Here is a 48,979-nt window from a genome sequence, read left to right as displayed (position 1 = left end):
GTTGTGCAGTTTACTTCGCTACTAATAAGAATCATAAGCCGGAACTTCTTAAATGGTGGAGTTGGAAAGATTGGTAAAAATGCATAACCCGGCGTTCGAGAGGGACGCGCCAAAAGCGGCGCGCCCCTCAACTTTACGTTAAGCCGTGAACTCCTGTTTCCCTCGCTCCGCTTCGGGAGAACCATGAGTTCAAGACCGATACGCCCCTTCGGGGCTACGGCTTAACTGCCGCATTAGGCAATTAAAATGATTGAATAAATTGAAGCAATAAGAGATACTATTCTTATGATTGATTTAGCAAAACTCAAACCGAAGATTGAAAATATTTGCCGAAAACTCCCTGTAAAAAGACTTGGCCTTTTTGGTTCTGCTCTAACTCATAATTTTTCGCCAAATAGTGATATTGATGTCTTGGTAGTTTTTGATTCAGATGAGAATATAGATTTTTTTAGTAAGTATTTCGAGCTGAAGGAGCAATTGGAAGGAATATTCAATCGAGAAATAGATCTTGTTGTGGATAAACCATTCAGAAACCCTATTTTTAGGAAATCTGTTGAAAAAACAAGGACTGTAATTTATGAAAGATGAGACAAGAAAAAGCCTTGTGGATATTCTCCAAGCAACGGAAGAAATACAAGATTTTGTTCATGGAATGGATTTCAGTGAATATCAAAAAAGCCCTGTTACACAAAGAGCAGTTGAAAGGGATTTTGAGATCATTGGGGAAGCGCTTAACAGGATTAAGAAATTTGATGAGGAATTGATAGAAAAGATTTCGGAACATCATCGTATCATCGGGTTTAGAAACATACTAATTCATGGTTATGACATTATTGACGAGATGATTGTTTGGAAGGCTGCTATGAATCACTTGCCGATTTTAGTTAAAGAAATAAATGAAATATTAGGCGCCTAACAAATCACTCCAGCGGATTCGCCTGCGGCGAACCGCTCATCTCAAACGTTCGAGCATCGAAAAAAATAATATGGCAAATAATAGTTTAGAAAAAGTAAACATCAATCACTCCGAGCAATGGCTTCTTGTTCAAGGTAAAAGCGCAAAAACACCACTTATTATTCATGTGCAGGCAGGCCCGGGCTTGCCGATTATTCCGGAGGCTGATGCAATGGAAAAGCTATTGCATCTTGAAGAAAATTACTTAGTCGCTTATTGGGACCAGCGAGGATGCGGCAAATCCTATAATAAAACCATAGACCCAAAAACAATTAATCTTTCTCAGTTAACAGATGATGTTATTGCTGTTACCAAATATCTGTTAAAAAAATATCAAAAAGATAAAGCAATCCTTGTAGGTTACTCTATTGGCGCGACCCTAAGCCTGATGGCTGCCGCAAAAGACAGCAGTATCTTTAGCCGGATATTTTTAGTTGGAATTGACATTGATATGCCAATGGCAAATAAATATACTCTTGAATTCGCAATGAATAAAGCCAAAGAAAAAAATAATAGGAAATTTATCAAACAGATAATTGAATTGGAGAAAACACCAATTGTTGACACTAAAACATTTCAGCAAAGGGCAAAAATTCTTACTGATTTAGGCGGAATAAAAACAGGCAGTAGTTATAATCAATTGATAATATCCACCATTAAAAATATGCTTTTTAGTAAAGCCTACAGTCTTAAAGATATTTTAAGAACAATAAAGGGTATGGAATTTTGTCAAAATGCATTATTGCCCGAATTAGATACACTCAACCTCTTTCATACAATAACAAGTGTTCATGTTCCGGTACATTTTATTCAGGGCAAGAAAGACGGTGTTGCCCCATACCAAATGGCTGTAAAGTTTTATGAATACCTGCAAGCCGATAAAAAAGCATTTACCGGTTTTGAAAATTCGGCACACCTGCCGCAGTATGAAGAGCCTGAAAAATTTGCGAAACTTTTGAAAGAAGAAATAGTAAAAGAACACACACGGGATGCTTAGCAACGAAAGCATAGAATTTACAATTAATAATATCCCGATTTTGTTGTTCACTTCACCTTTAACACTGCCAGAAACGCCTCCTGCGGAAGTTCTATCCTCCCAATCTGCTTCATCCTCTTTTTCCCCTCTTTCTGCTTCTCAAGGAGCTTTCTCTTGCGGCTTATATCGCCGCCGTAGCATTTTGCAAGAACATCTTTCCTCAGCGCCCTTACGCTCTCACGCGCTATAATCTTGCTTCCTATCGCTGCCTGAATCACGACCTCATACATCTGCCTCGGGATAATCCCCCTCAGCTTTTCACTCAGCTCCCTGCCTTTGTAATATGACTTTTCCTCATGCACTATCAGGGAGAGAGCGTCAATAATCTCTCCGTTAATCAGGATGTTGAGCTTAACAAGGTCTGATTCCCTGAAGCCGAGGAATTCATAGTCCATTGATGCATAGCCTTTTGAAATTGATTTTAACCTGTCGTAAAAATCCCATAAAATCTCATTCAGGGGCAGTTCATACTCAACCTTAATCTTGTCTTTCCCTATAAATGTGAAATTCTTCTGTGTCCCCCTTTTTTCCTGACAAAGGTCAAAAATAGGGCCTATGTAATCCTTCGGCACGAATATGGTCACAAGAACAAAAGGCTCCTCTATTCTCTCGTATTTGTCAGGCAGCAACGCAGGATTTTCAATATGAATGACCTCTCCTCCTGTCTTTGTCACCTTGTAAACAACAGTCGGAGCCGTGCTTAAGAGTGAAAGGTCAAACTCACGCTCAAGCCTTTCTTTTATTATTTCCATGTGAAGAAGTCCGAGAAAACCGCACCTGAACCCGAACCCGAGCGCAAGCGAAGTCTCAGGCTCGTAATTAAAAGACGAATCGTTTAATCTCAGTTTATTAAGCGCATCCCTCAGGTTGTCGTATTCATGCGGTATTGTCGGATAAAGCCCGCAAAAGACCATCGGCTTTATGTCCTTATATCCGGGACACGGCTCCTGTGCCGGAGTATCCACATCAGTCATCGTGTCTCCGATCCTGGAGTCTGTTACGTTCTTTATCCCTGCAATTACATAGCCGACCTCGCCGGAGGAAAGTTCTTCTGAGGGCTGCATCTTTGGACTGAAAATCCCCACCTGCGCCACCTCAAATTCATTCCCTGTGGCCATAAGTTTTATTTTCTTGCCTGCTCTTACCGTCCCGTCAAAAACTCTTACGAGCACGATTACTCCCTGATAATTGTCAAACCATGAATCAAAGATTAACGCCTTGAGCGGCTTATCATTTTCTCCTGTTGGCGGCGGAATTTTTTTCACTATCGCCTCAAGAATCTCTTTTGTGCCTATGCCTTCCTTCGCGCTTGCAAGTATTGCTTCGGAACAGTCAAGCCCGATTGCATCTTCTATCTGCTCCTTTGTTTTTTCAGGCTCTGCCGCCGGCAGGTCTATTTTATTTATAACAGGAATCATCTCAAGGTTATGTTCCACTGCAAGGTATGCGTTGGCAAGGGTCTGCGCCTCAACTCCCTGCGATGCGTCAACAATAAGAAGCGCACCCTCGCACGAGGCCAGGCTTCTTGACACTTCGTATGAAAAATCAACATGCCCCGGTGTGTCTATGAGATTGAGAATGTATTCCCTTCCGTCATCAGCCTTGTACAGAAGACGCACTGAATGAGCCTTTATCGTTATGCCTCTTTCGCGCTCAAGGTCCATTGAATCAAGAACCTGCGCCTGCATCTCCCTTGCGCTGAGCGCACCTGTATATTCAAGAAGCCTGTCTGCAAGAGTAGACTTCCCGTGGTCTATATGAGCTATGATAGAAAAATTACGTATATCCTTTGGCATAGTCCATCCGGGGATTAATCTGGAATTGTTTATTTTATCACAAAATATAGGAAAGAAAGGGATAGAATACATTATTATTGAAAGGGCGGTATTTTTGTGTTACTGTTTTTAAACTGCCAATATCTGAAATGAGCAGGCCTGAAACTTTCAGGCTTTTACCTGAACACAGGCGAGCAGCAGAGGTTTTAAATGCACATACCTGACGGATATTTAGGGCCGGTAACATACGGAAGCCTCTGGGCCGCCGTTATTCCAATCTGGATTTACGCCTCAAAAAAGGTCAAGGAGATATTAAAGGCATCTCAGGTTCCTCTTCTTGCCCTGAGCGCCGCATTCAGCTTTGTGATAATGATGTTTAATGTGCCGCTGCCGGGCGGGACAACAGGCCATGCAACAGGCGCAACACTGATTGCAATCTTAATCGGGCCGTGGCCCGCAGTGATTGCTTTATCCATTGCGCTTATTGTTCAGGCTCTTATCTTCGGAGACGGCGGGATTACAGCCATAGGTGCTAATTGTTTTAATATCGCTTTTGCAGGAATGTTTACAGGTTATGGAATTTATAAATTAATTTCGAGTGAAAAGTTCAAAGTTCAAAGTTCAAAGTTCAAAAATTATGATACAGAAACTCGTCGTTCGTCACTCTCCACTCGTCATTTAATAGGCGCAGGCGCAGGCGCATATATCGGTATCAACATAGCTGCCTTACTCACCGCATTGGAACTCGGGATTCAGCCGCTTCTCCATACAGGCGCAGACGGAAGGCCTCTATACAGTCCGTTCCCTTTGAGCATAACCATTCCTGCAATAATGTTAGAGCATATATTTCTTTTCGGGATTGTTGAGGCAGTGGTTACTGTGTTTGTGCTTCTTTACATCAAAAAATCACATCCTGAGTTGATAAGAGGGTAGTCATGGCGAATTCAAAATTTAAAATTCAAAATTTAAAATTCGGGAAACTCTGGATAGGAATCGCTATATTGATAATACTATCACCTGTAGGATTAATTCTCCCGGAACTTTTAAAGGCAGGCGGCGCATGGGGAGAATGGGGTGCGGATGAGATTGAAAAGATTGCAGGATATGTTCCACACGGACTTAAAAAACTGTCGGAACTCTGGAAAGCTCCGATCCCTGATTATGCATTTTCAGGCTGGGACAAAGGGGTTAAGTCATATACAGGCTATATATTTTCAGGGATAATAGGCGCTGCTCTGGTTATAGGAATATCAATACTCATAGGAAAAATTTTTGCGGGGAAAAATGGGAATTCCTGACTGGCTTAAATCAGTAACGAGAGACGAGTTGCAGGTTGTGAACATAAAAAAACCAAGAGAGAGGTTTCTTGATAAGACTCTGCGGCATGTTGTCTCTTTTGTTGAAGATACAATGTTCAATGAAAGAACCTCTTCAATAAAGGGGTTTCTGCAGAGGACTGAACCGAGGATAAAGATTGTCAGCATCTTCCTGTTCATTGTCCTCTTGAGTTTTCAGAAAACTGTTTCAGGCATCGTTGTCTTTCTGTCCTGTGCTTTGCTGTTGGCGCTTCTGTCAGGTGTGCTGGTTATTCTTCTGAAGAGACTGATGCCGGCAATGGTTTTTACAATATTGATTGCCTTGCCTGCTGCGCTGAATCTGATAGTTGACGGAGAGCCGATGGTGATACTTCATGAATTTGAAAAACCGCACACATTTTATCAGATAACAATCCCCGCTCACATCTCTGTCACAAAGCAGGGGGCTTTAAGCGCTCTGACTCTTTTTCTCAGGGTGACAGCGTCTGTTTCACTGGTTTTTCTGCTTACGCTCACTACGCCGCCGAATAGATTTATCAAGGCTGTCTCATCCTTCATACCCGGAGCATTCAAGTCAATCGTTTCAATAAGCTACAGGTACATATTCTTCCTGACAAGAAAAGTTGAAGAGTTCATTATGGGCTTCAGGGCAAGAAATATCTCGTCACCCGCCTCCGCCTCTGACGGACATCACGCGTCACTGATTGGCCAGAAGTGGACTGCATCAAGAATAGGGCTTTTGTTTTCAATGAGCATAAGGTTGAGCGCTGAACTTGAACGGGCCATGGAGGCGAGGGGATATGGTTATAATTTTGAAGTTCAAAGTGAAAGGTTAAAAGCTTCGGATATTTCGAGAACTGATATCTTATTGATTATTTTTTCAATAACAATCATAGGGGTGATGCTTTGGAAGCCTTTAATGTAAAAAAAATATCATACGCTTATAAAAACGGCAAAAAAGCTGCGGACGAGGTTTCATTCAGTGTTAAAAAAGGCGAGAGCCTTACAATAATAGGCACTAACGGCTCCGGCAAGTCAACACTGCTTTATCTCCTCAACGGCCTTCTGACGCCTGAGTCAGGCGATATTGAAATATTCGGCAGAGATATAAAGGGCACTTTTCCGCCTGAACTCAGACAGCGGATATCTCTTCTGTTTCAAAACCCGCAGGCCCAGCTTTTTCTGCTGAGTGTATGGGATGAACTCTGCTTTGGCCCTTTGCAGCTCGGGCTTGAAAAAAATGAGATACAAAAATGGACAGAGGAACTGCTTGAACTGCTCAATATCAAACACCTAAGAGACAGGGGCCCGTGGGACTTGAGCGGCGGCGAGATGAGGAAGGTGGCATTCGGCACATGTCTCAGCGTTAATCCTGATGTGCTTCTTCTTGACGAGCCCACAACAGGGCTTGACCCAAGAAGTCAGGTTGAGTTTGTGGACTTGATAAATGAATTGCGGCACGCAGGGAAAACAATAGTCACGGCAACACATGACCTTGGTATAATTGAAGACATATCCGACAGGACAGTGGTCATCGGAGAAGACCACAGGCTGCTGACGGAGGGGAACCCATGGGATGTTATGGAGGATACGGATATGCTTCTCAGGGCAAACCTTATTCACAGGCATGTCCACAGGCACTGCTGGTATGCCCATGAGCACAGCCATTTCGGGACGCATGGACACGAACATATGGTATTAGATGAAAAATTAGACATAACAAATCCCCCCATGCCCCCCTTTGCTAAAGGGGGGCATGGGGGGATTACAGAGGAGGTAATTCACAAAATGACAGAACTGGATAAATTGAAAAAACTTCTTGAACACTGGTCAGAGCACAACGAAGAACATGCAAAGACATATCTTGAGTGGGCGGAGAAGGCATCAGCCTCAGGGGATAAAGAATTATCCGCTGTACTTAAAGAGATTGCTGAAAATACAAAGAAGATGGATGGGTTGTTTGAAAAGGCAAAAAGGATTGCCGACAAGAATTAAAATGCGATTCAATCAAGTTATGGCAGGCATGTGTATGGAGGCTGTGTCTGGATTGAGGCAAGATTCACGGGTCGGTCAGAATAGGGGCTGAAGTCTCTACGAAGTGGAGCGGATAGCCCCGCCTGAGAACTTGTAATGCCATAATATATTGAACGAACACTTGCAGTCTTACAGAGATAGTTTAATATTGCCTAAAAACAGATACAGCCTCCTTATGAATAAGCTATTTGGGGAAGATTAATTATAAGAGGACAAATGAAATATAAACTTCCGGATGGGTTTGAAAACAGAGAAGAGGCGATGGAGGCGTTGATTAAAAAAGAGATTGATGCCGCTGAATCAGAACTGTCTGCGGTGAGGCAGGATATAGAAAAATTCCTTCTTGAGAAAAAAGGCTATGCCGCAACCGAGATAGAAAAAGACATGGAATTTGAAGTTTTGATTGGAAATGAAAGGTGTAAATCAAAAACGGACATTGTCATAAGCATTGACGGCAAAAGACTTATCTTAATTAAATGTTCTGTAGGCGCGCTGGTCTCAAGGGAAAGGCAGGCTGTTGCATGCGCACGCGTGCTTGATTCTTATCAGATACCATTTGCTGTTGTAACGGACGCGGTGGATGCGATAGTGCTTGATACACTAACAGGCAATGTTGTTGGCGAAGGGCTTGCAAAGATTCCTTCAAGAAATGAACTTTATGAACTTCTTCAGAAAATTGAATTTAAAAAACTGGCCCCAGACAGGGCAGAAAAGGAAAAGCGAATACTCCTGGCATTTGATGCGATAAAATGCACGATAACTGTATCTTACGGCGTCTCCGATGCAAAAAGGCCTGTGCTCAGATAACGCTCCCCCCTGTCAGGGAGTATAACTACAACCTTTTTCCCTTTTCCTAATTTTCTGGCAACCCTTAATGCACCCCACATTGCCGCTCCTGATGATATGCCGCAGAGCAGCCCTTCTTTAAGAGATAATTGCCTCGCTGTCTCTGCAGCATCCGAATCTGTTACAGGGATAACTTCATTGTATATCTTTGTGTTCAATACCACGGAGAAAAAGCCGGCTCCGATTCCTGCAATCTTATGAGTTCCTGGATTCCCGCCTGAAAGAACAGGGGAGGCTGCAGGCTCTACAGCAGCTATCCATATATCAGGTTTTTTGCTCCTTAGCGCCTCGCCAACGCCTGTTATCGTGCCGCCTGTGCCAACGCCTGCAACAAAACCGTCAGGCGCAGCGCCGAGGGCATCTATTATCTCTATAGCGGTTGCCTTTCTGTGTATCTCAGGGTTCGCAGGATTTTCAAACTGCTGCGGCATAAAATAACCAGGATTCGCCTTGTAAATTTCCTCCGCCTTTTCAACAGCTCCCAGCATTTCTTTTTTGCCTTCTGTCAGGATAAGTTCTGCGCCATAAGCCAGAAGCAGCTGTCTTCTTTCCATTGACATTGTCTCAGGCATTGTAAGGATTAGTTTATATCCCTTTACTGCCGCTACCACTGCAAGCCCTATTCCGGTATTCCCGCTTGTCGGCTCTATGATTGTCCCTCCGGGTTTAAGCATCCCGCTCTTCTCTGCTGACTCTATCATTGAAAGGGCAATCCGGTCCTTTACGGAGCCGCCTATGTTGCAGCCCTCAAGTTTTGCCCAGACCTCAGCATCATCCGCCTGGCATAAGCGGTTAATCTTTACCAGAGGCGTATTGCCGATCAAAGTAAGGATATCTTTATTAAGTTTCATCATTGACACCCATTCCTTTCTTTGTCAGTTTTCAACTTCCAAGAGTTCTTTCCCTTCCCTTATCTGTTCCAGCACAGCGGCATCAAGCCCCTTATCATCAAAGTATTCTTTTTCTATGGTCTCGATGTAAAACCTGTCAAGACCGCTGTTTTTGAGAAAGTCTTCTCTCAGGTTTATGTCCTTCTTCTCTATGATTATCGGCAGGAGATGATTCAGATAGAATGATTCTTTTCTGAGGTCCAAGAGTGTCTTTTCAAATAATTTATGCGGCACCTTTCTCGCGAAACCTTCTTCAGCAAGTTCCCTTTCTATGTCCTCTCTAATTTCAGCCCTGCCCTCTTTGGTATTGAGCCTGGGATAGAAGCTCCGCATCCTTTCCTTGAGCGCCGAATGAACCTGATGATAAAGCCTCTCTTCGTCCCTGATCATCCTGAGTTCGGCAACTACATCCCTCAGCGACGCATCCCCGTCGGAAATCTTTGCAATCCCTTTCAGTATCGCATTAATCTTTCGTCTGCCGTAGGATGTTATGTATTTGTTTTGAAACAGTTCTTTTATAACCACACTATCAAAGAGCGCCTTGTCAAGTTTATCAAATTCATTCTTATTGCCGATGAGGCTCCTGAGAGAGTCCTCTGCAAAATCCATATTTTCCATGAAAGCTGTCTGGCTGAGCAATGCATGGACATTATCGTATCTGTCAAAGTATGTAAGTATGGAACTGAACTCTTCAAAGATACTGAAATCATTCGTCTCGCGCGCAATCTCATCGCAGGCCCTGCCTACATCAAGAAGCACCTGTTCAAAGCCCATGTCGCTCTGAGAATATGCCTTATGCTTTGCCTTTATCAGCCTCACGATATCTTCATTTATTATGTGTTTTTTAAGCGATGGGTCTTTAAAGAACAGGTTTTCAAGTATAGACCTTGCTTCTTTCAGATAATCAGATTCTTTCATGTCCTGCAGTTTCTTGCCCCCGAGCAGGAGTTCGTCAAGCGTATCAAAAAGCACGCTCGGTATATTATTCCTGATGCTGAGCGTCCTCAGCCTTCCCAGCCGCGCAACCTCTGCCTGTTCAAGGCTTTCCTTGGAGATGCTGCCCAGTAGAATGTCCCTGTATTCGTCAACAACGCGCCTGTTTTCAGAATGCTTGTACATTATGTCAATCTTCATCCTCTCCTGCTGATAGCTGTCTATCCCGTATCTTGCAACTATGTCTTCAAGGTAAAGTTCTTCCTGCGGAGTCAGCGCTCTCTCGCCGGAGTAGAAATTTTCAAAGGCCTTGTAAAATTCCTCATTTTCCTTGTGAATTATCTTAAACATGAATAAAGTTGATTTCTCTTCTCTGAGTTCATTTATAAAATCATTCATCAGCTCGGTATCCTTATCGCTGCCGACAAATTCAGTTCTTTTTAAAAACTTGCCGGCAGACCTCAATATCTGTTCCTGCCTCTTTTTGTGCTCTGTCCTGTGGTCTGAAGATACAAAAAAATAATAGTTCTTCGCTGCATGGCCCTGCAGAAAAAGCCTGTAAAAAGATTCGTTTCCCTCAGTATCGCTTGTGAATACAATCTTTTCGCTTTCATCAAGGAATGCTCCAAACATAATCAGCCTGTTTGAAACCTCTCCCTTTATCATGTCCTTGAGCGCTTTTTCAACGCCGAACATATATTCGCAGAAACTTCCGCCTGTGCCTTTGTAGTGCACCCCTTTACTGGAGATGGTGAATTCGTTGCCTTTTGAGAAGAATCTTATGTTCGAAGCTGTTTCTTCGTAGAAGTAAGTGCTTTCAACGCTCGCTCCACCGACAAATGCGAAAAATTCGACAGGTCCGAGATTTCCGTGAAGCCTGAGGTCTTTAATCATACTAAAATATACCACAGGCCTCTTGAAATATTCTATTGCTGCTGCCTTCCTTTATTGCTGAAAACGGCTGTGTTTGGTTATGATATTCTTATGAAGATTGTGAAGAAAAACTTTCTGTTTTTAGCTGTATTGCTTGTTATTTTCAACTCTGCCTCAGGTGAAGATACAGACGGGAAGCCTTTTTTCATAAAGGGCAAAAGCGCATTCGATGCCGGCAGATATGCCGGGGCCATCGAGAACCTCTCCGAGGCATACAAAAGACTTCCTGTTGTCAGGGATTATATACTTTTTTATCTGTCAAAAGCATACAGCGAATCAGGCAATCTCAGTGAGTCTAATTTAAGGATAAAAGAGCTTTTGGAAGATTATCCGTCATCCCCATTGCGTAAAAGGGCGCGGGGGCTGGAAATCAAAAATCTTATTTCTTCAGGAGAGATGCCTCACAATACAGAGATTCTTGAGTCTTATGTCAGGGATTATCCTGAAGACCATGATAGAAAATTCCTGTTTGCACAGCATCTCAAGGATAAAGGGGAAACAGAAAGGGCCAAGGCAGTTTTTAAAAACATCTATCTCAGCAGCGATGGGATGTTATCAAAAATATCATTCAATGAACTGACAGCTTCTGATATTACCCTGCAGGATATTATTGAAAAGGCGGCTAATCTAACAAATGCGATGGAGTTTAAAAAAGCAGAATCCGCATTGAGAGAGGCGCTGGCAAAAGACGACGGGCAGCGAAGGATTGAAATCACTAAAAAACTCGGCCATGTGTTATTCAAACAAAAGCGCTATAAAGAATCGGCAGATGCGTATGGAAAAGCAGGAGATCATTATCCGAAGGCAAAGGCGCTTTACAGGGCAGGAGACAAAACCGGATTTGAAGCTGCCATCAAGAAACTGTCCTCGATGGATGACAAAAGGACCGGATCGCTTCTGATATTGGTGGCATTGGATAAAAGAAGGAACGGCGAAATTAACGAAGCTCTGAATTTATATCAAGCAATAAAGGAGAAATATCCGCCCGAGATTGAAAGCGCTCAATGGGGCATCGCATGGACCTATTACCGCGCCGGCAGCTATCAGAAAGCCCTTGATGTATTCACAGATCTTTATGACAGTTATGGCAGCTCAAAATATCTATACTGGAAGGCTCAGTCTCTTGAAAGGACAGGCGGAAATGCAGGCCCTATCTACAGGCAGCTTGCGGTTAAAACACAGGATTTTTACAGTATCCTTCCGCAGATAAAGAAAAGTCATGGGACTGAGAACCCCCGTCGCCTCGGGCGACTCGCTGAAGAGAGGACTCTCGAACCCTCTGGATATAAACCTTTCAAGTCTGAGAGGATTGAAATACTTCTTGAAGCCGGCATGACAAAAGAGGCTGCAGCAGAACTGTCCGCTATAGCCAGAAAAACTACGAATCCCGATGAACTCATATCTGTTTCCTTCAAATTGCAGGAATGCGGGGAATACAGGGAGGCATTAACCCTGCTCTCACGGCTGCCGTCCAGAGAAGTTGCGCACAATATTTTGTATCCTCTTGCCCATTGGCATATTGTAAGGAATGTATCTGAAAAATATAGCATTGACCCATTTATTATTCTTTCCATCATGAGAGAGGAGAGCCGTTTTGACACGCAGGCGCGCTCACAAGCAGGTGCGCTCGGGCTCATGCAGCTGATGCCGCAGACAGCCTATGCCATAGACAAAAAGGTGAATCTGAACATAAAATCGCAGGAGAATATATTTGACATAAAGGCAAACATAAGTCTCGGTTCATATTACATAACTTCACTGTTAAAAGAGTTCGGCTCGCTGCCCCCGGCTATCGCAGCTTATAACGCAGGAGAGGACGTTGTGAGGAGATGGCAGAAGGCAGGCAACTATAAATCACTTGACGAATTTATCGAGGATATTCCTTACGAGGAGACTAAAAACTATACCAAGCGCATTATTACAACTTATTTTGAGTATTATAAATATACCGGCGAAAAAAGCGCCCCGGAAATTCTTTCCGAAAAATAGAGATAGAAAGTTGTCATTGCGAGTGAAGTTGCGAGGCGAAGCCGAAGCAAACTCGGAGCAAGATTCCTCACTTCGTTCGGAACAGGCTCCGCAATCCCGCCTTTTGCAATGAGATTGCCACGAACCCTTCGGGTTCTCGCAATGACAGGTAATTCAAAGCGTTTATAGTTCTATCTCTATTTTTCGGTCTTTGATGATACTTGCAATACACCACAGCATCTTGGTATCTTAAACATCATGAAACAAAACAGGACTCTGTTTGATGATGCTCCGCCGGTAAAAAAGGGCGGGGGAAAGGGAATCAACAATAAAAAGGAGGTTACGCCATTGGACAGGCTGAAAAATCTTGAAGACAAGATAGTGGGTGCAATAGAGAAAGTGAAGACATTGAAGGAAGAAAAAGCGGCTTTTGAACTCAGGATAAAAGAACTTGAGGCAAAGCTCTCTGATAAAGACCATGAGATAGAAAAACTGCAAACCGAAAAGACCGCTATAAAGAGTCAGGTTGAAGGACTGCTAAATGAACTCGACACCTTAGAGGTCGTGTAGCATGAGCAGCATAGACGTTTATATCCTCGGCCAGAAATATACGGTAAAGGGCGATGCCCCTGAGGAACATATACAAAAAATAGCAGCCTTTGTAGATGCAAAGATAAAAGAGGTTTACAACACTGCGCCGAATGTTGCTCCGCTTAAGGCGTCTATTCTGGCAGCCCTTAACATCGCTGATGAACTCCACAGGCTTAAGGCAGAGCAGGATAACATTACAAAGCATATCGAAGAAAGGACAAAAATTCTGAGCGGATTATTTGAGACTTAATACAGAAAACTTCCTTCTGCTTTTATTTCATCAATCCGTATTTTTTCATCTTATTAAAAAGGCTTTTCCTGCTGATGCCGAGGCGGGCTGCCGCCTCCATCCTTTTCCATCTTGCTTCTGTAAGAGCATCTATTATCAGTTTTCTCTCCTCTTCTGACTTAATCGCCTCTATCCTGTCTTTCACCCCTGAAGCGCCATTTCCTACCTTGGCTGTATCTTCCCTGCCTGTATTTTTACTGACTGACCCTTGTGCTTGCCATATGCCTTCTGGAAATATAAGCCTTTTTACTGTTTCTTCCCTGACTGTATCCGTGTCTTCAAGAATTATCGCACGCTGGATGAGGTTCTCCATTTCTCTCACATTCCCGGGCCAGCTATAGCTTAGAAAGAACTTTATGGCAGATGCAGAGATGCCTTTAACATTCCTGCCCATTGTTCTGCTGTACTTTTTCACAAAGTAATCTGACAGCAAAGGAATATCCTTTATCCTTTCTCTGAGCGGAGGGACGTGAATCTCAAAGACCCTTACCCTGTAGAGAAGGTCTTCGCGAAAACTGCCGTCCCTGATAGCGCTGTCAAGGTTCTTATTCGTTGCTGATATCAATCTCATATCAACTTTAATGGTTCTTGTGCCGCCGAGCCTCTCTATCTCTTTATTCTGCAGAACCCTCAGCAGTTTTGCCTGAAGCCCCGGAGAGAGGTCGCCAATCTCATCAAGAAAGATACTGCCTTTAGACGCCCTTTCGAATTTGCCGGCATGCTGCTTTGATGCGCCTGTAAAAGCGCCTTTTTCATAGCCGAACAGTTCTGATTCAAGCAGTGTTTCAGGGATTGCCGCACAGTTTACACTTACAAAAGGATTATCCTTTCTATCGCTCAGCTTATGGATGGCCTTGGCGATAAGTTCCTTGCCTGAGCCGCTTTCGCCTGTTATCAGCGCTGTGACGTCTGTTGCCGCAACTTTCATTGCAAGTTTAACTGCCTGCTTCATCTCCTCGCTCTCGGCTATGATTTCATCTCTGAGTATGCCTTTAAGATTTTCAGTCTTGATGGTTTCAAGTTCTCTCTGCAACTCATATTTTTCTATAGCCCTGTTTATGACAGTTCTTACTATCCCTATATCAACAGGCTTGGTGAAGAAATCATAAGCCCCGTCTCTTATGGCCCTCATTGCAAGCTCTTTTGAACCGTATGCAGTTATCATTATCACCGGCATAGGATAACCTTCTGCTTTTATGTGACGCAGAACTTCGATGCCGCTCATGTTAGGCATCTTTTCATCAAGAAGCACAAGGCTGTAAGTATTTTTTTTCAGGCACTCAAGCGCATCGGCGCCTGTCCCGGCAAAATCAAACTCAAAACCTTCTTTCCCGAGGAGTTCACCGAGGAAAAACCGGATGCTGGCATCGTCATCTGCGATTAATATCCTATGTTCGTTAGGGTTGAATGACATCTAAAGCTCTTTAACATTATGTTGCATGTGAATATTTTAGCACATACAAACAGTTGACAGAAAATATTGTTTAGGCAATGATTTTATCATGCATGACAGCGGAGATATAAGAACAGCCTTTGAAATACCCGAAATAGAAAAATTATATGGCGGCAGTTTTACAGGCGGTAACAGCGTCCGCCTTCTGTGGAAGAACGGGGAACTGTTTAAAGCTATATTTGATTCCATTGCAGGCGCAGAAAGATTCGTCTGCCTTGAATTCTACATATTCCGCAATGATGAAACAGGCATTGAATTGGCAGAACTGCTGAAAAAGAAAGCCGCGGAAGGAGTCTGCATATACATACTTTATGACCACTTCGGCTCTTTCGGAACACCGCGGAAATTCTGGGCAGAATTAAGAAAAGCGGGGATAAATGTCAGGGCCTCTTACCCTTTCAGGTGGACTGCCCCATTGCATTATGCCCGCCGCGACCATAAAAAACTTATTTTGATAGACGGGGAAAAGGCATTCATAGGAGGGTTGAACATCGCAAATGAATACAGGGGATATTATTTCAAAAGGCATAAAGAAGCGTGGAGAGATACAGGCATACTGCTTGAGGGCCTGATAGCCTGGACACTGCTAAGTGAGTTTAAGAAAAGCTGGCTGCTCTGGGGCGGAAAACCGATAGAGACAGCAGTTAAAAGTTTAGAGTTAAAAGTTAAAAATAAAGAGTCAGAATTAAAAACTCTTAACTCTCAACTCTCAACTCTCAACTCTGGTGCTCTGCCTGTGCTGCCTATATTTGCAAGTTCATCACGAGGGAGGAGAAGGCTGAGGAGGCTTTTATATTACAGCATTAATCATGCAAGAAAGAGCATATTCCTCACTACAGCCTATTTTACTCCGGGCAGAAGAATGATTGAGATGCTGTCGGAAGCGGTTAAAAGGGGAGCCATAGTCAGGCTGCTCTTGCCGCTAAAAAGCGATGTGCTGGCTGCGGATTATGCAGGAAGGGCGTCATTCACAGAACTGCTGAAAGCCGGTGTGCAGATTTACAACTATAAAGGCAGGATACTCCATGCGAAGACTGCTGTGTTTGACGGCTGCTGGAGCATTATAGGTTCTGCAAATCTCGATTTTCAGTCACTGAGAAGAAATGATGAGGGGAATGTCGGAATACTTGACAAAAAATTCGGGCAAAAGATGATAGACGTATTTGAGGAAGACATTAAAAACTCTGCAAGAATAGAGCTGGAACAGTGGACCAAACGGAATTTCTGCGAAAAAATCAAAGAAAGGTTTTTTGTCCTCTTCAGAAGACGGTTATAAATTCAAGCCCTGAAACCTGCAATGCTATTTACGTTTCATCCTTAAGCGTTATTATTGTATGCGGTTGACGGCAGACTTATAACAAACTTTGTTTTGCCTTCCGATGTCTCTACGGTTATATCGCCTCCAATGCTCTTTATTGCATCCCTCGCAATTTTCAATCCCATTCCGCGTCCTTTACCCTTGGTTGTAACATCCGCCTCAAATATTGTATCTGCATCCATTCCGCCGCTAATTTCTGACTCGCTGCTTACATCTATCTCAGCCCAGTCGTCAGTAATCTTTGTTTTTATTACTATCTCTCCGTTTTTTCCAACTGCCTCATAGGCATTCAGGACTATATTATAAAGCGCATGGAAAAACCTCTCATCTCCAACCTGCATTTTATCTACAGCCTTATCGTAGTCTTCCTTTATACTTACAGCCTTATCCTTTGCAGCCTGACTGCATAAAAGCACAGCCCTGTGAATTACATCCCTGAGACTATCCTCTTCGGCCGCGGCAGTCTTTTTTTCAAAAATGGTGTCTACCACCCTGTTCAGCCGGTCTGTTTCTTTGAGTATTGTATTGATATAAAGTTTCTTCTGTTCGTTGTCATTTATGTCCTCTCCGATAAGCTGCACAAGTCCCTTTATGGACGCAAGGGGATTTCTAATTTCGTGCGCTACCTCCATTGCCAGCGTTCCGATACTCGCCAGTTTTTCAGTTTTTTGCATCTCACGGTGCATCTCTTTTATCTTTGTGGTATCCATAAAATTGAGCACTGCTCCGTCTATGCCATATCTGCCTTTTATTGGTGAAAGCGTATAACCAATGGTCCTGCCTTCCCCATTTATTGTTATATTCAGTTCAGAGGCCGCAGTCTTTCCCTGCAGAACTATTTGCAAATCCCTTGTTATATTCAATAAGGTTCCGATATCTTTGCCGAGCAGGTCAGTTTCCTTACTGCCGAGCATATAGCAGGCATACGGGTTCACCATTGTTATTGCTCCGATTTTATCAGCTGTCATTACTCCTCCTGTTGTGCTTTCAATCAGTGAAGTATACTTACTGAGGGATGCAGCTATTCTTGTAAACTCCTTGCCGAGCGAACTGAATTCCTCTATATTCTTGCCTTCCCCGCCTTCGCTTAATAATTTTCTTGCAGGCCTTACAAGCGCGTACGCAACAATCAGGCCCGTCACAAATGCCGTTACAGCCAGGATGTAAGTCCATTGTTCCGCAAAATTATAAATGGAGATAAGCTCTGCCGAATCAATAACACTGCGCTTAAAAACAGCCCTGAATCTTGCCAATAAAATCAGCGGCGCAGCCACTGCAAAAACAGAAAAAAACAGGGGTAGGAATACAAAGAGTCCGAGATAGAACCGCCTTTTTAAAAAGGCTGCTATTATCTTTTCATAACTTTCATCATGTCCCATATTGGAAGGAATATCCCCAGCGCAAGAAAGAGTATCCCGCCGGCAAGAAAGACCAGCAGAACCGGTTCAAGTGTTATTGAAAGGTTTTTAATTGCATATTCAACCTCAAGGTCGTAATAGTCTGCTACCTTTGTAAGCATATCATCAAGCGCTCCTGTTTCTTCGCCAACAGCAACCATCTGCGTAACCATCGGCGGAAAAACCATTGTGCTTGCCATCGGCACAGCCAGCCCTTTTCCTTCACGCACGCTCTCTTTTATCACCTCAACCGCCCTTGCAATGATGATATTCCCGAGTGTGCCTGCAACTATGTCAAGCGCATGGAGCATTGGAATGCCGCTGCTGTAAAGCGTAGAAAATATCCTTGCAAACCTTGACATAACAGTTTTCTCAACAACAGACCCGATTATCGGAACCCTGAGCTTAAGCTTGTCCAAGTTCCATCTGCCGGACGGAGTCCTTATGTACCCTCTAAACGCAAAAATAACGCCTGCTACAGCGGCTATCAAAAGCGGCCAGTATGTCCTGATTGCTTTATTCAGGAATATAAGCACCCGTGTCGGGAGGGGAAGCTCTACTTTTGCAGATTGATATAACGAAGCAAATTTAGGGACCACAAATGTTGTGAGCACAAAAAAGGCGATTATCATGCTTATTATAACTATGACGGGGTATCTTGTTGCCGCCTTTACACGCGCTCTCGTTGTCGCATCATGTTCCAGCAAAGATGACAGTCTGTTAAGGATGTCGTCAAGCACTCCAGCCTCTTCGCCTACCCTTACCATGCTGATATAAAGCGGAGAGAATACTTTCGGGAATTTTGCCAGAGCATCAGAAAAAGAACTTCCCCTCGCTACCTCTCTTCTTATTTCTTCTATTATCTTGCGGAGCTTTCTGCTTTTAGTCTGTTCCGCGAGTGTGTCCATGCTTCTGATAAAAGATATGCCTGCTGTAATAAGCGTTGCAAGTTGCCGGCTGAACACTATGAGGTCTTCATCCTTTACCCTGTCAAAAATCTGCCATCCCTTCTCAATTGGAGATTTAGTCTCTTCTTCCGCTTCTATTTTTACAGGAGTATATCCTTTGGAAAAAAGCTGCTCTGCAACCGCATCAGTCGTAGGAGCGTCAATAACACCGCTTATAATCTCTCCTGTTTGATTCCTTACTTTATAGCTATACGTTGGCATATCACCCCAGCAAAAATCTGTTTTGCAGATTTTTGAGTTAAAAGTTAAAAGTGTAAAGTTAAAAGTTGCTGATTCTTAATTTTCAACTCCTAACTTCTAACTTTTAACTTCTTATTCTGCCTCCTGCGTCACTCTCATTACTTCTTCAATCGTCGTAATACCCTCCGCTGCTTTCATAAGACCTTCCTGCCTCATAGTTGTAAAGCCTTCCTTTATCGCCTGTGCCTTTATTTCGCTTGCAGGAGCCTTATCTATTATCAGCTTCTTTATCCCCTCTGTAACCAGAAGGAATTCAAATAATCCTTCCCTCCCGAGATATCCTGTGAAACGGCACTTACTGCATCCCTTGCCGTGCATGAGCACCTTTCCTTTAATTCCTACCCGCCTTAACATATCTTCGTCAGCGGTATAGCTTTCTTTGCAGTAAGGGCATATCTTTACAATAAGCCTTTGGCCTAAAACTCCGACAAGAGAAGACGTTATAAGGAATGGTTCGATTCCCATATCTATCAGACGGGCTATGGCCCCGACCGCTTCATTTGTATGAAGGGTGCTGAGAACAAGATGCCCTGTAAGAGCTGCATGTGTTGCTATTGACGCTGTTTCAGTATCCCTTATCTCACCGACCATTATTACATCCGGGTCCTGCCTGAGAACTGACCTCAACCCTGATGAGAATGTCAGCCCTGCCTTTGGATTAACCTGCACCTGATTTATATTAGGCAGGTTATATTCTATGGGATCCTCTATTGTCACTATGTTTTTCTCTGCAGCGCTTATCTTGCGCAGAGACGAATACATCGTTGTTGTCTTGCCGCAGCCCGTGGGCCCGGTTGAGAGTACAAACCCGTAAGGCATGCTGATCAGCTTTTCATATGAATCAAGCACATTTTTCGTGAAGCCAAGCTGGCTCAGCATGAGTTGAGGAAGCCCTGATGTTTTTTCAAGCAGTCTCAGCACCATTTTTTCGCCGTGATGCGTCGGCAGAGTTGACGCCCTTATATCAAACTGTCTGCCCTCAACATTTATAGGAAATCTTCCATCCTGAGGTATTCTCTTTTCCGCTATATCCATTCCGGAAAGTATCTTTATCCTTGAGACAATGCCCGAATGAAGGTGCTTGGGAGGTTTCATAATATCATGCAGCTTTCCGTCAATCCTGAATCTGACACGGATGGAATCCTCGTAGGGTTCTATGTGTATGTCGCTGGCCCTGTCCTTTACAGCCTGTGTAACCACTGTATTGACGAGCTTCACAATTGGGGTGTCTTCAACCATCGCCTCTGCTGCAGCAACAACCTTTTCCTTTTCAGGATAGTAAACATCCGCAGCCTTAACAACCTCATCCATCTCTCCTCTGGTATAATATTGGTCCAGCACCCTGAGAAGATCAGATTCTGTTATAACTACTGTGTCCACAGGCATCCTTGTTGCCCGTTTTATCTCATCTATCGCAAAGACATTGAGCGGGTCAGACATTGCAATAGTAAGCCTTCCGTTATTAATCTCAAGAGGCAGCGCCCGGTGTTTCCGCGCAAGAGACTCCGGCACCAAATCTAAGACTCCCTGAGCTACAGACATAGACCGCAGTTCTTTAAACGGCAGTCCCATCTGTGCGCTGAGCGCCTTCGCCATAACTTCTTCTGTAATAACCCCGAGGCTGACAAGTGTTTCTCCCAGCCTTTTGCCAAGCCTTTTCTGCTCCTGCATGGCCCTGTCACGCTGCTCAGCAGTTATGACTCCGGCTTCTATCAGAAGTTCTCCTAAATATTTTTTTCTCAGCACCATGTCTATTTCCCCGCTGAATACGAGCCAAGCCCGAGCAAATCAAATGTCACAAGCACTTTAAGCTCGCTTGGCTTGTTGTTTATTTCATCTCGAGGTTTTCTGTCAATAAGCATTTTCATTCCCCAGCACTGCTGCTGGTATTTCATGGTGAACGAAGAATCCCTCATCCCTGCTCCTTTAGCATCATACCAAACTTTAACCTCTGCAGACAAGTTTTTAGAGTGAGCATAACTCACCCCTATATCATAAAACATAGTTTTATTGGGCTGGTTGAATCTCTCACCAAAAGAAAATGAAAACTTCTTTATAGGGATGGATACGCTTGAGTTTAGAGTCTCAATACGGTCGTTATAGTGATTATAAGAGGCGTCAGCAGTTACAGGGAAAGGCCTCGGAACAGATGCTGACACACTTAACGGAGAAAGTGGAACGTCCCGTTCATAGGTATTATATGATTCCGACACGCTTACGGTAAGAAACTCGCCTTTTTTATCCAGGAGCCGGTTTACAACAGAAAGGCCTATTGATGACTGCCTTGAATAAAGTTCTGTGGAATCAAACAGCGGAACATTAACCTTCTCTTTTTTGATCCATGGCACAAACGTATATCCCAGAGAAGGTTCAATGCCGTGGGTTAATTCATCGTTATATTTTTTTATTAACCTGCCGGACGCTGTGATATTGTAATCAAACATATCCCTGTGCACTGAACTCTTAAATCCCTCAGCGGCATTGTCCTGTAAGGAATATACTGTTTCTCTCAGCCCGAGATTCTGGAATATAATAACCTTGTCGCCAAAGGAATGGGAAAGCTTGGGATAAATGTCAAGACGCTGTCCTGATACGCCTTTGTCCCTTGCAAAGTTTGACGCAGCCGATGTCATTGAGAAAACCAAAGGGCCTGCGCTGGACGGGTTAACAACATACCCTAATTCAGGCAGTCTCTGAGCTACGGCTGAATTATGACTCCCGTCTTTAAGGTCAATAATATACTGTGACATGAGGTAAAAGCGTGAGTTGTCCGAAGGAAGCGTCAGTTCGCCGGTTGATTCAAGAAATCTGTTTACCCTTTCATCGCGGTGCAAGCTGAATTCCCTGTAAAAATTTTTTTCATTTAACAGATTAACATTCCAGTATCCTGAAAAACCGTCCTTGCTCCTTTTTGCATGGGAAGACTTCAATTCATAAAAATCCAGTTCTGCCTTTTTGTCGTGGAAATGATAAAGCCAGTGCATGCCCTCCACATCTCCCGGCGCTACATATCTGTATTCGGCCCCTTCTCCCAAGCCTGCCTTTGTATGCCAGTCAACAATAAATGTTGCATCCTTGTCTTCATCTATCGCCCAGAAAAACGGCTGCCTGTAATAGAATCCTTTTGACTGTGAATAGCCGAATACAGGAGTGAGAAGCCCTGTTTTTCTTTCGGTAAGTGCAGGCGCCCAGAGATAAGGAGTATATAAAAAAGGGAAGTCTTTTATATGAAAAGTGGCATCACGCGCCTTGAAGCGGTCTCCGATAATTATGTCAGCAGTCCTGCCTTTGATACACCACTCAGGCGAAGGATTTTCGCATGTTGTTATTACTGCTTTTTTAATGAAATATTCCTTTTCTCCTCTCTTTTCTATCTCTGTGCCTGAGACGCGGAACTTTTCTTTTTTTGAGAAAATCTCTGCATTATAAAAAGTGCCTTTTTTTGTATTAAGATTGATTTCTGCCTTTTCTGCTTTGAGGAGTATATCAGGACTGTCGTATACGACATTGCCTTCAGGAAAGACATTTGATGTCTTCTCGTCATACTTCATCTCATTTGCAATCATTATTGTCTCGCCTTGTTCAACAAGCACAGAGCCTTTTGCCGTATACATTGATGTGCTTTTTTCATACTTTAAAGAATCTGATGTTATGAATGTCGGAGGCTCTTCCGCAAAACAGTAAACAGCAGACAACAGACAGCAGACAGTAAACAGGAAAATAAGAGCAGTAGCGCAGTAGCGCAGTAGTTTTAGACCAGTAGACCAGTAGACCAGTAGACCAGTAGACTGAATTAAGGAAAAATTCTTTATCTGCTGCTCTGCTGCTCTACTGCTCTGTTGCTCTGTTGACTGCCTTTTCATATCGTTTCCCTCAGACCCGCGAGAATGCCTCTTCCACAAAGCATCTCCTTTGCTTCGCCTATAGTGTAAAACGAGCCTGTGATGACAATCAGGTCGCCTTCTCTGTAAAGCTCACGGGCCATAGTTAGGGCATCAGCAACGCAGTATGTTTTCCTGCAAGAAAATCCGAGGGATATGGCATGCCCATATAGAACATCAGGCGAGGCTGCCCTCTCATAAGCTGGCGCTGTCAATATAATTTCAGCGGCAAGGGGCAGAAGCGGCGCCATTATCCCTCTTATGTCTTTATCAGACATGACGCCTGCAACCAATATTATTCTCCTGTATTTCTTGAAAAAAATTTCCTTAAGCGAATCGGCAAGAATTTTCGCAGCTGAAGGGTTATGCGCCCCGTCAATCAAAATCGGAGGCTCCTTTGAGACGAATTCAAGCCTGCCCTGCCATTTTATATTTCCAAGTCCTGCCCTGATTGTATCAGGGTTTAAACGAGAGGTGTTAGGCAGTGGCTTCTGAGAGATGACCTCAATTGTTTTTAGTGCAAGAGCCGCATTCAATACCTGGTGTCTGCCCGGGAGTGATATAGCCAAATCCTCGAAATTATTACCGCCATTATAATTAAAAACACTTCCACTTGTATCCTCTGCCTTTATTGCCGCTGAAAAATCCCTTCCATAAATAAAAAGACCGGCATTCTTTTCTTCCGTCTTCTTTTTGATTGCATCCATTACAGACGGCTCCTGTGCTGAAGTGATAACAGGAACTCCATCCTTTATTATCCCTGCCTTCTCTTCTGCAATCGCTGAGATGGTATTGCCAAGAAATTCACTGTGGTCATAATTGATACTTGTTATAACAGCTGCCTCAGGCAGCAGAACATTTGTTGCATCAAGCCGTCCGCCCATTCCTGTCTCAACCACTGCCCAGTCAATGTTTTTCCTTTTAAAATAGAGCAGCCCCATTGCAGTTATAAACTCAAAAAAGGTTGGAGTCATCTTGAATCTTGAATCTTGAATCTTGAATCTTATTTCCTCTGCAAGGCTGACCACATCCGATTCGGTAATCTCTTCATTATTGACCCTGATTCTCTCTGTGAAACTTACAAGATGCGGGGATGTGAACAATCCCGTTTTAAATCCCGCTGTCTGGAGTATTGAAGCTATCATTGCTGATGTAGAGCCTTTTCCGTTCGTGCCTGCAACATGTATAGAGTGAAATTTTTCCTGCGGATTGCCAAGCAGAGAAAGCAGTCTCACGGTGTTGTCAAGCCCCAGCTTGATGCCGTGTTTCTGAAGCCCGTAGAGATAATTGACAGCAGCAGTATAACCCATAAGTGCAATATTTTACATTAAATGAGATAAAAGTAAGAAGAGGAAAACTCTTTTAGAATTAGAACATAAGAAGGAAGGTAAAAAACCTGTCAGGTTAAGGCTGAGCAGAGTATAGTGCGATTAAAATCGGGGGGCAAATCACCGTTTGATAAACTTGAAAAAGTTACTCTCCTCGGCGAGTCATGGACCGAATTGGTGAGCGAGAACAACCGTCCCTATTTCCGCTTCTCAGCGAGAATGGGGACAGGGAATAGAAAATAGCAGGAATCTATAACAAAGGGACCTTATAACCAGCCTGTCTGAAATGCTCATCAAAAGTAAGCGCCTGTTTCACTCCGAATTCGTCCATCGCAATGAATGAAAGGCAGTCTATCATGCCCCATGACTTGTCCGTACGCTTTTTATAGAGTGACAGGGCTTTTTCAAATCTGTCAAAAGTAACAGGGATAACCGTGGTTAGGGGGTCGGCCTGTATTTTATCTATCATCCTTATTGCAAGCGGTTTTTGAAGCGGAAGGCAAAGGCTGTTTGCGAGTTCAATAAGAATAAGCTGTGTGGTTAGAAAAGGGCCATGATATTTTTCTGCTGCCTCTACAGCGGCTTTATGCATGTTATCTTTTGTATTGAGCAGCGCTATCAAATAGCCGGTGTCGAGAAAGATGCCGCTCATTTTTTGGGGAGGCCGTAAAGATAATGGTCGTGGTGTTTTGAGAAATCCCTTGGTAAATCTATATTAGCAGCTATATCAGCCAGCTCAGCCAGAAGAGAGGATTTTCTTTTGCCATTTTTCTTGCGTGTCTTAAGTCCCTTGATGAACTTCTCCACGTCATCCAGCATAGCCGTTGGCAGGAAATCTATCTCTTTTTTTATTTTCTCAGCTTTAAGCATGACACTAATTCCTTTCAATATAATTTTAGCATAAAGGAATTGTTTTTGGGAAAAGAAAAGGGGATAGGGGATGCCTGAAAATCTGTCGGCATAACCGTTTGCTGATTGAGAGGATAAAATGTGGTGTCCCCTTTTCTGTTCCAATAAGCCTCTGTAGCAGAAGATAACTGAGAATTTTACTGCGATTTATCATCAGATTTTTCATTAATTAGAACCGTTACCTTTTCTGTTTTTCTATTTACTTCCCAAGTTTAACGTATCCAAACAATAATAGAATTCCAAAAACAATAAAAAATATCCCAGCAATTGGATATGCAATCTTAAAATATAGAGAGTTCACATCAAGACCAAAAAGTTTTTTCTGGAAACTTACAGAACTTTTGATATGCCACTTTAAAAAAATAAGAGCATAAAGCCCCAATGCTATACTAAACATTGCTTCAAATAAGTCTTTCTTGTTTATCATTTTATATCCAAATAGTAAGGTCCAAATAAATAATAACCAGTAAGTGCTGCACCTCTGCTTCCAAGTCCGTATTCAAGAAACCAGATTTTATCTTTAAAACTATACCCGACCTGTCCAGCGGCTATATTCTGAAATTGCAACCCAGCATTCCATTCACTTGATGGGCATTGCTTTGATCTTGTTACTGCAAAAGATCCTCCAGGAGTCATAACTCCACCTCCTAAATAGAATGAAAAAGTAGATTTCTTCCCTGTCGTGTCGTCTATGATAAAAAAGGGGGGACACTTCCCATATTTTTATTAAGGATGCTATTGTCTCTCATAAAAAGCAGTATAAGACAAATTTTCGGAGAATTACAAGGACAAAATAAACGCAGCGGCGGGTGCGAGAAGCAAATTTCTTACGAAAGGAATTCTATGAGCTTGGCGAGAGTCTTTTTCATATCTTCTCTGCTGACAACCATATCTATTAACCCGTGTTCAAGAAGGAACTCTGCCCTCTGAAAATTATCAGGGAGCTGCTGTTTCATTGTCTGCTCTATGACGCGGGGGCCTGCAAACCCTATAAGGCTTCTCGGTTCAGCGATTATTACGTCTCCGATTGTGGCAAAACTTGCGGCAACTCCGCCGAATGTCGGGTCGGCAAGGACAGAGATATACGGAATGCCGTTATCTTTGAGCCTTCCTATTGCCGCAGAAACCTTTGCCATCTGCATAAGGGAGAATATCCCTTCCTGCATCCTTGCGCCGCCTGATGATGCAATGCTTATTAACGGCGTTCTTTTTTCAAGAGCTGTTTCTGCAGCCCTTGTAATTTTTTCTCCGACAACAGAACCCATGCTTCCGCCCATGAACGAAAAATCCATCACGGTAATGACGACAGGAAAACCGTTTATCACTGCCTCACCTGAGACAACAGCTTCAGAAAGACTGCTCTTGTTCCGGTTTGCCTGTAGCCTTTCAGGGTAAGGAAGAGAATCTTTAAAGTTCAGCGGATCTCCTGAACACATATCTGCGTCAAACTCTGCAAAACTTCCTGCGTCCGCAAGAAGCTCAATTCTTTCTTTAGCGCTTATTCTGAAATGGTAATCACACTTCGGACAGACTTTAAGATTCTTGTCTATCTCTTTTTTGTAAACAATCTCTTTGCAGTTATCGCACTTTACCCAGAGGCCTTCAGGAATCTTTACCTTTTTCTGCAGTTTCGATTCTTTTAATTTTTTAAACCACATTAGATATTTATAACCTCGCCGTCTTTAAGCAGTCTGATATTGGGAATTCCGAGCTTCTTAATCTCGGACCTTATGGTTTTGAGATGCTGCGGTTTGGGATGTGTTATCAGTATTTTGTCAGGAGGTATCTGTATCTTATCCAACTCTTTCTTGAGAAGCTTTGGAGTTAAATGCCCTGTCTCAACAGCCAGAGCCTCCATTTTGTTTGGAAAAGAGACTTCTATTATGGCACGGTCTATCTTTGCTCTGCCTGCTTCCTTCCAGATAGCATGTGTCGGCCCTGTATCACCTGTATAAAGGAGTCTTTTGCTTCTTCTGTCTTCAATTATATAACCAACTGCAGGAACCGAATGGTTGACTCTGTATGCGGTAATTTTATAGCCGTTAATTTCTATCTGCTTGCCGGGCTTCACCTCTAAAAACTTTATTACAGCCTTTTCAACATTTGGTATCATTGTGAAATCAGGCCAGATCTTATTATTTAAGAGATTATTTTTCAGAGACTTCAACACCTGCGCAATCCCTATCACTGTAACATTGTGCCTCTTGTTTTTTATAATTATGTTATCTGCAAGGAAAGGGATTCCTCTTATATGGTCAAGGTGCGCGTGTGAAACTACAATATGCCGTATCTTCCACTGGGCATTCTCAGAGAGGGAAGCGCCGATGGTCCCGGCATCAAGCAATATTTTCCCGTCAATCAAGAAACCCGGAGGGTTAAACCCATGAAATTCTGCTCCTGAACATCCGAGAACTTCTACTTTCATAACACAAACTCCATTTCTCTCCACGCTTTTAAAAATGCATCTACCACTAACGGGTCAAACTGTCTGCCCGCATGTTTTTTTAATTCGTCAACCGCATCATCTGCGGTGCGCGCTTTTCTGTACGGCCTGTCAGTTGTCATGGCATCAAATGTGTCGGCAACCGCAATAATCCGCGCTGCTAAGGGTATCTCGTTATCTTTTAGTCCGTCAGGGTATCCTGTCCCATCATATTTCTCATGGTGTCCCCTCATCCCGGGGATAACATCTTTCAGTTGCTTAATATGGCTGAGTATCTCTGAACCGTATTTGGGATGCAGATTCATTGCCTCAATTTCTCCAGCTTCAAGCTTGCCGTCTTTTAGAAGAACGTTGTCTCTTACCCCTATCTTCCCGATGTCATGGAGTATAGCAGAAAGCTTTAACTTTTCAAGCTCTGTCCTGTTAAGCCCGAGCATGCGCCCTATGGCAAGGCTGTAGTTCATAACCCTTTTCGTGTGGCCTCCTGTGTAAGGGTCTCTTTTTTCAATGGTCTCTGCAAGCGCCTGGGCTGTCCCGTAAAAGGTATCCTTAAGTTCCTGATACAGATTTGCATTTTCTATCGCAACCGCCACCTGATTTGCAAGCGCGCACAGTATCTCCATGTCCTCATTATCAAAACTCCCCGCTTTTTTGTTTATTGTCTGAAGCACTCCGAGAATCTCCTCTTTTGTTTTTACGGGCACACATATCATGTTTCTTGTAAAGAATTCGCTTCTGTCATCTGCGCCCCTGAAAAACCTCGGGTCTGACTGAACATCATGCACTATGACAGGCTTCCCCTTTTCAGCAACCCAGCCGGCTATGCCTTCGCCTTTTTTAAGCCTGATCTCTTTTACCTTCTCTCCCTTGTCTCCAAGCGCCACTTCAAAAAAAAGCTCGCCGTTTTCCTTGTCCTTCAGAATGAGACTGCCTGCCTCCGCATTAACAAGCCGCGTTGCCGCTTCAATCGCCCGTTTTCTCACTTCATGCGTATCAAGCGTAGAATTTACCAGAGATATCAGTTCCATCAGGGTATTAAGCTGCGCCAGTTTTCTATCGGAGACCTCGTTCATTTGATTGCCTCTCTTAATGTGAGAAGAAAATCCCTTAATTCACCATTTAAGTTCCCCTGCGCTTTTTTGACTATCGCACTTCCAATAATCACCCCGTCAGAGACGCCTGCCACTGCCTTAGCCTCATCAGGCGTTGAAACACCGAATCCAACGGCAATAGATTTATCCGTAATCTTGCGGATGCCGGTTATTGATTTTTCAATAGAGCCATCAAGTAAAAGCTGAGCGCCGGTAATGCCTGTTATTGAAACATAATATATAAAACCCGTTGATGCTCTTGCAACCTTTTTTATTCTTTCGTCTGTTGATGTCGGAGCAAGCAAGAATATTGAAGCAAGGGCTGCATTTTTAGCAAGCCTTATAAACTCTCCTGCTTCATCAGGCGGAAGGTCAGGGATTATAACGCCGTCAACGCCTGCATCTTTTGCGTCTGCAATAAATCTCTCTTCGCCGTATTTAAAAACAGGGTTGTAATATGTCATCAATACCAGAGGGATTTTTGTTTTTTGTCTTAAATCCTTTACAAGGGCGATTACTTTTTTTAAAGTAACCCCGTTTTTCAAGGCCCTTTCCGCTGCCCTCTGAATTGTCGGGCCGTCTGCAAGAGGGTCTGTAAAAGGCACGCCAAGCTCAACAATGTCTGCGCCGCATTCCTCAAACATCAGGACAATTTCTTTTGTCTTCTCAATAGAAGGATCGCCTGCCATTATGTAAGGGATAAATGCCTTTTTATTCTGAGTCTTTAATTTTTTGAATACCTTTTCAATTCTGTTCACAGTTCTATCCCTTTGATATTCGCTACGTGCTGAACGTCTTTGTCTCCCCTTCCCGAAAGATTTACAATGATAATTTTATCCTTTGAGAGTTTCGGCGCAAGTTTTATTACTTCTGCGACTGCATGCGCAGATTCAAGAGCCGGGATTATCCCTTCTTTTCTTGAAAGCAGTTCAAATGCAGCCAATGCCTCATCATCTGTAGCATATGTGTACTCAACCCTTCCCATATCTTTGAGGAAAGGATGCTCGGGGCCTACTGCTGCATAATCGAGTCCTGCCGAGACTGAGTGAGTTCCGAGCACATTGCCGTCATCGTCCTGAAGAAGGTAGGTTTTGCATCCCTGAAATACTCCTACAGAGCCGCCGGCAAATCTTGCCGCGTGCTCACCTGTTTCTATCCCCTTGCCTCCGGCCTCTACTCCAATCATCTTTATATCATCGTCAAGGAATTCATGGAACAATCCCATTGCATTGCTTCCTCCGCCAACGCATGCGACCAGATAATCAGGCAGCCGTCCCTCTGCCTGAAGAATCTGCTTTTTAGCTTCCTTTCCGATAATTGACTGAAAATCCCTCACCATTGACGGGAAAGGATGCGGCCCGAAAACCGTGCCCAAAACATAATGAGTAGTCCTTACATTTGTGGTCCAGTCTCTCAGGGATTCGTTTATTGCATCTTTCAAGGTCTGCGAACCAACAGCTACCTCGATGACCCTTGCTCCAAGGAGCCTCATCCTGAACACATTCAAAGCCTGCCTCTTCATATCAACAGAGCCCATGTATATCTCGCACTCAAGGCCGATAAGCGCAGCACCTGTGGCAGTTGCAACTCCATGCTGACCGGCTCCTGTTTCAGCAATGATTCTCTTTTTGCCGATTCTTTTTGCAAGCAGCGCCTGTCCCAGCGCATTGTTTATCTTGTGAGCGCCTGTGTGAGCGAGGTCTTCTCTTTTTAAATATATCTTTGCTCCTCCGAGATATTCCGTAAATCTCTTTGCAAAGTATAGCGCAGTCGGCCTTCCTATATATGTTTTCTGGAGATGCGCAAGCTCTTTTTGAAAAGCTCTATCTTTCCTGTATTTCAGATATGCCTGTTCAAGCTCAATGAGCGCAGGCATCAATGTCTCAGGAACAAATCTTCCGCCGTATTGTCCGAAATAACCTTTTTTCATTTCAAAAAACCTCTAATCTGTCATTCCGAGCAGAGCGAAGGAATCTCATCTTCAAAGATTGCTTCGTCGCTAACGCTTCTCGCAATGACATTCGTTGTGGTTCGTTTCATTTCCTTCTTTCTCTTCCGCAGTTGCAATTTAGTCCGTGGGTGCAGCCTTCAAAAGGGTTTATAATAAGCCTCTCGGGAATAAACTCGCCGCATTTGCAATTCCATCCGCTACGATCAGCAGCCTTAGCCTTATCAAGCTCTCTCCCGCAAACCGGACAGAGAGGTTTTATATCGTCCATTGTAACAGATGTTTTTTCAGGATTTTTTCCCATTTCAGAGAAATATTATAGCACATTGAGGCTTGCTGCTATATGAGAAATATCCGGTTTACGCCCTCTGTCGCATACCGCTGCGGACAGTATTTTCATGATTTTAGAAGTGTTTTTTGCAGGTTTGTCCGTTTTTACTCCCTGTTCAGTTATCCGAAGATTTTAACTTTAACAATCTGCTGCCATGAATGACTGTGATAATTTCTAAATGCCCTTCTTTAATCTGGTATATAATTCTGTAGTTTTTATAAAGCAATTCTCTAACTGTAGGGTCATCGGATTCTGGAACATGTCTACCCATCTCTGGAAATAATTCCAGATGTTCAACCATCTCAAAAATTCTGTCATTCAGCATGTTAGCGTAATATGGTGAGTCTAACGCTATGAACCTACAGATTTCTTTTAAGTCTTCAAGTGAATCTTTAGACCACTTTATTTTAGCCATTCTTTCATGATTCCCTTTGCCTCTTCATGCGTATAAAACTGTCCCGTTTCTAATTGTTTTTTACCTTTCAATATTTTCTGCTTTACATAAAGAGACTCCATTATATCTTCTAAGGTCGAATTTTCCGGCATATCCTTTACTATTGAGATTACTGATTCTTTAATTGACGCCATATAATCACCTCCTCCTGCTCTTTTTGTTATTTTAGCATGTTATCTGCCTATTGCGAGCAGCTTATTTATAAAAAAATGTTTTGCAGGTTTGACCCGAATTGCTTTTTACCTTAGCTCCCATTCCTCGTAAAGCGCTCTCTTGATTTCACGAGCGCCATGTACAACAGCAAGTATTTCAACGATGTCATTATGGGTGCGCCTGTAAACAATCCGATAATTTCTGTAAATAACTTCTCTAAAACCGTAACCTTCAAGCTCCGGCACGATACGTCCACACTCTGGCATTATTTCAAGTTTTTCGGTTGCTTTGATAAGGGACTTTACGAAACGAGTTGCGTATGCTTTGGAATCTTTAGCGATATAATCGTGAATTGCCTGTAAATGACTGCTTGCTTTCTCTGTCCATTTTATCTTGCCCACTGTTCAACTCTTCCGAGAAGTTCCTCTGTTGTTAGTAGTTTCCCCTCATTAGCGTCTTTAAGGCCGTCAAGGACTTGAGCGATAAAATTTATTTCATACATTATGTCCTCAATAGAACATTCATTAGGCAAGCGTTTTATAGTTTCAATTGCGGCTTCTTTGATTGTATCCATAAAGCACCTCCTTCCGGTTACTTAATTTTACCATGCCTGCAAGTTATATGTCAGGGAAAAATAAAAAGGGGCAAGGCTCTCAAGAACCTTGCCCCCTCTGAACTTGTCATCTGCCGATGCGGGCAGTTTCCTGTTTAAACGATCGCTGTCCCTAATTTTTATACTAAATTTTTATAAAGCATGAAGCGGTTTAATCTATTACAGTCACGGTACTGGCTTGCGGTCCCTTTTCCCCCTGTTCTTCGACAAAACGCACCTTTGTTCCAACCTTTAAGTGTTTTAATTTATAATTTATCAGGCTATGTTCATGAAAATAAATTTCCCGGCCATCAGGCGTTGTCAAAAAGCCATAGCCTTTATCTGTGAACAATGCAGTTATCTCCCCATGCGGAGTTTCCTCATGATGTTTTATATCGCGGCGCCGTTGTCTTACGAAATCTTCTAACTGGCGGCGGGCTGAATCAAAAGCATCTCTTATTGCCACATCCAGGTCTTTATCAGGTTGCTGTTTTACTACTAATTCTGCATCTGGCACCCTTATCTCAATGCGCACATTGTATAACACCCCTTCCTGGTGATGGCGGTGTGGTGACTCTACCACAACTCTACAGCGCATGATATGGTCGTAATAGGTACCCAGCTTTTCCGTTTTCATACGTATATCTTCTTTGATTGTCTCGCTGAGTTCAAGATTACGGGCAGTGATTTGCAGTTTCATCTTATTCCTCTATCAGAAATGATATTCGTGCTGATTACTCATCTTGGTGGAATTTTAGCATGATTCGTAAGGCATTTCAATGCATCGAATTGTATCATCAAAAAAGGAAATTGGCTATAATGGATAATGAATTTACAAGCTATTGTTAGAAAGGCAGAATATAGGATTAAGGAATGATAGAAATAGACGGCAGTTACGGAGAAGGGGGAGGGCAGATAGTTAGAAGTGCCCTGAGCCTTTCGTGTCTGTTTAGAAAGCCTTTCAGAATATTCAACATCAGAAAAGGGCGGAAAAAACCAGGGCTCATGCCGCAGCATCTCACCTGTGTAAGAGCTGCTCAACTTATTTCTGGCGCTGAAGTAAAGGGCGACCACGCAGGTTCAACAGAGCTTTTATTTTCCCCGAAAGAAGTTAAAGGCGGATATTTTTCTTTTGACATCGGCACTGCCGGCTCCACGTCACTTGTTTTTCAAACGCTTATTCCCGCGCTTGCTTTCTCACAGCAGAAAACTATTTTAACGCTTAAAGGCGGTACACATGTCCCTTTCAGTCCCTCATTTCATTATCTTTCTGGAATCTTTATTCACTTTCTGGAACAACTGGGGATAAGGGTTCAGATTGCTATAGAGTCTTACGGATTTTACCCAAAGGGCGGTGGAATAGTCAGGGCAGATATATTTCCTCCAAAAAATATCAAACCTCTGAGAATTATAGAAAGAGGCAGCATTTTAAGATTAACAGGATATTCAGCAGTCGGGAATCTCCCATTGTCCATAGCAGAGAGACAAAAGGATGCACTTGTAAAAAGAATAAACTACGAGATTAAAGATATTAAGGTTTCTCCGCTTATTGAATTACTGGAGGTCCCTTCTATGGGGCAGGGGACATTTGTCTATCTTGAATCCAGAGCACAACATTCAATTGCGGGTTTTACTGCGCTTGGCGCAAGAGGCAAAAAAGCTGAGGTTGTAGGAGAGGAAGCAGCAGAGGAATTTGTCAAATATTATACTACAGGCGCTGCTTTAGATTATCATATGGCTGACCAGATAATATTATACCTGTCTATGTGCAACGAAGAATCATCTTTCACCACCTCAGCCATAACAAAGCATCTCATAACAAATTTATGGGTTATAGGGTTATTTCATAAAATCCAATATTCAATTGAAGGGGAAGTAGGAGAGAAGGGTTTGGTAAAAATTAAGGGTAAGAAGGATAAATAAGGCAGACATTGGCTCGAAAATTTATATGTCTTAGCATGCAAATTATTTAACTTGATAAAAATAGAGATTTTGGGGGGTCATGAATTCAACGTAATACAAAATAGTGCACAAAATAGGGACATCCATGATAAGTTAAGTCAAGAGGAAAACGGAGATTCCCCTATTTTTTAATTTTAACGGTCGCTGTCCCTAATTTTTAATTTTCTCGCACCCTTATTAAATTAGGTTTTTAGACAGGCTCTGTGTCCCTCGCCCCTTCCTTTATCATCTTTTGGATGTTTAGTTGTATAACGTCCACATTTCTCACATAAGAAATAAAAATCATGATTGTTGTGATTGCAACTATTAAGCCAATCAAGGACTGAGAGAACGTATTATACAAGCAATGCAAGAGAGCACTTAACCCAATTCCAGCGACAATCAGCCCTTTAATAAATCTATCATTAAAAATCCCCAATCCGATAAAATAGGCAACAATTCCAGACCATAATGCATGAAGCAAAGGAAGAGTGATTAATCGAGTAAAATTAATAATAAGATATTCACCGTAACCGAACAAATGACGTTTATGGCCGATAGCGTAAAAAATTGAATATGAAACGCCTTCAGCCACTGCAAATGCCAACCCTGAAACACATCCCAAGAAAGTCACTGTCATGAGCGAGTCAAATTTTCTTCGAGCAATATATAGCCAAAGCAGCGGGAGCGCCTTAACTGTTTCTTCAATTAGTCCTACACCTGAAAACATGATTAATTTTTCGAATATATTTTTTGTTTCAGCTTCTTGATAAAAAAATCTTACAAAAGGTAGGACTTGCAGTATAAGCACAATGAATATCCCGACCGTACCCGTAAATAGCCCGATTTTCATAACGCCTCGTGCTGTTATGTTAGCTGGCTTCAAAAAGATATAAATGACAACTCCCCATATGAAAGCAAAATAGATACCAAAAGAAAAAGCTACAGCTTGAAAGGTCAATTTAGACGAAGAAGCAAAATAAAACATGATAAGCGGAAATAATGCTAATAATAAGAAAAACTTCATCCATTTCATCTGCCACAGTTCTGATGCAAACCATGACTTGATTGGGAAAAGATTAGAAAACTTGAGCAGTATCAGGTCTTCCAAAATGACGGGAATGTTTATTTTGATACCCGATTGCCCTGAGGCTGAGGAGGTGCGCGTGTTTAACCATTCTGTATATTCTTCCCTTGACTTAAAATGAGCCCTTCTTGTCGGCTGTTTTTCTGGAAGCCATTGCTTGCAGTACCTACATTTTATCGCCTCGTTTAAAATATTTTCTCCACAATAAACACACGTTTTCATATATTCAATTGCTTAAGAACGCCTCAAGCAACTTCTCCTTTTTCGTCTTATATTCCTGCTCAGATATAATCCCTTCTTTAAATATCTCGTCAAGTCTGCCTAATTTATTTTTTAAATCAGCTTTAGTATCATTTATAGGCTGGCTTAAATCAAGCAGAGAGTCTATTTTTTCTCCAGCGGAAGCATTGGATGATATTATGGGTTGTTCAGCTTTATTGCCTTGATTGAGTGCAATTGCTATTTTATCTGTTTCTGCTTTTTGATAATTCAGCACATCCTCGGCACAATACTTACATTTGATGCTATCTTTAGAAATCTTTTCTTGACAATGAGGGCAAGATATTTCTAAAGAAAATTCAGGCTGCTTTGCAGGAGGTTCTTGTGAGACCTTTTCAGATTTCTTAAGTTTCGCAGCTTTCCAAGTCTCATATTCCTGCCGATTCTTAAAGGGTGGGTTCGGGATATGCAGAGTCTGTTTTTCGGGAGTGAACCCATCCCCATATGTTGCCTTTACCCTCTTAGATTTATTTAAATATGAATACCATACAGCAACATAAATAATTGACCTAAATATACCTTTGGCCATTTCTCCGATAATAGCTTGATTGACCTCGGACGGTAAGCCAGTCATAAAAGGTAGAAAAGCTGCAAGAATTGAATATCCAAGTAAGGTGAGCAAGTATTTTTTTGCAATTTTTACAGCATTGGGGCGTATTTTCCAAAGAGCAATACCTGCGTAAATACTAAAACCTATCAATGCAATACTTAATACAGAATCTATAATAAAAATAATTAAAAGCCCCTGATACATTTGATTTTCGAATTCACGAAAGATTTCATCAAGTTCTACCATTCTATCAGACATTTCTTGTGTGATAGATTCTTCAAGGCTTTGCTTAGATCTTTCAGTTATCTTATCGTATCCAGAGATGAGGTTAAAAGCAGTTCCTAAAGGCATTAGAATTGTAAGTCCAATACAGAATAAAAGGAGCCATCCACCAACACCTTTATACTTTGTTTCAATTGATGTGTTGCTTGATTCCATTGTTTACATTCTCTTTCCTTCTCTGTTGCCAGAGATTTCACATAATGTTGTGGGTTTGCGCCGTGTGCCTGCTAAGGCCAATCCTAATCTCAATGATAGAGCAGGCACATGGAGCGACCCCAACGCCAAATACGGATAATGAAGCGTCGTCGTAACCCCGGTTGTTAAACGCTGTTGTGGGCATTTTATATTATGACCGTCCCATTACTGTGCTTTTTCTCTCTTAATATTTTTTCAATCAGTGAGACCGTATTTAAAATTGCTTCATAAGTATCCTCTTTTGAGGGTCGTTTGAGTTCATGAACAGCGTCATTTCTGAGTAATCTAATAATGTGTGCTGTTTCAGCTTCAGTTTTATCGAATATTTTGCCATTCGCCTTATCGATTAATGCTTCCAGCTTGCCTTTTTTCTCTTTTTCAGCTTTAGTTAACTTTGGATATATAGTTTCCAGCATTTCTTCAATAATTGAGCAACATAAAATCAGCGCAGCGGTATTTAGACCAAAAAGCCATGCACCCATAGCCTCACGAAAATATTTTTTAATCTGATTTGTTGGTTCAATAGAAATGAAGACAGGGTTAAGAAATTTTGCCCTGTCAATATAGTCGCTAATTATGTTAACAAGTATCCCTTTGTAACCTCCCGAAGCTATTTCTTCCCATAATTCATTAGAAGGCAGAGAATCCCAGAGATCTTTCACGGCATTTTTTGCATCGCTAATTAAAGCAGTATCTTCAAAATATAGTAATTTCCCATGTTCCCATATAAGTCTCTCAATTATTTCATAGGCTAAACCTTCAGCTTCTTCTGAATACCCTAGAAATGAATTTGTAGTAATATTTTCTGTCTTATATTTTTTGTGTAGGTCAACGAGTCTTTTGATTGCCTGAATAATTGGTTCACTTGTAACATCTATTTCATCATCGTTTATGATTACATAAACCGTTGACTGACAAAGAGGACATTTCATTTGATTAACAATTTTCTCTATTGCGGCAGCCAAAGCTTCACGATGTTCATCATTAATATTAGAAAAAGTTTCTTTAGATTCCCCCTTGAAAGAAACTTTTTCTAATGGAATAATTTTTTTACATCTCTTACAACGGAATTTCAACATATTCTGGTACTCCTAATTTCTTGATGGGACATTCATAATGTTTTTCAATCTTTATTTTTATCCACACTGCGCGTTTATCTCATTCATATCCGCACTATTTCGGACATCCTGATTATCGGATAACAACAAAAAAGGGCACAGACTTTTTCGCCTATCCCCTTTTGAATTCATTTAATCCTGAGCCTCCTTTTAAGGACAGGAGATATCAGTTAAAATCTTTGTTATTATTATAGCAGTCCGATAACAGAATGCGTATTTGAATTATAAGTTAAAACAATTTGACCGCTAATAATCACTTGGGGTAGTATTAATATCACGCAGGATGAGAAGAAAAAATGTTTCCATATAAAGATGACAATCCAACACAAACATTCCCGTTCGTTACAATAGGGATAATCACAATTAACATTCTTGCCTATTTATGGGAAATCCTCTCACCTGCCGGCGAAAGATATATCATTTATAACTACGGCGCGATTCCTTCAGGACTGCTGTCTTTTGAAAAGACGCAGGCGCTGCATCCGATGGCTACTGTTTTTTCATCCATGTTTCTTCACGGAGGCCTGCTGCACATTGGCGGCAACATGCTTTACCTCTGGATATTCGGCAATAATATTGAAGACAGGCTTGGGCACTTCAGGTTTCCTCTCTTTTATCTTGTAAGCGGGATTATAGCCTCATATGCCCACGCTATATCATCGCCTTCTTCAACTGTGCCAATGATAGGCGCAAGCGGCGCAGTTGCTGGTGTCCTCGGCGCCTATATACTTTTATTTCCTCATGCGAGGGTGCATACCCTGATATTTTTCGGATTCTTTATTCAGATTGTGAAAATTCCTGCCTTGATAGTTATTGGATTTTGGGCTATTATACAGCTTGTCAATGGAATCCTCAGTCAGGGGCTTTTGCCTCAGGGCGGCGTTGCCTGGTTCGCCCATATCGGCGGATTCCTTACGGGCCTTTTAACGATTAAGATATGGCTGCCTAAAAGGAGGTTCAGAGAGTGGTCGTAAGTTGTCCCAAGTGCAAGATAAAGCTTAAAATCGCGGATGAAAAACTAACACCTGAAGGCATTAGGTTTAAATGTCCGAAATGCAGCGCGGTTCTCCTCGTAAAAAAACCTGCTGTCCAGATAAAACTTCTTGAAGGAAAGGTAATTGTTGCGCATGAAGACCCTGCAATTGTTGAGAAGATGAGCGATTTCCTTACAAAGAAGGGGTACACGGTCATTACATCAAACGACGGGATAGACACGATGATAAAAACTATGAAGGAACTTCCGTTCCTGGCTCTTCTGGATGTTGCGCTTCCCAAGATATACGGCTTTGAGCTGTGCAAAAGGCTGAAGGAACGGCCTGAGACAAAAGATATAAAAATCATCCTGATTTGTTCAATCTACGACAAGACCAGATACAGGAGAGAGCCCAATTCCCTGCATGGAGCTGATGACTATATAGAAGAGCATCATATAGAAGATTTCCTTATGGAAAAGATTGAAGCGCTGCAGGGGATAAAAGAAAAAAGAGAAGAAGTTACAGAAAGGCCAAAAGAGCCAGTTCCGAAAAAATCGCAACCCTCTCCGGAAATACCACAACCATTTGCCGCAGCGCCCCCCAAAATAGAGGCGCATCCGCCTCAGGCGGCAATGCCTTCAAGGCCGGGAATAAAGCCGGAAATAAAAAAAGAGATAAAAACAGAAGCGGATGACGCAGTGGAAAAGGCAAAGCGGTTGGCAAGAACAATCATTGCGGATATTTACCTTTACAGTTCAACAAAGATGGAAGAAACAATAAAGAAAAACACCTTCTACGCAGAATTCGCCTCTGATATAAAAGAAGGGGCAAAACTCTACAATGGCCGTGTGTCTCAGGAAGTTAAAAATAAAGGAGATTTCTTCCGTGAGGCAATAGAAAATTTCATAGAAAACAAGAAAAAATCCATAAAAATCTGAAAAAGACGGAAAATACGAGAAAAAATCCGATTAAACGAGATTTCAAGCCTTAAATCCCCCTTGAAAGCCCTTGCCTTAAATGCCGGTTAGCTATTATATTAGCACTCTCTGTTAGCGAGTGCTAACAAGTCCAAAGACAGCTATTAGCTGTCAACTATCAGTTAAACCTTAAGAAAGGAGATATGTTTTATGAAGTTCAAACCACTTAGAGACAGAGTATTTGTTAAGTATTCCTCGGAAGAGGAAAAGACAGCAGGCGGCCTTTACATTCCGGACGCAGCCAAGGAAAAACCACAGAAAGGCTCAGTAATGGCAGTAGGCACAGGCAGGATAACCGAGGACGGCAAACGCCAGCCTATGGAGGTTAAGGTAGGAGACACAATACTTTTTGATAAGTATTCCGGCTCAAAGATTAAGATGGAAAACGAAGAATATCTCATCATAAAAGAAGAAGATATTCTGGGAATCGTAGAAGGCTAAAAAACTTTTTAAAAATAGAAGGAGGAGCAACAAAATGGCTAAACAGCTTCTTTTTGACGAAGCAGCAAGGAGTTCAATACTGAAAGGCATAAGCCAGCTTACAGATGCGGTAAAAGCAACGCTGGGGCCTAAAGGACGGAACGCAATACTTGATAAAAAATACGGTGCGCCGACAATAACAAAAGACGGCGTTACAGTTGCAAAAGAAATAGAGTTGAAAGACCCGTGGCAGAACATGGGAGCCCAGCTTGTCAGAGAGGTCGCATCAAAGACGTCTGACGTTGCAGGCGACGGCACAACAACAGCAACTGTTCTGGCCCATGCTATTTACAGGGAGGGCATGAAGCATGTAGTTGCAGGCGCTAACCCCATGGACATAAAAAGGGGGATTGAAAAATCAGTAGAGGTCGTCATAAGCGAACTGAAAAAACTCAGCAAGCCTGTTCAGGACAAAAAAGAGATTGCACAGGTAGGCACCATCTCTGCAAACAATGACCCTTCAATCGGAGAGCTGATTGCAGAGGCAATGGATAAGGTCGGCAAGGACGGCGTAATCACAGTTGAAGAAGCAAAAAGCATGGAAACGACACTTGAGGTTGTTGAAGGCATGCAGTTTGACAGAGGGTACATCTCACCCTATTTCATAACAGACCCTGAGAGGATGGAATGCAACCTCGAAGACGTATTCATCCTCATCAATGAGAAGAAGATTTCAAGCATGAAAGACCTTCTTCCTATACTTGAACAGACCGCAAAGATGGGCAAGCCTCTGTTAATTTTATCAGAAGAGGTTGAGGGTGAAGCCCTCGCAACGCTCGTTGTCAACAAGCTCCGCGGAACAATTCAGGTTTGCGCTGTAAAGGCTCCGGGCTTTGGCGACAGAAGAAAGGCAATGCTTGAAGACATTGCAACCCTCACAGGCGGAACAATGATATCCGAAGACCTCGGAATAAAGCTTGAGAGCATAAAGATATCAGACCTCGGAAGGGCCAAGAAGGTAACAGTTGATAAAGAAAACACAACAATAGTTGAAGGCGCCGGAGACCACAAAAAGATTGAAGGCAGAATTAAGCAGATTAAGGCGCAGATAGAGGAGACGACATCCGATTACGACAAAGAAAAACTTCAGGAGCGTCTTGCAAAGATCGTCGGCGGAGTGGCAGTCATTAATGTCGGAGCAGCAACAGAGACAGAGATGAAAGAGAAGAAGGCAAGGGTTGAAGATGCGCTCCACGCAACAAGGGCGGCTGTTGAAGAGGGAATTGTCCCCGGAGGAGGCGTTGCGCTTCTAAGGACACTCCACGCGCTGAAGAATCTGAAGCTTGACGTGGATCAGCAGATAGGCGTTGATATAGTCAGAAGGGCGCTTGAAGAGCCGATAAGGCAGATAGTCAACAATGCAGGAATTGAAGGCTCTGTGGTTGTTGAGAAGGTTAAGAACTCAAAAGAAGCAAATTACGGATTTGACGCTGACAAGGAAGAATATGTTGATATGATAAAGGCAGGAATCATTGACCCTACAAAGGTGACGAGAACTGCGCTTCAGAATGCAGCATCGGTTGCAGCGCTGTTGCTGACAACCGCTGTAATGGTTACAGATGTTCCTGAAGAAAAGCCTGAGATGCCTGCAATGCCTCCAGGCGGAGGAATGGGCGGAATGTATTAAGAAGAATCGCTGTCGGCTATCAGCTAACAGCTTTTAGCAAATGACAAACACAAGAGGGGCGTGCACAGCACGCCCCTCTTGTGTTTAATGGACAATGCAAAGGACTTGTTCCCGACTTATATGAAGTTAAATTTATTTGAATGAATTACGGCTCAACATTATTTTTATACCGCATGCGTCTTTTGATGATTTTAGGGGAAATTTGCAAGTTACGTCAAGCGAATTCTCCAACCTCCAATACTTAACTCATCGGAAAATAACGAGATTAATTTTCAGATGTGCCTCCCCATCCTCTCCCCTCCTTCTTAAAACCTTAAGTCGCAGTATTATTCAATATGATATAATCTTGTAGAGGTATTTAAAATGGCTAAAAGGAAACTGAAAGAGATAATAGAGCATATAGAGGCAGAAGGTTTCAAGGAGGTCGGACGTAATGAAAAGAATACAGAATGGTACAAAAGAGCTTCCCAAAAACCGGACTGCTTAACTGCAAAAGCTTCAAAACACAGTGCTCATATGACGACCAAAGCCTAAAAGTTCATCCCCATCCTCTCCCGCGACTCGCTCCGCAAAGCTCTCTTCGAACGTCCCTCATTGACTCTTGATACTGATTCTGGCATGCTAAAAAAATGAGAAGAAATATCATAGTTATAATTTTCTGCCTTGTTTTCATGTATGCTGCATATGCGGCAGTGGAATTCATAGTGCCGCTTCCTGAGGGCACAAAAACAAAAGAAGTGCTGATACCTAAAGGCGCTACCTTCAGACAGGCAGTTGAAATCCTTGCAAAAGAAAATTTAATAAGGGACAAGAACCTTTTTATCTTCGCCGGCAGGCTTACAGGTTTGCACAGGAAGATACGGGCGGGCTACTACTCAATCACAGGCGCAATGAATCCGCTGTCTGTCTTAATGCTTTTAAAGAACGGACAGATTATAGAGTATGACATAACTATAGTCGAAGGCGATTCGCTTCTTGAAATAGGCGAAAAGCTCGCCGGGACAAATATTGTTGACAGGGAAGGCTTTGAAGAGCTTTCAACAAGCAAAAGTTTCCTGCGGGCATACAATATTGATGCGCCGTCTATTGAAGGCTATATTTTTCCTGACACATACAAGCTGCCCAAGGGCATAGAGCCTGAAAACGCTCTCGGCATGATGATAAACAGCCTGCGGGAAAAATATTCCGAGAAATTAAGGACAAGGGCTGCAGAACTTGGATTTTCTGAAAGGGAGGTTCTTACGCTTGCATCCATAATAGAAAAAGAAGCGGTAATAAACAGTGAGAGGCCGTTAATCTCTGCTGTTTACCATAACAGGCTCAAAAAGAGAATGCAGCTTCAGGCAGATCCTACTGCTGTTTATGGCATAAAGAGGTCAGGCGAAAGAATAATCATGAGTGACCTGAAGAGAAAAACACCTTATAATACATATATAATCAAAGGGCTTCCGCCGGGGCCTATCGCATCTCCCGGCATCAAATCAATTACAGCAGCGCTTTATCCTGCTGATGTCCCTTATATTTATTTCGTATCAAATAATGACGGGACTCATCAGTTTTCTGTTACAGAGGAAGAGCATTTCAAGGCAGTGACGGCATACAGGGAGAAAAGGCAGAAAGAAAAAGAGATGCAGAAGCAGATGGACAATAAAGAGAAAAATAAAGGAAACGGGAATAAGAATGGGGATTCGTAAAAAGACAAGGACAATCCATGTAGGCAAGGTGCCTGTCGGAGGCGGAAATCCTGTCAGTGTCCAGTCCATGACAAAGACAGACACGAGGGATGTAAGGGCAACCGCAAAACAAATCAAAGCGCTTGAAAAGGCAGGATGCGAAATCATAAGGGTTGCAGTGCCTGACATGGATGCGGCAAAGGCGCTCGGCAGAATAAAAAAATCTGCCAGCATCCCGATGATAGCAGATATTCATTTTGACTGGAGGCTTGCGGTTGAGGCAATAAAGCAGGGAGTTGACGGTTTGAGGATTAACCCTGGCAATATAGGCGCAAAGTGGAAGGTTAAAGAAGTTGTCTCGGCAGCAAAGGATAAAAAACTTCCGATAAGAATTGGAGTTAACGCAGGCTCGCTTGAAAAAGAACTCTTGCAGAAATACGGGCATCCGAAACCAGAGGCGCTGGTTGAAAGCGCAGTTGGGCATATAAGGATTCTGGAAGACCTGAACTTTAAAGATATTAAAGTCTCTCTTAAGGCATCAAATGTTCCAATGACAATAGAGGCATACAGGCTGTTCTCAAAAAAATATAATTATCCGCTTCATGTCGGAATATCAGAGGCAGGGCCGCCTGCTACAGGAATAATAAAAAGTTCTGTGGGTATCGGCATATTGCTTTCAGAAGGAATAGGAGACACTGTCAGGGTTTCTCTTACGGCAGCCCCCGCTGAAGAGGTCAGGGTAGCATACGGCATACTGAGAACTCTCGGCATAAGAGAGAAGAGCGCTGAGATAATCTCATGCCCCACATGCGGCAGGTGCAATATTGACCTCATAGGGCTTGCAAAAAAGGTTGAGGCAAAACTCAGGAATATTGAAACTCCTGTTACCGTTGCTGTTATGGGCTGTATTGTCAACGGCCCCGGAGAGGCAAGAGAGGCTGATTTCGGAATAGCAGGCGGAAAAAAGAGGGGCATACTATTTAAAAAGGGAAAGATAATAAAGCAGGTGAAGGAAGAATATCTTCTTGACGCCCTTATCGATGAAATAGAGGGATAAAGTGGAAATAATTCGAATCCCGCGCATAATGCATGACACATCAAAGGGGCATCTGCTTCACGGCAGGCGCATAGGTTTTGTGCCTACGATGGGAGCGCTGCACGAGGGACATCTCAGCCTTATAAAAAGGTCCAAAGACGAAAATGACATCACTGTTGTAAGCATATTTATTAATCCTCTTCAGTTCGGCCCTTCGGAGGATTTTCAGCGATATCCCCGTGATACAGACGGAGATATCGCAAAGCTCCGCAAGGCAGAGGCAGACGTGCTTTTCATGCCCGATGCTTCTCAGATTTATCCCTCAGGGTTTATGACACACATAGAGGTAGGAGATATTTCTGAAAAGCTCTGCGGTGCGTTCAGGCCCGGTCATTTCAGCGGGGTCGCCACTATAGTCGCAAAGCTCTTCAATATAGTATCTTCGACAAGGGCATATTTCGGACAGAAGGATTTTCAGCAGGCTGCTGTTATTAGAAAGATGGCTAAAGACCTTGATATGCCTGTAGACGTAATTGTCTCCCCGACAATCAGAGAGCACGACGGCCTTGCGATGAGTTCAAGGAATCTGTATCTGAATGAAGAAGAGCGGAAAGCTGCCGGTGTTATATACAGATGCCTCATCCAGACCAGTGAAATGATAAAATCTGGTATAATTAATAAAGAGAAGATACAGGGGTTCATGAAAGAAAAGCTTTCGGCAGAGCCTCTGGTGAAAGAGATTCAGTATGCATCAATGTATGACCCTGAAACACTGGATGAAGTTGAAAATGCAGGGAAAGAGGCTTTGCTTGCAGTCTCGGTTAAAGTTGGCGGCACAAGGTTGATAGACAACATGCTGGTTAAGGCGTAAATAAAATGCTGGAGGTAAATCATATGCTGCAGAGAGTGCACATACAGATACTTGACAACCCGATGGAAGACATTATCGCCTCCAATGAGAGATTTGATAACTATTCAACAAATAAAGTCCTTGCTGAAGAATTGCAGAAGGAGATGAGCTTTTCGTATCCTTATGTGGTATCTGTGGAATATGTAGACCTGTTTATGGATGATGAGAGCGATTTCCCCGAGATAAGAGAACTCTTAAGGCACGGAGCCATAAACACTCCTGTTGTGCTTATAAACGGCGTGCCTAAGATTCACGGCGGTATCCCTTATTCTGTTATAAAGACAGAGATTGAGAAGGTGCTGTCCTCAGGGCCCCTGCACTGAATCTTTCCGAAATCTTATCTTTAAAAGACCTAAGCTGATATATCAATAGATTCTTCCTGTCATAATAGTGATGCAAAAGTATCGCACCTGTCAGAGCCATGTGACCCTACTGGCTGCTTTTTTCATCTCTATTTCTACCATATTTGCCTTGTCTTCTCCGATAACAGCATGTACATTTTTTTTCACCTCTAAGATAGTTTTCAAAATTGAATCATGCTTATAACTACATTCATTTAACTTTCTGATTATTATCTTAGAATCCTTTCCGAGGACATTTGACGCAATTTTTACGAACTCTCCTATAAGATCGTATGTTTGTGTAATCTCTACATATTCTTCATTAATCAGGTCAATCAGGATGGCAGGGGTATTATCAACACCTCTTGCTTTATCAAGGATTTCTTTTATCGTTGATTTGCCATCAATTAAAACCAGTATCCATCTATATTCAAGCTTTACACCTGCCTGATGGGATATGATCTCCTGCTTCCCTTTCTCTGTTAGATTGGGTATCCGATATAGTATATGTGAGATATCTTTAGACATCTTTTTTATCTTTGAAGCATCAGATTCCAATCCTTCTTCAGATAACCCCTTGATTATCCTGTAAGTCAATCTTACTGTTATGACCACATAGATGGCCCCGAAGAAGAAGATAAAGGCTGCCACAAACCGCATGATGTCCTCGGGTATAAAACGGAAGAAAGGGGTTGTTAAATATGCAAGGCTGAAGAATAAAACCAGTAAGACAAGATAGTTCCAGACACTCCTCACAACACCTCTGGGAACTGCCTTCTTGAAGTGTAGTACCAGCCATAAGGCATAAAACATAATAGCTATGGAAGACAGACTTATTATTGTAATTGCATCAATATGTAACATTGCTGCCCCTTTTTCAACTGATAATTTATTCTTCAGGGGAGAGGCTGATTTCTCTCCCCTGAGACGAATGTAGGCAGTGTTAGAACTTCATTCCAAATGCGATGCCTAAAGAGTTCTGGCTCATGGAGATTCTTTCGCTGCCGGCAGCAACGCCAAAGTCATTAAATAAGCTTGAGCCTGTTACTGAATTTGAAACTGCGTGCATGTACGCAATTGTCAGCTCAGAGCTTTTACCTATTTTGTAAGTCAGGCCTGCAGTGTAATGGTCCGTTACTACACCGGGCGCAATAATATTAAATGTAACGTCCCGCGATTGGATAGGATTATCGGTATGGTTGTAGCCTGCACGCAGAGCCAGTTTATCAGTTGCCTGATATTGCAAGCCGAATTTCCATACATTGACATCAGACCAGCCAAAACCGCGGTCGCCGTCACCGCCAAGTGTATTTGCTATGGTTGCACCGCCATTTTTGCTCGAATTTGAGACTGCAGCGACGCTGGTATAATTAATGCGCTGGTAATCCATGGCGAAAAGCAGAGGCTGCAATATTTTTATCGCAATACCCACATTGTAATTCTCCGGTATGTCAAAATCGCCCTGATTGGCAAACAGTCCCTTGTATTTTTGAAACGGAGTCATGTATATCTTGGAAGAATATGCAGCGCCTAATGTCACAGCATCAGAAATTTTACCCATCCAACCGATACGAACACCCAAACCAGAGGCATCATCATAACCCCTATTGGTCAGGTTGTTTTTATCTTCTGAATATGCTGCAAATCCTTGCAGCCCTTCTGCCTTGAAGCGCTGGTAACCGATTAAAGGGGATATGCCAAAGGAATGATTAGGAGTTACTTTATATGCTACTGTTGGCGCAAATATTACCTGCATGAGGTCAACCCCTAAGCTGGATGTGCCGCACAGAAGGTTATTGCTTGATGCAGTTGCCTGCCCTCCCATGTTAAGGAAGTTATTACAGGTCCCTACTCCGGCAGCGGATGTGATCTGGCCTGTAGGATAGTTTGTATTCATTCCGCCGTTCCCATAAACAGTTAATCCCACAGAAAGATTCGGGCTAATCATTTTATTAAGCCCTATTTCAGGAATAAAAAAGTTAGTGCTGCTGCTGTCAGCAGCGCCATCTATAGCTGCCGCGCCGCTTCTGGCGGCATTACGCTGCGGGCTGAACAGTCTATTCCGACATCAAAGCGGTCGCCTACAAATGCCATTCCAGCCGGATTAGTGGCAGCTATCATTGCATCCTGAGCCACAGCAGTTTGCGCGCCGCCCATACCCTTTGCCTTTATCCCGTAACCGTGCGAAAAGTAGCCGTCTGTCGCCTGTGCAAGGCTGCCCAGGCATAGACTTAGAACTAAAACCAGACAAAAACACAATAGTTTTTTCATTGCTCCCCTCCTTAATTGCTTTTTACGGCTAAAATTTGCCGAATGTCACTACCTGCATATGTTTCCTGTATATGTCTGTGCTTCTCACCTCCTTTTATTTCAGATTTATTTTTACCATCTCAATAATTTCTTTTTCTATCTGTCCGGGCATTCCCATATTCTTCATGAATGCCCATTTGCCGGCGTCTTCAAAATAAACCTTCATTCTGTACATTCCATCCAATGTGACAACCTTTATTCTGTTGTCATCTTTGTATACGATTACCTCTATCGGAAAGGCGGTGTTGTGGTCTATTCCCGGGAATTTATAAGAATCAGACGCCCTTTTTTCACCGGCAATTCTAAATGACCTTCCCTCCGTCTTTGTTGCCTCTGTAAGCCCAAAAATCATTGCATTATGCGCCGAAAGGTCGTAGGTGTAGATTAATTTCCAGTTTTTCTCGTTTCCGAGTATTCCTTTTTTAACCTTTTCAGAAACGCTCTTAAATGTGGAATCAGCGTTATCCTGTACCGCATATATCTCTACAATTTTATCCAGAAAGTCACCGCCCCCCATTCCTCCAACACTTCCTTTGCTCCTGACCTCTCCAATCTGTTTTTTTACGATATTGCCGGGAACTGCTTTTGCTATGGCGTCAACAATGGAATTGATTGAAGAAAGAGAAAGGTCCTTGAGTTTCGTCTCGTGAATTATGGTTCTGTTTATGGAGGCAGGGTTGACAACTGCCACATTTATTCCAGATTCATCCTCGTAAATTCCTGCCCTTAGTGGTAATGAGAATGCGGCTTTTACACCGTTTGACATAATTGATTTAGCATAAGCAGGTGAACTGAAGACTATAACCCTTGAACGGAACTTGCAGCCCTCCGGAACTCCTGTGTTATAGGCTCCGAGAACCTCCCATCCGGCGTTTTTTAATGCAGTTTCAACCTTACTGCTTACTTCATCAAAACTCCCCTTTGCCCTTTCAATAACCTTCACATAAACGCCAAATTCGCCTGCAAAGCTGACAGACGCAAGCAAAAAAAGTGTCAACACTATGAAGATAAAAGTCTTGCCCCTCATGCTTCCTCCTTTGTCAGTTACTTACTTTGTTTTTTAATTAAAAACGTAAAGACATTTTCTTTCTCATCTGTGCCGAGCAGTTCGTTCCCTGTTCTCCTAA

At 42.7% G+C, this 48,979-nt stretch carries 52 protein-coding genes and 1 pseudogene (1 of these 53 cut by a window edge); 22 read left to right on the top strand and 31 right to left on the bottom strand.

Annotated elements, in window-relative coordinates:
• Positions 1-285: 285 nt before the first annotated feature.
• The 3 genes from HY035_04435 to HY035_04425 all read left to right on the top strand — a co-directional run bounded on the left by HY035_04435 (position 286) and on the right by HY035_04425 (position 1,952).
• Positions 286-588, top strand: coding sequence for a nucleotidyltransferase domain-containing protein (locus HY035_04435; protein ID MBI3377637.1), 303 nt, complete (start codon positions 286-288; stop codon positions 586-588).
• Entirely contained in the window at positions 578-916 is a 339-nt protein-coding gene (locus HY035_04430; GenBank protein ID MBI3377636.1) for a DUF86 domain-containing protein, read from the top strand. Before HY035_04435 ends, HY035_04430 begins: the two co-directional genes overlap by 11 nt.
• 70 nt (positions 917-986) lie before the next feature.
• Positions 987-1,952, top strand: a complete 966-nt coding sequence (locus tag HY035_04425) for an alpha/beta hydrolase (GenBank protein ID MBI3377635.1) — start codon at positions 987-989, stop codon at positions 1,950-1,952.
• A 47-nt stretch (positions 1,953-1,999) separates the two neighbouring features.
• On the opposite strand, the gene lepA is transcribed toward HY035_04425, so the two are convergent.
• The gene (gene lepA, locus HY035_04420) at positions 2,000-3,787 is read right to left on the bottom strand and encodes an elongation factor 4 (protein MBI3377634.1); all 1,788 of its coding nucleotides are present in this window, start codon (positions 3,785-3,787) and stop codon (positions 2,000-2,002) included.
• Positions 3,788-3,976: 189 nt separating this feature from the next.
• On the opposite strand from lepA, the gene cbiM reads away from it, so the two are divergent.
• The 5 genes from cbiM (at position 3,977) to HY035_04395 (ending at position 7,923) form a co-directional block, all read left to right on the top strand.
• On the top strand, positions 3,977-4,699 hold the full coding sequence (cbiM, locus tag HY035_04415) for a cobalt transporter CbiM (GenBank protein ID MBI3377633.1): 723 nt from the start codon (positions 3,977-3,979) through the stop codon (positions 4,697-4,699).
• A gap of 2 nt (positions 4,700-4,701) precedes the next feature.
• A complete protein-coding gene (locus HY035_04410; GenBank protein MBI3377632.1) occupies positions 4,702-5,064 on the top strand; it encodes a PDGLE domain-containing protein in 363 nt (120 codons plus the stop codon).
• Entirely contained in the window at positions 5,051-6,007 is a 957-nt protein-coding gene (locus HY035_04405; protein MBI3377631.1) for a hypothetical protein, read from the top strand. Before HY035_04410 ends, HY035_04405 begins: the two co-directional genes overlap by 14 nt.
• Entirely contained in the window at positions 5,989-7,077 is a 1,089-nt protein-coding gene (locus tag HY035_04400; GenBank protein ID MBI3377630.1) for an ABC transporter ATP-binding protein, read from the top strand. Before HY035_04405 ends, HY035_04400 begins: the two co-directional genes overlap by 19 nt.
• Before the next feature lie 255 nt (positions 7,078-7,332).
• Positions 7,333-7,923 (top strand): type I restriction enzyme HsdR N-terminal domain-containing protein, encoded by a 591-nt coding sequence (locus HY035_04395; protein MBI3377629.1) that lies wholly within the window; start codon positions 7,333-7,335, stop codon positions 7,921-7,923.
• Here the strand turns inward: HY035_04395 and cysK are convergent.
• Together cysK and HY035_04385 are read right to left on the bottom strand one after the other, a co-directional pair.
• Entirely contained in the window at positions 7,884-8,816 is a 933-nt protein-coding gene (gene cysK / locus HY035_04390) for a cysteine synthase A (protein MBI3377628.1), read from the bottom strand. The two genes, HY035_04395 and cysK, sit on opposite strands and share 40 nt — an antisense overlap.
• A gap of 21 nt (positions 8,817-8,837) precedes the next feature.
• Entirely contained in the window at positions 8,838-10,694 is a 1,857-nt protein-coding gene (locus HY035_04385) for a TIGR04442 family protein (GenBank protein MBI3377627.1), read from the bottom strand.
• A 75-nt stretch (positions 10,695-10,769) separates the two neighbouring features.
• On the opposite strand from HY035_04385, the gene HY035_04380 reads away from it, so the two are divergent.
• The 3 genes from HY035_04380 to HY035_04370 all read left to right on the top strand — a co-directional run bounded on the left by HY035_04380 (position 10,770) and on the right by HY035_04370 (position 13,527).
• Entirely contained in the window at positions 10,770-12,707 is a 1,938-nt protein-coding gene (locus HY035_04380; GenBank protein ID MBI3377626.1) for a transglycosylase SLT domain-containing protein, read from the top strand.
• Positions 12,708-12,944: 237 nt separating this feature from the next.
• Positions 12,945-13,256, top strand: coding sequence for a cell division protein ZapB (gene zapB, locus HY035_04375; protein ID MBI3377625.1), 312 nt, complete (start codon positions 12,945-12,947; stop codon positions 13,254-13,256).
• A 1-nt stretch (position 13,257) separates the two neighbouring features.
• On the top strand, positions 13,258-13,527 hold the full coding sequence (locus HY035_04370; GenBank protein MBI3377624.1) for a cell division protein ZapA: 270 nt from the start codon (positions 13,258-13,260) through the stop codon (positions 13,525-13,527).
• 22 nt (positions 13,528-13,549) lie between these two features.
• On the opposite strand, the gene HY035_04365 is transcribed toward HY035_04370, so the two are convergent.
• Entirely contained in the window at positions 13,550-14,980 is a 1,431-nt protein-coding gene (locus HY035_04365; GenBank protein ID MBI3377623.1) for a sigma-54-dependent Fis family transcriptional regulator, read from the bottom strand.
• 88 nt (positions 14,981-15,068) lie between these two features.
• On the opposite strand from HY035_04365, the gene HY035_04360 reads away from it, so the two are divergent.
• Positions 15,069-16,295 carry a hypothetical protein gene (locus HY035_04360; protein ID MBI3377622.1) on the top strand — a complete coding sequence of 409 codons (1,227 nt, stop codon included), beginning with the start codon at positions 15,069-15,071 and terminating at the stop codon, positions 16,293-16,295.
• A 41-nt stretch (positions 16,296-16,336) separates the two neighbouring features.
• Here the strand turns inward: HY035_04360 and HY035_04355 are convergent, their stop codons facing one another.
• The 20 genes from HY035_04355 to HY035_04260 all read right to left on the bottom strand — a co-directional run bounded on the left by HY035_04355 (position 16,337) and on the right by HY035_04260 (position 32,772).
• Positions 16,337-17,716, bottom strand: coding sequence for a PAS domain S-box protein (locus HY035_04355; GenBank protein ID MBI3377621.1), 1,380 nt, complete (start codon positions 17,714-17,716; stop codon positions 16,337-16,339).
• Positions 17,686-18,903 (bottom strand): type II secretion system F family protein, encoded by a 1,218-nt coding sequence (locus HY035_04350; protein ID MBI3377620.1) that lies wholly within the window; start codon positions 18,901-18,903, stop codon positions 17,686-17,688. Before HY035_04350 ends, HY035_04355 begins: the two co-directional genes overlap by 31 nt.
• Positions 18,904-19,014: 111 nt before the next feature.
• A complete protein-coding gene (tadA, locus tag HY035_04345) occupies positions 19,015-20,691 on the bottom strand; it encodes a Flp pilus assembly complex ATPase component TadA (protein ID MBI3377619.1) in 1,677 nt (558 codons plus the stop codon).
• Between the two features lie 2 nt (positions 20,692-20,693).
• Positions 20,694-22,805: an LPS-assembly protein LptD gene (locus tag HY035_04340; GenBank protein ID MBI3377618.1), complete on the bottom strand. Its 2,112-nt coding sequence runs from the start codon at positions 22,803-22,805 to the stop codon at positions 20,694-20,696.
• A complete protein-coding gene (locus HY035_04335; protein MBI3377617.1) occupies positions 22,802-24,133 on the bottom strand; it encodes a bifunctional folylpolyglutamate synthase/dihydrofolate synthase in 1,332 nt (443 codons plus the stop codon). Before HY035_04335 ends, HY035_04340 begins: the two co-directional genes overlap by 4 nt.
• A 268-nt stretch (positions 24,134-24,401) precedes the next feature.
• Positions 24,402-24,803 carry a type II toxin-antitoxin system VapC family toxin gene (locus HY035_04330; protein MBI3377616.1) on the bottom strand — a complete coding sequence of 134 codons (402 nt, stop codon included), beginning with the start codon at positions 24,801-24,803 and terminating at the stop codon, positions 24,402-24,404.
• Entirely contained in the window at positions 24,800-25,165 is a 366-nt protein-coding gene (locus tag HY035_04325; GenBank protein MBI3377615.1) for a hypothetical protein, read from the bottom strand. Before HY035_04325 ends, HY035_04330 begins: the two co-directional genes overlap by 4 nt.
• A 94-nt stretch (positions 25,166-25,259) precedes the next feature.
• Positions 25,260-25,487 carry a hypothetical protein gene (locus tag HY035_04320; protein MBI3377614.1) on the bottom strand — a complete coding sequence of 76 codons (228 nt, stop codon included), beginning with the start codon at positions 25,485-25,487 and terminating at the stop codon, positions 25,260-25,262.
• Positions 25,484-25,696: a hypothetical protein gene (locus tag HY035_04315; protein ID MBI3377613.1), complete on the bottom strand. Its 213-nt coding sequence runs from the start codon at positions 25,694-25,696 to the stop codon at positions 25,484-25,486. Before HY035_04315 ends, HY035_04320 begins: the two co-directional genes overlap by 4 nt.
• Before the next feature lie 191 nt (positions 25,697-25,887).
• Positions 25,888-26,718 (bottom strand): acetyl-CoA carboxylase carboxyltransferase subunit beta, encoded by an 831-nt coding sequence (locus HY035_04310; protein ID MBI3377612.1) that lies wholly within the window; start codon positions 26,716-26,718, stop codon positions 25,888-25,890.
• On the bottom strand, positions 26,718-27,485 hold the full coding sequence (locus HY035_04305; GenBank protein MBI3377611.1) for a 3',5'-cyclic-nucleotide phosphodiesterase: 768 nt from the start codon (positions 27,483-27,485) through the stop codon (positions 26,718-26,720). The genes HY035_04310 and HY035_04305 overlap by 1 nt, the downstream gene beginning before the upstream one ends.
• Complete coding sequence (locus HY035_04300) at positions 27,482-28,576, bottom strand: GAF domain-containing protein (GenBank protein ID MBI3377610.1); 1,095 nt, start codon at positions 28,574-28,576, stop codon at positions 27,482-27,484. The genes HY035_04305 and HY035_04300 overlap by 4 nt, the downstream gene beginning before the upstream one ends.
• Complete coding sequence (locus HY035_04295) at positions 28,573-29,352, bottom strand: tryptophan synthase subunit alpha (protein ID MBI3377609.1); 780 nt, start codon at positions 29,350-29,352, stop codon at positions 28,573-28,575. Before HY035_04295 ends, HY035_04300 begins: the two co-directional genes overlap by 4 nt.
• The gene (gene trpB / locus HY035_04290; protein MBI3377608.1) at positions 29,349-30,524 is read right to left on the bottom strand and encodes a tryptophan synthase subunit beta; all 1,176 of its coding nucleotides are present in this window, start codon (positions 30,522-30,524) and stop codon (positions 29,349-29,351) included. Before trpB ends, HY035_04295 begins: the two co-directional genes overlap by 4 nt.
• Positions 30,525-30,630: 106 nt before the next feature.
• A complete protein-coding gene (locus HY035_04285) occupies positions 30,631-30,846 on the bottom strand; it encodes a hypothetical protein (GenBank protein ID MBI3377607.1) in 216 nt (71 codons plus the stop codon).
• A gap of 142 nt (positions 30,847-30,988) precedes the next feature.
• A complete protein-coding gene (locus HY035_04280) occupies positions 30,989-31,288 on the bottom strand; it encodes a type II toxin-antitoxin system RelE/ParE family toxin (GenBank protein ID MBI3377606.1) in 300 nt (99 codons plus the stop codon).
• Positions 31,276-31,461 carry a hypothetical protein gene (locus tag HY035_04275; protein MBI3377605.1) on the bottom strand — a complete coding sequence of 62 codons (186 nt, stop codon included), beginning with the start codon at positions 31,459-31,461 and terminating at the stop codon, positions 31,276-31,278. The genes HY035_04280 and HY035_04275 overlap by 13 nt, the downstream gene beginning before the upstream one ends.
• 105 nt (positions 31,462-31,566) lie before the next feature.
• Positions 31,567-31,872: a type II toxin-antitoxin system RelE/ParE family toxin gene (locus HY035_04270; protein MBI3377604.1), complete on the bottom strand. Its 306-nt coding sequence runs from the start codon at positions 31,870-31,872 to the stop codon at positions 31,567-31,569.
• Entirely contained in the window at positions 31,869-32,054 is a 186-nt protein-coding gene (locus HY035_04265) for a hypothetical protein (GenBank protein ID MBI3377603.1), read from the bottom strand. The genes HY035_04270 and HY035_04265 overlap by 4 nt, the downstream gene beginning before the upstream one ends.
• A 190-nt stretch (positions 32,055-32,244) precedes the next feature.
• On the bottom strand, positions 32,245-32,772 hold the full coding sequence (locus tag HY035_04260; protein ID MBI3377602.1) for an HPF/RaiA family ribosome-associated protein: 528 nt from the start codon (positions 32,770-32,772) through the stop codon (positions 32,245-32,247).
• Between the two features lie 173 nt (positions 32,773-32,945).
• Between HY035_04260 and rtcA the strand changes: the two genes are divergently transcribed.
• Complete coding sequence (gene rtcA, locus HY035_04255; protein ID MBI3377601.1) at positions 32,946-33,995, top strand: RNA 3'-phosphate cyclase; 1,050 nt, start codon at positions 32,946-32,948, stop codon at positions 33,993-33,995.
• 229 nt (positions 33,996-34,224) lie between these two features.
• Here the strand turns inward: rtcA and HY035_04250 are convergent, their stop codons facing one another.
• The 3 genes from HY035_04250 to HY035_04240 all read right to left on the bottom strand — a co-directional run bounded on the left by HY035_04250 (position 34,225) and on the right by HY035_04240 (position 37,485).
• Positions 34,225-35,322, bottom strand: coding sequence for a PrsW family intramembrane metalloprotease (locus tag HY035_04250; GenBank protein ID MBI3377600.1), 1,098 nt, complete (start codon positions 35,320-35,322; stop codon positions 34,225-34,227).
• Between the two features lie 4 nt (positions 35,323-35,326).
• Positions 35,327-36,367 carry a DUF2569 family protein gene (locus HY035_04245; protein ID MBI3377599.1) on the bottom strand — a complete coding sequence of 347 codons (1,041 nt, stop codon included), beginning with the start codon at positions 36,365-36,367 and terminating at the stop codon, positions 35,327-35,329.
• Between the two features lie 185 nt (positions 36,368-36,552).
• The gene (locus tag HY035_04240) at positions 36,553-37,485 is read right to left on the bottom strand and encodes a DUF4145 domain-containing protein (protein MBI3377598.1); all 933 of its coding nucleotides are present in this window, start codon (positions 37,483-37,485) and stop codon (positions 36,553-36,555) included.
• Between the two features lie 335 nt (positions 37,486-37,820).
• On the opposite strand from HY035_04240, the gene HY035_04235 reads away from it, so the two are divergent.
• The 9 genes from HY035_04235 (at position 37,821) to HY035_04195 (ending at position 45,524) form a co-directional block, all read left to right on the top strand.
• Positions 37,821-38,498 (top strand): rhomboid family intramembrane serine protease, encoded by a 678-nt coding sequence (locus HY035_04235; GenBank protein ID MBI3377597.1) that lies wholly within the window; start codon positions 37,821-37,823, stop codon positions 38,496-38,498.
• Positions 38,489-39,436: a zinc-ribbon domain-containing protein gene (locus HY035_04230; GenBank protein MBI3377596.1), complete on the top strand. Its 948-nt coding sequence runs from the start codon at positions 38,489-38,491 to the stop codon at positions 39,434-39,436. Before HY035_04235 ends, HY035_04230 begins: the two co-directional genes overlap by 10 nt.
• 189 nt (positions 39,437-39,625) lie before the next feature.
• On the top strand, positions 39,626-39,916 hold the full coding sequence (gene groES, locus HY035_04225; GenBank protein MBI3377595.1) for a co-chaperone GroES: 291 nt from the start codon (positions 39,626-39,628) through the stop codon (positions 39,914-39,916).
• A gap of 34 nt (positions 39,917-39,950) precedes the next feature.
• Entirely contained in the window at positions 39,951-41,582 is a 1,632-nt protein-coding gene (groL, locus tag HY035_04220; GenBank protein ID MBI3377594.1) for a chaperonin GroEL, read from the top strand.
• A gap of 363 nt (positions 41,583-41,945) precedes the next feature.
• A complete protein-coding gene (locus HY035_04215) occupies positions 41,946-42,116 on the top strand; it encodes a hypothetical protein (GenBank protein ID MBI3377593.1) in 171 nt (56 codons plus the stop codon).
• Between the two features lie 95 nt (positions 42,117-42,211).
• Positions 42,212-43,276 carry an endolytic transglycosylase MltG gene (gene mltG / locus HY035_04210; GenBank protein ID MBI3377592.1) on the top strand — a complete coding sequence of 355 codons (1,065 nt, stop codon included), beginning with the start codon at positions 42,212-42,214 and terminating at the stop codon, positions 43,274-43,276.
• The gene (gene ispG / locus HY035_04205; protein MBI3377591.1) at positions 43,269-44,312 is read left to right on the top strand and encodes a flavodoxin-dependent (E)-4-hydroxy-3-methylbut-2-enyl-diphosphate synthase; all 1,044 of its coding nucleotides are present in this window, start codon (positions 43,269-43,271) and stop codon (positions 44,310-44,312) included. The genes mltG and ispG overlap by 8 nt, the downstream gene beginning before the upstream one ends.
• 1 nt (position 44,313) lies before the next feature.
• Positions 44,314-45,162 carry a pantoate--beta-alanine ligase gene (locus tag HY035_04200; GenBank protein MBI3377590.1) on the top strand — a complete coding sequence of 283 codons (849 nt, stop codon included), beginning with the start codon at positions 44,314-44,316 and terminating at the stop codon, positions 45,160-45,162.
• 23 nt (positions 45,163-45,185) lie between these two features.
• Positions 45,186-45,524 (top strand): hypothetical protein, encoded by a 339-nt coding sequence (locus HY035_04195; GenBank protein MBI3377589.1) that lies wholly within the window; start codon positions 45,186-45,188, stop codon positions 45,522-45,524.
• A gap of 90 nt (positions 45,525-45,614) precedes the next feature.
• Here HY035_04195 and HY035_04190 read toward each other — a convergent pair whose 3' ends face one another.
• The 4 genes and pseudogenes from HY035_04190 to HY035_04175 all read right to left on the bottom strand — a co-directional run.
• Positions 45,615-46,406: a hypothetical protein gene (locus HY035_04190; protein ID MBI3377588.1), complete on the bottom strand. Its 792-nt coding sequence runs from the start codon at positions 46,404-46,406 to the stop codon at positions 45,615-45,617.
• Between the two features lie 79 nt (positions 46,407-46,485).
• Positions 46,486-47,813, bottom strand: a pseudogene (locus HY035_04185) (outer membrane protein transport protein).
• Between the two features lie 94 nt (positions 47,814-47,907).
• Positions 47,908-48,879 (bottom strand): hypothetical protein, encoded by a 972-nt coding sequence (locus HY035_04180; protein MBI3377587.1) that lies wholly within the window; start codon positions 48,877-48,879, stop codon positions 47,908-47,910.
• A gap of 17 nt (positions 48,880-48,896) precedes the next feature.
• Positions 48,897-48,979 carry the final stretch of a sulfurtransferase TusA family protein gene (locus HY035_04175; GenBank protein MBI3377586.1) on the bottom strand. It continues 160 nt past the right edge of the window, so only the last 83 of its 243 coding nucleotides appear in the window; its start codon lies beyond the right edge, outside the window; it ends in the stop codon at positions 48,897-48,899.

The organism is Nitrospirota bacterium (assembly GCA_016195565.1).
In the GTDB taxonomy this organism is placed as follows: Bacteria; Nitrospirota; Thermodesulfovibrionia; order Thermodesulfovibrionales; family UBA1546; genus UBA1546.
The sequence above is the reverse complement of the archived record's forward strand: the minus strand, read 5'-3'. Positions and strand labels throughout refer to the sequence as shown.

Excerpts from the sequence above, each read along its gene's own strand:
- HY035_04435 (MBI3377637.1), top strand. The coding sequence starts at position 286 with ATGATTGATTTAGCAAAACTCAAACCGAAGATTGAAAATATTTGCCGA.
- HY035_04430 (MBI3377636.1), top strand. The coding sequence starts at position 578 with ATGAAAGATGAGACAAGAAAAAGCCTTGTGGATATTCTCCAAGCAACG.
- HY035_04425 (MBI3377635.1), top strand. The coding sequence starts at position 987 with ATGGCAAATAATAGTTTAGAAAAAGTAAACATCAATCACTCCGAGCAA.
- lepA (MBI3377634.1), bottom strand. The coding sequence starts at position 3,787 with ATGCCAAAGGATATACGTAATTTTTCTATCATAGCTCATATAGACCAC.
- cbiM (MBI3377633.1), top strand. The coding sequence starts at position 3,977 with ATGCACATACCTGACGGATATTTAGGGCCGGTAACATACGGAAGCCTC.
- HY035_04410 (MBI3377632.1), top strand. The coding sequence starts at position 4,702 with ATGGCGAATTCAAAATTTAAAATTCAAAATTTAAAATTCGGGAAACTC.
- HY035_04405 (MBI3377631.1), top strand. The coding sequence starts at position 5,051 with ATGGGAATTCCTGACTGGCTTAAATCAGTAACGAGAGACGAGTTGCAG.
- HY035_04395 (MBI3377629.1), top strand. The coding sequence starts at position 7,333 with ATGAAATATAAACTTCCGGATGGGTTTGAAAACAGAGAAGAGGCGATG.
- cysK (MBI3377628.1), bottom strand. The coding sequence starts at position 8,816 with ATGATGAAACTTAATAAAGATATCCTTACTTTGATCGGCAATACGCCT.
- HY035_04380 (MBI3377626.1), top strand. The coding sequence starts at position 10,770 with ATGAAGATTGTGAAGAAAAACTTTCTGTTTTTAGCTGTATTGCTTGTT.
- zapB (MBI3377625.1), top strand. The coding sequence starts at position 12,945 with ATGAAACAAAACAGGACTCTGTTTGATGATGCTCCGCCGGTAAAAAAG.
- HY035_04370 (MBI3377624.1), top strand. The coding sequence starts at position 13,258 with ATGAGCAGCATAGACGTTTATATCCTCGGCCAGAAATATACGGTAAAG.
- HY035_04365 (MBI3377623.1), bottom strand. The coding sequence starts at position 14,980 with ATGTCATTCAACCCTAACGAACATAGGATATTAATCGCAGATGACGAT.
- HY035_04360 (MBI3377622.1), top strand. The coding sequence starts at position 15,069 with ATGCATGACAGCGGAGATATAAGAACAGCCTTTGAAATACCCGAAATA.
- HY035_04355 (MBI3377621.1), bottom strand. The coding sequence starts at position 17,716 with ATGGGACATGATGAAAGTTATGAAAAGATAATAGCAGCCTTTTTAAAA.
- HY035_04350 (MBI3377620.1), bottom strand. The coding sequence starts at position 18,903 with ATGCCAACGTATAGCTATAAAGTAAGGAATCAAACAGGAGAGATTATA.
- tadA (MBI3377619.1), bottom strand. The coding sequence starts at position 20,691 with ATGGTGCTGAGAAAAAAATATTTAGGAGAACTTCTGATAGAAGCCGGA.
- HY035_04340 (MBI3377618.1), bottom strand. The coding sequence starts at position 22,805 with ATGAAAAGGCAGTCAACAGAGCAACAGAGCAGTAGAGCAGCAGAGCAG.
- HY035_04335 (MBI3377617.1), bottom strand. The coding sequence starts at position 24,133 with ATGGGTTATACTGCTGCTGTCAATTATCTCTACGGGCTTCAGAAACAC.
- HY035_04330 (MBI3377616.1), bottom strand. The coding sequence starts at position 24,803 with ATGAGCGGCATCTTTCTCGACACCGGCTATTTGATAGCGCTGCTCAAT.
- HY035_04320 (MBI3377614.1), bottom strand. The coding sequence starts at position 25,487 with ATGATAAACAAGAAAGACTTATTTGAAGCAATGTTTAGTATAGCATTG.
- HY035_04315 (MBI3377613.1), bottom strand. The coding sequence starts at position 25,696 with ATGACTCCTGGAGGATCTTTTGCAGTAACAAGATCAAAGCAATGCCCA.
- HY035_04310 (MBI3377612.1), bottom strand. The coding sequence starts at position 26,718 with ATGTGGTTTAAAAAATTAAAAGAATCGAAACTGCAGAAAAAGGTAAAG.
- HY035_04305 (MBI3377611.1), bottom strand. The coding sequence starts at position 27,485 with ATGAAAGTAGAAGTTCTCGGATGTTCAGGAGCAGAATTTCATGGGTTT.
- HY035_04300 (MBI3377610.1), bottom strand. The coding sequence starts at position 28,576 with ATGAACGAGGTCTCCGATAGAAAACTGGCGCAGCTTAATACCCTGATG.
- trpB (MBI3377608.1), bottom strand. The coding sequence starts at position 30,524 with ATGAAAAAAGGTTATTTCGGACAATACGGCGGAAGATTTGTTCCTGAG.
- HY035_04285 (MBI3377607.1), bottom strand. The coding sequence starts at position 30,846 with ATGGGAAAAAATCCTGAAAAAACATCTGTTACAATGGACGATATAAAA.
- HY035_04280 (MBI3377606.1), bottom strand. The coding sequence starts at position 31,288 with ATGGCTAAAATAAAGTGGTCTAAAGATTCACTTGAAGACTTAAAAGAA.
- HY035_04275 (MBI3377605.1), bottom strand. The coding sequence starts at position 31,461 with ATGGCGTCAATTAAAGAATCAGTAATCTCAATAGTAAAGGATATGCCG.
- HY035_04265 (MBI3377603.1), bottom strand. The coding sequence starts at position 32,054 with ATGGATACAATCAAAGAAGCCGCAATTGAAACTATAAAACGCTTGCCT.
- HY035_04260 (MBI3377602.1), bottom strand. The coding sequence starts at position 32,772 with ATGAAACTGCAAATCACTGCCCGTAATCTTGAACTCAGCGAGACAATC.
- rtcA (MBI3377601.1), top strand. The coding sequence starts at position 32,946 with ATGATAGAAATAGACGGCAGTTACGGAGAAGGGGGAGGGCAGATAGTT.
- HY035_04250 (MBI3377600.1), bottom strand. The coding sequence starts at position 35,322 with ATGAAAACGTGTGTTTATTGTGGAGAAAATATTTTAAACGAGGCGATA.
- HY035_04245 (MBI3377599.1), bottom strand. The coding sequence starts at position 36,367 with ATGGAATCAAGCAACACATCAATTGAAACAAAGTATAAAGGTGTTGGT.
- HY035_04240 (MBI3377598.1), bottom strand. The coding sequence starts at position 37,485 with ATGTTGAAATTCCGTTGTAAGAGATGTAAAAAAATTATTCCATTAGAA.
- HY035_04235 (MBI3377597.1), top strand. The coding sequence starts at position 37,821 with ATGTTTCCATATAAAGATGACAATCCAACACAAACATTCCCGTTCGTT.
- groES (MBI3377595.1), top strand. The coding sequence starts at position 39,626 with ATGAAGTTCAAACCACTTAGAGACAGAGTATTTGTTAAGTATTCCTCG.
- groL (MBI3377594.1), top strand. The coding sequence starts at position 39,951 with ATGGCTAAACAGCTTCTTTTTGACGAAGCAGCAAGGAGTTCAATACTG.
- HY035_04215 (MBI3377593.1), top strand. The coding sequence starts at position 41,946 with ATGGCTAAAAGGAAACTGAAAGAGATAATAGAGCATATAGAGGCAGAA.
- mltG (MBI3377592.1), top strand. The coding sequence starts at position 42,212 with ATGAGAAGAAATATCATAGTTATAATTTTCTGCCTTGTTTTCATGTAT.
- HY035_04195 (MBI3377589.1), top strand. The coding sequence starts at position 45,186 with ATGCTGCAGAGAGTGCACATACAGATACTTGACAACCCGATGGAAGAC.
- HY035_04190 (MBI3377588.1), bottom strand. The coding sequence starts at position 46,406 with ATGTTACATATTGATGCAATTACAATAATAAGTCTGTCTTCCATAGCT.
- HY035_04180 (MBI3377587.1), bottom strand. The coding sequence starts at position 48,879 with ATGAGGGGCAAGACTTTTATCTTCATAGTGTTGACACTTTTTTTGCTT.